We start from the raw sequence: 57,671 nt of genomic DNA on the forward strand, positions 1-57,671 counted from the left end.
TCTGCCGAAGCTTCAATAAAAGGTTTCCCGTTCGACTTGCATGTGTTAAGCACGCCGCCAGCGTTCATCCTGAGCCAGGATCAAACTCTCTGATAAAATGTTTGATTCATTTACTCAAGACAACCGTTTGGCTATCTCTCGTTTTTACTGCTTTTGGTTTGTTTAAACCGTTCTTTAAATATAAAGAAATTTTCGAGAATCGTATGTGTTTCACTGTTTAGTTATCAAGGTTTGTTGTGTCTGCCTCTCGGACAGCTCGTTTATTTTATCTCATTCTCAACTGCTTGTCAAGAACTTTTTTTAATTTTTTTGAAGCATTTAATCTTCAGAAAAATTAAAGCGGAGAAGGAGGGATTTGAACCCTCGCGCCGCGTTAACGACCTACTCCCTTTCCAGGGGAGCCCCTTCGGCCAGCTTGGGTACTTCTCCAAATTGCCCTACTTACTAAGTAGTTCTGATATTTATCTCTGCCGTTCTCAGCGACAGGTGATATTATATCTCGTATCTTTTATGTTGTCAAGTACTTTTTTAACTTTTTTTAAAAAGTTTTTATTCTGTATTTGACAAACGGAGAGAGTGGGATTCGAACCCACGCGCCCTTGCGGACAAACGGTTTTCAAGACCGCCTCGTTATGACCACTTCGATATCTCTCCATATAATGTTTTTCAACATTTTTTGTGCTGTTTTGTCAGCGTATGTTGTATTCTATCATCAAATATCTCCCCTGTCAATAACAAATTTGATATTTTTTTCAAAAAATTGGACATATAGCTTCAATTTCTGCTATATGTCCATATTTACCGGGATTTTCACCCTGTTCTGCTCTCTATTCTACTCTCTGTTTTCCTTCAAAAATGCCTCCGCAACCACCAGATCTTCCGGTGTTGTGATCTTGATATTGCGATAAGAACCTTCTGAAAAGCGGATCTTCACCCCGGTCTCATGTTCTGCAACCATGGCATCATCTGTAATTCCGGTCATTTCCTTCTGCCGAATGCTGGTATATGCACCATAGATCAGCGGGTACTGAAAGATCTGCGGAGTCTGGACGATCCATACACTGCTGCGATCCGGAGTTTCACTGACATTCCCATCCTCATCTGCGATCTTAACTGTATCCTTGGAAGGCATGCCTGTAACACTGGCACCTGTCTGTGCTGCTGCCATAAGTCCTCTTTCAATGATCCCATGATCAATAAATGGTCTGGCACCGTCATGGATCAGCACATACTCTGTGTCTTTACACGCACGAAGTCCTTCATAAACAGAATCGTACCGTTCTTTTCCGCCGGATACTACAGCAGAAACCTTTGTAAAACCATATTTTTCCACGATTTCTTCTTTGCACCAGAAAACATACTCCTCCCCTGTTACCAGGATCACATCCCTGATCAGCGGACTTTCCTGAAAACAGCGCAGAGAATAACAGAGCACCGGCATCCCGTCAAGCTCCATAAACTGCTTCTGTATTTTGCTGTGCATTCTCTTTCCCTGGCCTGCTGCCAGGACAATAGCTGTATTTCTGCACTCTCCCATGATCAATTACCCCGGATTCTTTTATCTTTCGCCAAGCTTCAGGTTCGGAACCGCATTCAGATCCCAGCTGTGGCGTGTTCCCCTGATATATTCATAGTAAGCTGCCACACCGATCATCGCTGCGTTATCCGTACAGAATATCGGTGACGGACGATAAAATTTGTATCCACGTTCTGTACATGCTTTTTCCATAGCAGTGCGAAGTGCTCCGTTGGAAGCAACACCTCCTGCAATGGCAACCTTTTTCATGCCAAAATCAGCTGCTGCCTGCATGGTATGTTCTACCAACACATCAACAACCGCTTTCTGGAAGGATGCCGCGATATCTGCACGTTTTACTTCCTCACCTTTCATTTTTGCCCCGTTTAAATAATTAAGAACTGCGGACTTCACGCCGCTGAAGCTGAAATCATATGGATTTTCGCCGATTTTTGCACGTGGAAACTCGATAGCGTCCGGATTTCCTTCCTTTGCCAGCTTATCGATCTTCGGTCCTCCCGGATATCCCAGCCCAATGGCACGTGCAACCTTATCAAATGCCTCACCTGCCGCATCGTCTCTGGTTCGGCCCAGGATCTCAAACTGGCCGTAGTCCTTCACAATAACAAGATGGGTGTGTCCACCGGATACAATGGCACAGAGAAACGGCGGTTCCAAATCCGGATGCTCAATATAATTGGCAGAAACATGGCCTTCTATATGATGCACGCCTACCAGTGGCAGGTTTCTTGCATAGGCAATAGCCTTGGCTTCTGCCACACCTACAAGAAGTGCACCGACAAGCCCCGGTCCATAGGTTACACCGATAGCATCAATATCATCCAGCGTGACATTTGCCTCGTCCAGCGCTTCCTGGATGACCTGGTTGATCCTTTCTATATGATTTCTGGAAGCGATCTCCGGTACAACACCTCCGTACAGTTTATGGATCTCGATCTGTGAGGAAATCACGTTTGATAAGACAGTCCTTCCATTTTTTACAACGGAAGCTGCCGTTTCATCACAGGAGCTCTCAATACCAAGAATTAATGTATCTTTCATTTTTTTCAGTCCTCTTCAAAATTCAGTTCCACACTCTTCCCGTCTTTTCCCGGCCATGCCTTCGGAAAGATCTCACGTACTGTATCCATGTAATCATCCGGACGTACCAGAGAAGGGCTGTAATGGGTCAGCCACATTTCCCCCACTTCCGCATCACGGGCAAGAGTGGCCGCTTCACGAAACGTCATGTGTTTGTAGCCTTTTGCCTTTTCGATCTTGTCATCTTCACCGTACATTCCCTCACAGATAAAAAGATCGGAACCTTTTGCATTACGTAAAATAGACTCTGTCGGTCTGGTATCTGTGGTATAGGTAAGCTTGATCCCTTTTCTTGGCGGACCAAGCACCATATCCGGTGTGTAGATCCTTCCTTCATCCTCCACAGTCTGTCCCTTCTGCAGCGGATTCCAGAATTTCAGCGGGATCTCATGTGCACTGGCACTGTCAGGAGAAAATTTTCCCTGGCGCAGGATCTCAAGGGTATATCCATAGCAGGTAACATTATGGTTCACCCGAAATGCAGTGATCCGGTAACCGTTCAGTTCCAGAACCTCCTCCGGTTTCGTGATCTCGATAAATTTAATCTCAAAGGGCAGCTCCGGTGCGATCACACGAAGTGCGCTTACCACACGTTCCAGTCCTCTTGGGCCTACCAGAGTCAGCGGTTCTGTGCGGTCTGCATTTCCCATAGTCAAAAGGAGTCCCGGAAGTCCGCTGATATGATCCCCGTGATAGTGGGTAAAACAGATCACGTCTATAGGCTTGAAGCTCCAGCCCTTTTCTTTAATGGCCACCTGGGTACCTTCCCCGCAGTCGATCATCAGGCTGCTGCCATTATAGCGGGTCATCAGCGCGGTAAGCCATCTGCGTGGCAGCGGCATCATTCCTCCGCAGCCAAGTAAACAAACATCTAACATATTTTTCCTCTTTTCCTGTTCTGTGGCAAAGTTTCTTAAGATGCAGTGCGTGTCATAAGGACAGCATCTTCTGTGGGATCTGTATAGTACGCCTTACGCAGTCCGTCTCTCACAAAGCCCTGCCGCTCATAAAGCCGAATCGCCGTCTCATTTCCCGCGCGGACTTCCAGATGGATCATGGTGATCCCCCTTTCTTCTGCCAGACGGATCATGCTTTCCATAAGGAAATTTCCAATTCCCTCTCTCTGGCGGTCTCTGCGGACAGCAACATTGGTCACATCCCCCTCGTCCAGCACAGTAAGAAGGCCGCAATACCCAAGGATCCGGCCTTTTTCTTCCACAACAAGAAACATTGCATTCTCTTTCATAAGAAATGTCAGAAATCCTTCTTTTGTCCAGGGAACAGAAAAAAGTTCCTCTTCGATCTCCATGACCTGATCCAGGTCATCCACCAGCATCTCTCTTAAGATCATGCTTTTTCCCCTTCTGATTCTTTTTTCAGCCTCTGGGCACGCTCCCGCTCTGCCTGTGATACACGGAGATAATCCGGTTTGTGCTCAGCTGCAGTCTCTGTTCTGCCCTCTTTATAATAAAGGATGCCAAGTGCACCTACCGCTCCGGCTCTCTGTCTGGAAAGATGAGACGGTGCAAAAGAAAATGGTACCTCAAGCTTATCTGCAATAATATCTTTAAATACCGGAACCCCATCTCCCAGGAATGTCACGGTTTCTCCCATCTCATTCAGCATGGAAAGAAGTTCCTCGATTCCCACTGCCATCTGATCTTTTACAGTCACAAGTCTGTGGTCTTCATAACGGTAGATTCCCGTATAAACCTGTTTTCTTCTGGCATCCATGATCGGGCAGATCAGCCCATTTACATCATAGAGATTGTATGCCAGCGCTTCCACGGTGGGAATCCCTACCAGTGGTTTGTCAAGAGCAAGTCCCAGTCCCTTGGCTGTGGCAGAGCCGATACGAAGTCCGGTAAAAGATCCCGGGCCTTTGGCTACCGCAATGGCGTCAATGGTCTTAAGATCCAGCTCTGTCATCTTCACGATCTCATCCAGCATGGGAAGAAGGGTCTGTGAATGTGTTTTTTTATAATTAACCGTATATTCCGCTACCAGTGTATCATCCTCCACAACGGCTACCGATGCCACGATCCCGGAACTGTCCAGTGCCAAAACTCTCATTCTGCCTCTTCCCCTCTCTCCTCAATGGTGATCTTTCTGTACTCAAAACCCTTCTCAAGGTCTTTCTCAATGGTAACTTCAATCCTTTTTTCCGGGAGGATCTCCTCAATGAGTTCTGCCCATTCGATGAGGCAGATTCCCTGTCCGAAAAAATAATCATCGTATCCGATCTCCTCCATTTCTTCCAGATCTCCGATACGATATACATCAAAATGATAAAATGGCAGACGCCCGTCCTCATATTCCTGGATAATGGTAAATGTGGGGCTGTTTACAGGTTCTGTGATTCCAAGACCTGCTGCCACGCCCTGTGTAAATACGGTTTTTCCAACTCCCAGGTCGCCTGTCAGTGTATAGATCTGTCCCGGTTTCGCATTCATTCCGATCTTTCTTCCGACCTCGAATGTCTCCTCCGGATCATGCGTTTCTATGATCATATTTTCCACCTTTTTCTTGCACAATTATTCTTTGCATATTATAATAGAGCGAACAGCGAAATACAATACTTTTTAAAAAGGAGTGCGAAAACTATGGCAAATCCTATCGTTACCATCACAATGGATAATGGCGATGTAATGAAAGCGGAATTATATCCGGAAGTTGCCCCGAACACAGTAAATAACTTCATCAGCCTTGTAAAAAAAGGCTTTTATGACGGCCTGATCTTCCACCGTGTTATCAACGGTTTCATGATCCAGGGCGGATGCCCGGACGGAACCGGTATGGGCGGTCCGGGATACAGCATCAAAGGCGAGTTCTCCCAGAACCGTTTCAAAAATGACCTGAAGCATACACCAGGTGTTCTCTCCATGGCAAGAGCCATGCATCCGGACTCTGCCGGAAGCCAGTTCTTTATCATGCACAAGGCAGCTCCACATCTTGACGGAAGCTACGCTGCATTCGGTCAGATCATCGAGGGCATGGATGTTGTAAATGCTATCGCAGAGACAGACACAGATTACAGCGACCGTCCTCTTGACGAGCAGAAGATCAAATCCATGACTGTTGATACCTTTGGTTTGGATTATCCGGAACCGGAGAAATGCTAATAAGCAAAATTTTCTGAAATAAAGGAATTATTTAAAAAAACATGAAAAAGCCCCGTGAAAGACAGACTGTAACGAAAACATCTGCCGTTTCCCGGGGTATTTTTTTGCCAGAAACCTGTCCTGGGCTGCTCTGTTTATTCCGACACTGTTTACGCCATAAAACAGGCATTCCGCTTTTTTCGACACTCTTTTTCCTTTATTTTTCGAAGGTTTTCACTTCTCCGTTTACTTTTGCAAAATACAGCTCTGCATCTTTCTCAAGTCCGGCTCTTCCGTTGGTTCCCTCTGTGATGGCTTTTTTCACCTCTTCGATCTGGTCATCCGGCACAATAAGCTTCAGGACAACCTTGTCGGTATATTCGGAATCCAGGATTGGCAGGCTTCTTTCTCCCGCAATATACTGGATCTTACCGATTCCTGTATAATCGGTCGTCACCTGAAGCGATATCCCATGATGTTTCTCGATCACGGTACTTGCTGCAAGTCCGGCCTGGACAGCTCCTGAGTAGGCACGTACAAGTCCTCCGGTTCCAAGAAGAACACCACCAAAATATCTGGTCACCACGATGGCTGCATTATAGATCCCGGCGCCCAGAAGCACATCCAGCATGGGTCTTCCTGCTGTTCCGGATGGTTCTCCGTCATCACTGCAGCGTGTGGCCTCCCGGTTCATCCCTACGGAATATACATAGCAGTTATGACGGGCATCCCAGTATTTCTTTTTCATTTCTTCAATAAAAGCAAGGGCCTCTTCTTCGGTTTCCACAGGACGGACCGTTGCGATAAAACGGGATTTCTTTTCCACAAGTTCGCCTTCGCCGCCTTCGTATATGGTTTTATAATGTTCCAGCATGGTTTACGCCTCCGTTGTCTATCACATTTCCAGATATTGCCACATCAGATTCCGCTTCTGCTATCTTGTCCGCGGGAATTTCCTCATCTGATGTTCTCTCTGTTTTCTGCAGAGTTTTCTTTATTGTATAATAATTATCTCCATTGCACAATGTATAAGATATCATGAATTGTGAAATTTTTTTTAAGGGTTTATTTAACATTCTATATTTGCTATAATGAAACGGATTATAAAGGAGGAATAACATGAACTACGGAAAAAGATCCACTTCCAAGAAGCGGAACGCTCTGATCTCCCGTACTTCCATGCTGGAAAAAAGAGCACATGTTTCGTTTATCCGGGTTTTATTTACAGCTCTGATTGCGGTCTGCGTCATGGTTATCTGCCTTGGTATCGGCTCCTTCCGGGGCGTGATCGCCGGTGCACCTGATGTCAACGATGTGGATATTTCACCTCTCGGATATGCAACCTTCCTGTATGATGACCAGGGAACACAGATCCGACAGCTTTCAGCACCTACATCCAACCGTCTTCCGGTCTCTCTGGACCAGATCCCGGTCAGTCTGCAGCATGCAGTGGTAGCCATTGAGGATGAACGTTTTTATGAACATAACGGTATTGATGTCCGGGGTATCGCACGTGCCGGAATGAAGGCGATCACCACCGGTAATTTTTCCGAGGGTGCCAGTACCATCACACAGCAGCTTCTGAAGAATAATGTTTTCACAGACTGGACCAACGAGTCCACACAGCTGGAACGTTTCACACGTAAGTTTCAGGAGCAGTACCTGGCTGTACAGGTTGAAAAGAAATACGATAAATCTGTAATTCTCGAAAATTACCTGAATACCATCAACCTTGGTGCAGGTTCCTACGGCGTACAGGCAGCTTCCAAGAAATATTTCAATAAAGATGTATGGGATCTGAATCTTTCTGAATGTGCAACCCTTGCAGGTATCACTCAGAATCCTACCAAATTCAATCCGATCACCAACCCGAAAGCAAATTCCAAGAGACGTAAGGAAGTTCTGGATCACATGCTAGATCAGAACTATATCTCACAGGATGAATATAACGAAGCACTGAACGATGATGTTTATACCCGTATTCAGGCTGCACAGATGGAAAATACAGAAGAAGAAAGCACCGTTTACACATACTTTGAAGACGAGGTTACCAATCAGGTCATCAGCGACCTTATGAATATCAAAGGTTACACCAAAACTCAGGCAACCAATCTTCTCTACAGTGGCGGTCTGAAGATCATGACAACCCTGGATTCCAGTATTCAGAAGATCCTGGATGAAGAGTACGCGGATCCGGATAATTATCCGGCTGATGTACAGTATGAGCTGGACTACGCACTGACCGTTCAGGATGCAGACGGAAACCAGAAAAATTACAGCAAGGAAATGCTGCAGCTCTATTTCCGTGATCAGGATCCGGAATTCGATCTTCTCTTCGATTCTCCGGAAGAAGGCCAGCAGTATGTTGATCAGTACAAGGCCAGCATCCTGGCTGACGGAAGTACCGTGGTTTCCGAGCGCGTAAACTTTGCACCACAACCGCAGTCTTCCATGTCTGTCATCGATCAGCATACCGGTTATGTAAAAGCCCTGATCGGTGGCCGTGGTGAAAAAACAGCCAGCCTGACACTGAACCGTGCCACAGATACAACCAGACAGCCTGGTTCTACCTTTAAGATTGTATCCACCTATGCTCCGGCTCTGAACGAAAAAGGTGATACACTGGCTACCACATTTATGGATGAACCATATGAATATCCGGACGGCTCTCCGGTTAACAATGCCACACGAAGCTATGGCGGCGAGACCACGATCCGTAAGGCAATCCAGAATTCCATCAATGTTGTTGCAGTCAAATGCCTGGAACAGGTTACTCCTGCTCTTGGTCTTAAATATCTGGATGATTTCGGATTTACAACTCTGGCACATGGAACTGAGGCAGATAAAGATGCCAACGGAAATATATGGAGTGATGCCAATCTGGCAACAGCACTTGGCGGAATTACCAATGGTGTCAAAAATGTTGAACTCTGTGCCGCATATGCAGCGATCGCCAATGGCGGAAATTATATTAAACCAATTTACTATACACAGATCCTTGACCATGACGGAAATGTCCTGATCGAAAACACTTCTGTTTCCAGATCTGTGATCAAAGACAGCACCGCTTACCTGCTTACCAGCGCTATGGAGGATGTTGTAAAGAAGGGTACCGGTACTGCCTGCCAGCTTGATAATATGACTGTTGCAGGAAAAACAGGTACTACCGAAGATTATAATGACCTCTGGTTCGTTGGTTACACACCATACTACACATGTGCTGTATGGTCCGGTTATGACAACAACGAGAAAATCCCTGAGGATGCCCGTAATTTCCACAAGAATCTCTGGAAAAAAGTTATGAACCGTATCCATGAAGGCCTGGATGACAAAGATTTCGATATGCCTTCCAGTGTGGAAAAAGCCAGCGTCTGCTCAGAGACAGGACTTCTCCCTCGTGCCGGTTGTCCGACCATAACAGAATATTTTGATATTTCCAGTCTTCCAACAGAATACTGTGACAAGCACTTCTACGGAAGCAGTGATTACAGTGAAAATGATTACAGTTACAGTGAAGACACTGATGCAGACACAGATTCCGCCGCTGCCGCTATTCCGACTGCTGCACCGGACGGAACTGACAGTACTGCCGGCGGTGACAGTACCGATAATACCGGTGATAATTCCGGTGGCGACAATACCGATAATACCGGTGATAATTCCGGTGGTGACAACACCGATAACACCGGTGATAATTCCGGTGGTGACAACACAGGCGGTGATGACGGCAGCGGCGATAACACCGGCGATGATGACGGTGGAGACACCGGAGATGATACTGGCAGCGATGGCGATCCTGTAGAATACTATTGATCAATCATTATAACGTAAAAAAGTGGACTCCCGAATATGGGAATCCACTTTTTTTATCTTATTTTTCTGATCAGAGCACCATCTTGGCTGCGCCGTAAATTCCGGCATCATTTCCCAAGGTTGCGATCACGATCTGTGTATCTTTACAGGATGCAAATGCATACTTTCTGTAATATTTCTGAATACAGTCAACAAGCGGCTGGCCCGCTTTGGAAACGCCACCGCCGATAACGATGGTTTCCGGATCTGTCACACAGGAAATGATCGCAAGGGCACCGCCAAGCTGCTCTCCAACTTTTTCCATGGTTGCAACTGCTACCGGATCATTCTCCTTGAATGCATCCAGAACTGCTTTTGCGGAAATATTCTCCATATCTCTGAGCACACTTTTCTCTTCGGAAGCTGCAAGCTCTTTTTTTGCCATACGTACAATTCCGGTTGCGGAGGCAAACTGCTCCAGACAGCCCCTGTTTCCACAGTTGCAGGATTCTGTCTCGTGATGATCCACATTGGCATGTCCGATCTCTCCGCCAGCGCCGTGATGGCCTGTTACGATCTTACCATCAACAATGATTCCACCGCCAACACCCGTTCCCAGTGTAACCATGATCACATCGGAGGAACCTGCTGCCGCGCCTTTCCACGCTTCGCCAAGAGCAGCCACATTGGCATCATTGCCAGCTTTTGCATGAAGTCCTGTCAGTTCCTCCATTTCTCCTGCAACATTCTTGTAACCCCAGTAAAGGTTTACCGCCCGATCTACCTCACCTTTGGAGTTTACCGGTCCAGGAACGCCGATTCCAACACCTTCTACGTCGTCTTTGGAAATGCCTTTCTCTTCGATCTTGGCATTTACAGCTGCTGCCACATCCGGAAGGATCTGATCTCCGTTATTCTCCTTGCGGGTCGGAATCTCCCATTTCTCAACAAGAGTTCCGTCTGTGCGGAAAAGTCCGCATTTTACAGTTGTTCCACCTACATCAATTCCAAAACAATATGTTCCCATTTCCTATCCTCTCTTACTCTTCGTCGTCTGGATTCTCTCTCTTCTTGGCAAGGTTCGCCTGAACACGCTTGTACAGTGCCTCTGCCGCATTGTATCCCATCTTCTTCTGTCTGTGGTTGACAGCGGCAGCCTCAACGATGATCGCCAGGTTACGTCCCGGACGGATCGGAAGAGAATGGCATACAACCTTGTTTCCAAGATACTCTGTATATTCCTCATGAAGTCCCAGACGGTCGTATTCCTTATCTCTGTCCCACTCCTCAAGCTTGATAACAAGATCGATCGACTGGGTATCCTTAACACTCTCGACACCAAACAGTGTTTTTACATCGATGATACCGATGCCTCGAAGTTCGATAAAATGACGTGTGATATCCGGTGCAGAACCTACCAGTGTCACATCACTGACCTTACGGATCTCGACAACATCATCACTGACAAGACGATGGCCTCGCTTGATCAGCTCCAGAGCAGCCTCGCTCTTACCGATACCGCTCTCACCTGTGATCAGAATTCCCTCGCCATAAACATCCACCAGTACACCATGAATGGAAATACACGGTGCAAGCTGTACACCAAGCCAGCGGATGATCTCTGCCATGAAGCTGGAAGTTGTTCTTTCTGTCACGAATGTCGGAACATTATATTTAACAGCCAGATCGATCATGTCCTGAGACGGACGGGTCATGGTACTGAAAATAACACATGGAATCTTGCTGGAGATAAAACGCTCATATTTAAAACGTCTCTCTTCTTCATTGAGCTGCATCAGATACGTATACTCTACATATCCAATGATCTGTACACGCTCATTCGCAAAATGCTCCAGATATCCGGTAAGCTGAAGCGCAGGTCTGTTGATCTCCGCAGTCTTGATCACGATGCCTGACAGGTCGATTTCCGGAGTCAGATTGTTAAGCTCCAGTTCCTGTACCATCTTTGTCAACTGTACACCCTTCATACTTTTTTCTCCTTTTCGCTGAAAGTTTGCATTCTCACCGCCGTTTTATCAGTACATGGCGGTTACTTGATATCCGCTGTACCAGAGCGTGAGACATCTTATCCTTAATTATACACAATCACGGTTGAAACTGCAATGCAGCATCAGGATTTATGAAAAAATTCATAGACCTGACGGGCGCTTCCCGCGTTCATGCTCTCTGTCTGTGCAAGTTCTTCTTCCGAAGCATCACGGATGTTTTCCACAGATTTGAATTTACGGAGAAGTGCTTTCCTCCTGGTGTCACCGATTCCGGGAATATCATCCAGAATGGAATGGACCTGTTCCTTACTTCTGAGAGAACGATGGTACTCAATGGCAAAGCGGTGTGCTTCATCCTGTATCCTGGTGATCAGACGGAAACCTTCACTGGATGTATCAATGGGAATTTCCACATTATTAAAATACAGACCTCTGGTCCTGTGATGATCATCCTTCACCATACCGCAGACCGGAATACGGATTCCCAGATCATTCAGCACTTTCAATGCAATATTCACCTGACCTCTTCCACCATCCATCAATATCAGATCCGGCAGTCTTGCAAAACTGTCAAATTCTCCGTTACTCTCATGGGTAAATCTTCGGGTTAATACCTCTTCCATACTGGCATAATCGTTCGGTCCCTGCACCCATTTGATCTTGAACTTGCGGTAATCACTGCGCTTCGGACGGCCTTTTTCGTAAACGACCATGGAACCTACTGACTCAAAACCACTGATGTTGGAAATATCGTAAGCTTCCATCCGCACCACATTTTTCAGGCCCAGCCATTCCTCCACTTCGTGAACAGCACCGATCGTACGGCCTTCTTCTCTTTTAATCCTCTCTCTGTCCTTTGAGAGAACCATACGGGCATTTTCCAGCGCAAGCTCCACCAGTTTTTCCTTGGTACCTTTCTTTGGAACACGGATATGCACTTTCTGCTTCCGCCTTGTTGTCAGCCACTCTTCGATAATTTCCGCATCCTCGATCTCACTCTGAAGCATGATCTCAGAGGGGATAAACGGAGTACCTGCGTAAAACTGTTTCAGGAAACTGGAAAGAACCTGAGATTTTGTATCACCTTTTGCCACCCGGAGATAAAAATGATCCCTGCCGATCAGCTTGCCATCCCGGATAAAAAACACCTGCACAACGGCATCCTGGTCACGGAGGTCTTCGCTCTCATCCATGGCCACTGCAATGATGTCACGGTCCTCCTGTCCGTAGCCCGTGATCTTCTGGCGTTCCCCGATCTTTTCGATACTGCGGATCAGGTCACGGTATTCCATGGCATCCTCATAGCGCATTTCCTCTGAAGCTTTCTGCATTTTTTCCATCAGTTCACTGATCGTATCCTGAAAATCTCCGTTCAGAAATTTGATCACTTTATTGATGTTTTTCCTGTATTCTTCCTGACTGATATAGCCCTGACAGGGTGCCTTGCACTGCTTCATATGATAGTACAGGCAGGGGCGGTCCTTTCCCGTATCTCTTGGAAGATTACGATTGCAGGAACGTACCTGATACAGTTTCCGCACCAGCTCGATCACATCTTTTACCGCCCCGCCGCTGGTATAAGGTCCAAAATATCTGGCCTTATCTTTTTTCATTCTTCTGGCAAAAAGTACTCTCGGGTATGGTTCATTGACAGTCACCTTGATAAATGGATAACTCTTATCATCCTTGAGCATAGTATTATATTTGGGACGGTGCTCTTTGATCAGATTACACTCCAGCACAAGAGCTTCCAGCTCAGAGTCCGTAATAATGTACTCAAACCTGGTTATGTGCGTAACCATTCTTTCAATCTTCGCCCCTTTGTTACGGCTGCTCTGGAAATACTGGCGCACACGGTTTTTCAGGCTGATGGCTTTTCCCACATAGATGATCTCATCTTTCTCACCATGCATGATGTAAACTCCCGGTTTTGCCGGAAGTTTTTTTAATTCTTCCTCGATTATGAACATAATTATTCTCCTGTTTTACCATTACGGTAATAAGAAAACCGGGATTTCTCCCGGTTTTCCGATGATCTGTTTTATGCCTGTGATCCCGGCTTTTCTTCTGTTTCTGTATGATCGGTATCTGTCGCCTGAACAGTTTCTTCTGTTTTCTCCGGTGTCTGTGGAACCTCTGTCAGGTTCTGCCCTGACATCTCAGGTCTGAGCTTGGCTGCTTCTGTTTCCACTGTTGTGACATCTTCCGCATTTTTCACAGTGTCCTGTTTATTGGACACTTCTTTTTCATCTTCGGAAAGGACCAGATCATCCAGATTCTCCGGGATGTCCATTCCCTGCTGCACCGCACGGAGGATCTTCATAAATTCCTTGCCGGTGATGGTTTCCTTACGAATGAGATATTCCGCGATCTTATCCATCTCTTTTCTGTGGCTTCCAAGAATCCTCTTGGCCTCCTCATAAGAATGATGGAGAAGTTTCATAACTTCATGGTCGATCTCTGTTGCGGTATCATCGCCACAGTTTAAGACTGCTCTTCCGCTTAAGTACTGATCTTCCTGTGTTGCCAGTCCCATCAGTCCGAATTTCTCAGACATACCGTACTGTGTGATCATGGCTCTGGCCACCTTGGTAGCCTGCTCAATATCATTGGCAGCACCCGTGGTAACTGTATCAAATACGATCTCCTCTGCGGCACGTCCGCCAAGATAGCCTACCAGCATAGCTTCCAGCTCTTTCTTGGTATTGAGATATTTTTCTTCCTCAGGTACCTGCATAACGTAACCAAGTGCTCCCATGGTGCGGGGTACAATGGTGATCTTCTGTACAGGCTCCGCATCTTTCTGAAGAGCATTTACCAGCGCATGGCCGACCTCGTGATAAGATACGATCCTGCGTTCCTGCTTGCTTAAGATACGGTCTTTCTTCTCTTTACCAACAAGAACTACCTCTACGGACTCCTCCAGATCTTTCTGGCAGACTGCCTTACGTCCCTTCTTGACCGCAAGGATCGCAGCTTCATTGATCATATTGGCAAGATCCGAACCTACCGCACCGGAAGTTGCAAGGGCAATTGCCTCAAAGTCAACTGTCTCATCCAGAAGCACATTCTTGGCATGTACCTTCAGGATATCCACACGCCCCTTAAGATCCGGCCTGTCAACGATCACACGTCTGTCAAAACGTCCCGGGCGGAGAAGCGCCGGATCAAGAACTTCCGGTCTGTTGGTAGCAGCAAGGATCAGAAGACCCTTGGAAGTGTCAAAACCGTCCATCTCCGCAAGGAGCTGGTTCAGTGTCTGCTCACGCTCATCATTTCCGCCGCCATAGCGGGAATCACGGCTCTTACCGATGGCATCGATCTCATCAATAAATACGATACACGGTGCATTCTTCTTGGCTTCCTCAAAAAGGTCACGGACACGGGATGCCCCCACACCTACAAACATCTCCACAAACTCCGATCCGGAAAGGGAGAAGAACGGCACCTGTGCCTCACCGGCAACTGCCTTTGCAAGCAGTGTCTTACCGGTTCCTGGAGGGCCTACAAGAAGGGCACCTTTCGGCAGTTTGGCTCCGATGGCTGTGTATTTTCCGGGGTTATGAAGGAAATCCACAACTTCCTGCAGAGATTCCTTGGCTTCATCCTGACCGGCCACATCCTTAAAGGTAACTCCCGTCTCTTTCTGCACATAAGCCTTGGCTTTACTCTTGCCAACGCCCATACCCATGATCCCGCCGCCTTTATTCATGCGCCGCATGGAGAACATCAGAAGACCAAAAAGAAGCAGTGTCGGAAGAACCACGCTTAAGATCATCGCAATGAACTCGCCAAACGCATCCGGCGGATCTGTCTCAAACTTGATTCCCCTGCCTTCCAGCCGCTTAGTCAGCGCTGTGCTGTCCTCAGTCTTCGTCGTGTAATAGCTCATATCCTCGTACTTGGAATTCTGCTTCTTGGGTACGATCGTCAATGTATTGGACTGGATCGTTACTTCCTTAACCTGGTCCTTATCCACCATATCGATAAATTTATCATAGGAGATCTCACTGCTGTTATCCTTCAGCATGTTGGTAAACAACGCAAAACACACCAGTGTGACCAGGAGGCATATCAGAAAAGCCAGAATCGACTGATGATTCTTACCTGACCCCTGCCTGGGATCTTTGTTATCAGGTCGCTTCCCGTCCTGATCATTATTCAGTTGATTATTCATTTTTTTCCTCCTCTTGTCATTTCTTTATTATAAAGAGAAAAACCGTATAAATCAACCGTGAGATTGTAAAAATACCTGTAAAAAACACCTCATGGGATATTGCCAGTGAACATTAAATTGTAGTATACTGTTCCCAGTGATTTGGAAAATTAAAGAGGAGAGGAAATCAGACAAATGAAAATAGGTTTTGATAATGACAAATATCTGAAAATGCAGTCAGAACATATCCGTGAAAGGATCGGTCAGTTCGGCAACAAACTTTATCTTGAATTCGGCGGCAAACTGTTTGACGACTACCATGCATCCCGTGTTCTTCCGGGTTTTGAACCGGACAGCAAACTCCGCATGCTGATGCAGCTTTCTGATCAGGCGGAGATCGTTATTGTTATCAGTGCCAATGACATTGACAAGAATAAAGTGCGCGGCGACCTTGGCATTACCTATGACGAAGACGTGCTCCGTCTTATGGATGAGTTTACAAGCCGTGGCCTGTATGTAGGAAGTGTATGCATCACGCAGTACTCCGGCCAGGAAAGTGCCGATCTCTTCAAGAAACGTCTGGAGAAGCTGGGAATCCGTGTTTACAAGCTTTACCTGATCCCGGGATATCCAAGCAACACCTCCTTTATTGTAAGTGATGAAGGCTACGGAAAGAATGATTATATCGAAACTACCAGACCTCTCGTTGTCATCACAGCACCAGGACCTGGAAGCGGAAAGATGGCAACCTGCCTTTCTCAGCTCTATCATGAATATAAACGTGGCGTAAAAGCCGGCTATGCAAAATTCGAGACCTTCCCGATCTGGAACCTCCCGCTGAAACATCCGGTAAACCTTGCTTATGAAGCTGCTACTGCAGATCTGAATGATGTCAACATGATCGATCCGTTCCATCTGGAAGCTTACGGCAAGACTACTGTTAACTATAACCGTGATGTAGAGGTTTTCCCTGTTGTACAGGCTATGTTTGAGAAGATCATGGGCAGCTGCCCGTACAAATCTCCGACAGATATGGGTGTTAACATGGCAGGCAACTGTATCATTGATGATGAAGTATGCCAGGAAGCTTCCCGTCAGGAGATCATCCGCCGCTATTACAAGAGCATGGACGCTCTGGTTTCCGGTTCCGGTACAGAGAATGAAGTACGCAAGATCGAACTGCTCCTTCAGCAGGCTCACGCAGAGATCACAGACCGAAAGGTTGTACCTGCTGCCCTCGAAAAAGAGAAAGAAACCAATGGCCCTGCTGCAGCAATGGAACTTCCGGACGGCAGAATCGTATGTGGAAAAACTTCCGATCTTCTCGGTGCATCTGCAGCTCTCCTTCTGAATGCCCTGAAAGAACTGGCTGGAGTTGACCATGAGCAGCATGTGATCTCTCCTGATGCCATCCATCCGATCCAGCAGCTGAAGACCAAATATCTCGGAAGCAAAAACCCACGTCTTCACATTGATGAGATCCTGATCGCCCTGTCCATGAGTGCCGCAACCAGTGATGCCGCACGCCTTGCCCTGGAGCAGATCCCGAATCTCCGTGGCTGCCAGGCCCATACTTCCGTAATGCTCTCTGATGTGGATGTGATCAGCTTCCGTAAACTTGGCATTGAGCTTACCTGCGAAGCCAAGGCTGAACAGAAGAAAAAATATCAGAAAGACTGATCTTTGGATATCATCGATCTGACCAGATATACGTCAAAAGCTCCGACCGGGACGATACACATTATCCCGGTCAGAGCTTTTTTTATCTTCTTTCTTATCTTGTTTCTGCAGTTACTGTATTCGGATACTGCTTCCCATATTTTCTCCGTTACACTGTTTTGTGACAATGATCTTATTATCAATGCGTTCTTTCAGTTCGGAAACATGGGAAATAATTCCCACCAGACGTTTTCCGTCTGCAAGTCCTGCCAACGCTTTCAGCGCCTGTTCCAGTGATTCTTCATCCAGAGAACCGAATCCCTCATCCACAAACATGGAGTCCAGCCGGATTCCCCCTGCTGATGCCTGGATCTCATCAGAAAGCCCCAGTGCAAGGGACAGAGAAGCCTGGAAAGATTCTCCACCGGACAATGTCTTTACACTTCGTTCTGTTCCGTTATAATGGTCGATAACATTCAGGTCAAGACCTGCTTTTTCTTTCTGGTTTTTACTCTGTTCCTGGCGTTTCAGCTCATACTGCCCGCTGCTCATCGTCATAAGACGGAGGTTGGCTCTGCGCAGGATCCGGTCAAAATATGCCATCTGGATATAAGTCTCCAGCTCGATCTTTGCCTTTCCGTTCAGTTTTCCGTTGGCTGTATCAGAAAGATTCCTGATCCATGCATATTCCTTTTCCGCTGTTGTCATTTCCTCCCGGCGCTTCTGCACTTTCTGAAAAACATCCTGGTTTCCTTTCTGAATGGAAAAGAGCTCTTTTCTTTCTTCTGCGAGATCTTTTTTCCGCTCAGAAGCCTGTGCGCGCTGTTCTCTGATCTCCGCTTCCGGAATTTCTCCGATCTCTTTTTGCTGCACTTCAAAAGTCTCTATGGAGGAAGCTATCCTTTCTTTTTCTGCCTGAAATCCCTGCAGTGTTTCTTGCGCCTTTCTGCTGTTTTCCTTCAGGCTTCTGTACTCCTGCCGTCTTTCCCTGATCTCTTTTTCCAGATTTTCTTTACCGGCTTCCCAGGTGTCCTGGGTTATACTGTCCGTTTTACCGGACTGTTCTTCCACAACAAGACGTATCTCGTCTGCCATATTTTGCTGCTGTTTCTGATTCTCGGATGCTTTCATCCTCAGGCCGGCCTGCTCTCTGTCAAAGAAATTCTTTTTTTCAAGCAGCTCCTCTTTTTCCTTTTCAAGACGCTCCAGGGACTTTTCCACTGTTTTCTTTCTTTTTGTATTTTCCTGGGCTTTCCGGATTTCTTTTTCACTTTCCGCCAGAAGATCCTCGCACTGTTCCTGTGCCCTTTTTACCATAGAAGTCAGCTGTTTCCACACAGTCATAAAATCCTCTGTCTGTCCGTTCCCGCTTTTATTTTTCTTATGAAATTCCTGAAACTCTTCCAGAAGCTCTTCTGCACTGGCTACGATCTGCCTCCAGGATGCATTGCTCTGTTCCTTTAAACTTCCTGCTTTCAGGCTTTGATCTACAGAATCCTTTTCCATTTTGTCCAGCTTACGTTTCTCGTTATCCAGTGTTTTCTGATCAACTGTCTGTTCTCTGGAAAGCATTCTGGGATTTGGATGACTCAGGGACCCACACACAGGACAGGGCACTTCATCCTTAAGCTCCCGGGCCAGAAGGCCTGCCTGCGCATCCAGAAAAATATGGAATATCTGCTGATAATATTCTCTCTGCTGCTGTGCATCTCTGCAAGCAGACTGATACTTTTTCTGCTGCTCTTTGGTTTTATCATAAAGGCCTTGAAATCTCCGGATCTCAGCGATAAGTCCGTTCAGTTCTTTCTTTCTCCTCGTCTGTTTTTCTTTTTCTGTGAGCGCTTTCTGCAAATCCAGCTCAGAATTTCCCAGCTGTTCCCGTTCCGTTTTCAGCTGTTCCATTTCTTTCTGCTGCTGTTCTTCCTGCCGGATGATCTTTTTCTGCTGTACCTTACAGTTTTCCAGCTGCCGTTCAATCTCTATTCGTTCTTTCTGCAGCTGCTCCAGCTCCTGGTATTTCTTCAGCTTTTCCTGTTTTTCCCGGATCAGAAGTCCCAGTTTCTCACATCTCTGATCTGCATCTTTATATTTTTCCGCCTCTTCCGATGCTTTCTTAAGTTCCGGAAGAAGTTTCTCAAGCTGTTCTCGGGCAAGCTTTCTTTTTTGTTCCAGGCCTCGTTTCTGTGCGGAAAGATTCAGCATTTTTTCCATTGTCAGGATTTCCCGGTCCACTTCCTCTTCCTGTTTCCGAAGTTCATTTTCCCGGCGTTCTCCTCTGTCAATAAACAGCTTCAGGAGCTCAAGACTCCGTTCCAGCTTTCCTTCAAATTTCGATTTCCTGAGCCTTAAAAATTCCTCCGCTTCTGTTCCTGCATCCGTCTGAAACCTCACTCCATCCAGATACTGTGCGATACTCCGGCGCATTTCATCGTAATCTTTATATCGGGAAATAGCCGCATCCCGGAGTCTCATCTGGATCTGCTGGTAAAGCCCTGTGTGAAAAATCTGCCGGAAGATCTCGCCACGCTGTACCGTTCCTGCCAGCAATAATTTCTGAAAATCCCCCTGAGCGATCATCGCTATCTGTGTGAACTGGTCGTAACTCAGTCCCAGAAGCTGCTCCACCGCCGCAGTCACATCTTTTGCTTTTGTCACTGGCTGACGTTCATCCGGATAAATAAGCTGTGCTTCTGCTTTTCGTAAAGTCAGTCCTGTGCCTCTTTTTTTCGGAGCCATATATTCCGGACTCCGACGCACCTGATAAGTTTTTCCCTGGTAGGAAAAAACAAGTTCCACAAATGTTTCTGCGGAATCTTTTGCATACTTGCTGCGGAACATGGCAGATTCCCGTACTTCTCCACTGGCTCTTCCGTACAGTGCAAAGGTGATCGCATCAAAGATCGTGGTTTTTCCTGCCCCGGTGTCCCCGGTGATCAGATAAAGTCCGCCTTCTCCAAGTTTTGAAAAATCAATTTCTGTTTTATCTGCATAGGGCCCGAAGGCGCTGATAGTCAGTTTTTCCGGTCTCATTTTACACCTCCTGAAGCTTCCGTATCAGTTCTTCGGAAAACTTCCGCTGCTCTTCATTCATCGGCTGATTGTTCTGCAGCTCAAAAAATTCCTCGAAATATTCCATCTCTGATTTCTGTGTGGTTCTCTCTGTGCCGGCAATTTCCTGGTTCTCACGTGTACGGCGGTTATCATAATCCAGACGCATAAGGTTTGGATAAATGGTACGAAGTTTCTGCATTCCGTCCACGATATCTTCCTCATCTGTCAATGTGATCTGCACATAATCATCCGTATTTGTGTCCTTATAATTGGACTGTGAAGTCAGCTCCATATAAGTACCTTTCAGTTTTCGCATATCACGCAGCGGCGTCAGAGGGATCTCACGTACATCAGGGCTTCCTTTTTCTCCAAGTTCCACAACCGTCACGGATTTCTGCTGGCCTGCCTCGGAAAACGAATATTTCAGCGGTGTCCCGCAGTATCGGATCTTCGGACTTCCCACATTCTGCGGACTGTGGATATGTCCCAGTGCTACATAGTCAAAATCCCGAAATACTTCTGCCTCGATCTGGTCGATTCCTCCCACAGAAATTTCCTCAGAATCACATTGCATTGCACCAACCACAAACTGATGGGCAAGCAGTACATTTCTCTGACTTCTGTCAATTTCCATATGCTTAACCGCTGCCAGCACCGCCTCCTGATAGGTGCGGATATCTTCCACGTCTTCTTCCCCGTCCAGTGCATGTCGGACCGTTGCAGGACGGATAAATGGCAGAAGATGAATCCACACTTCTCCATAACTGTCCTTTAAACAGTACTTTGCTGTTTTTCCATCGTATACCGGTGACATACATATTCCACTGTCACTCATAATATGAGATCCAAAAGCGATTCTCTCTGCACTGTCATGATTTCCACTGATAGCAAAAACGGGAATCTTTCGCTGCGCAAGTCTGGTAAGAAAACTATCAAAAAGCTGCACTGCCTCCGCAGATGGAACGGGTCTGTCATAAAGGTCCCCTGCAAGAAGGATCCCATCCGGTGATTCCTGATCAATGATCTTCAGGATTTCATTTAAGATATATTTCTGATCTTCCACCATGGAAAACTCATTTACCCGCTTTCCAAGATGAAGATCCGATAAATGGATCAGTTTCATAGACCACCTCCAGCTGTCACCCAGCCTCCAAACAACTCCGGTTCAAGATCAATATCGCAGGCAGCAAGAACATCTTTCAGCTGTATCGGACTGCTGACACCGGTTACCGGCACTGTCTGGAACGGCTGATGGAAAAAATATGCCAGGGACAAAGACTGCAGGCTGTCCCCTGTTTCTTTCTGAAGTTTTAACAATTTCTGATAGGTTCGAAGATTCGTTTCATTCCAGTAGGATTTCTTCATGCTTTCTGAAAGATCTGCAATCTGTGACTCTTTCTCCTGCATCCAGGATGCATCCACCTCTTCATCCGTATATGGAACTCCCATTTTCTGAAGTTTTGAGAAAAATCCCATTGCCGTGGATGAAAACGGAATGGAAGCCGCACCTGTCTCACAGTGCCACCTGTATTCCTCCCGGGAAAACTCCACAAGTGTAGGGTCCGGATTGGTATTTCCACCCGGATTGATTCCTGCCAGGCTCCACTGATTGGATACTGCCGTAACGCCGCTTTTTTTCCGTTCTTTCAGGCACTGTTCCAACGCTTTCAGTCTGTCTGTTCTGTAATTGGAAAATCCGAAATATCGGATTCTGCCTTCTTTCTGCATTTCTTCCAGGATATCCACGATCTCTTCCACCGGTTTTTCCGGATCATCTCTATGGAGCCAGTAAAAATCAATCACCTCTGTTCCCAGAGTCCTTAAGCTCTCATCCAGATCTGCACGGATATCCTCCCGGTTCACTCTGCTACGGCCCGGATTTTCAAAAGAATAATGTGCGCCCTTGGTAGCTACGATCACTTTCTCCCTGGCTCCCCGCGCTTTCAGCCATCTGCCTATGATCTGCTCACTGCAGTTTCCGTGTCCTTCCAGCCACTTGCAGTATACATTGGCTGTATCAATAAAATTTCCACCTGCCCGTACAAAATCATCCAGGATTTCGAAACTTTTTTCCTGATCTGTTTTATCTCCAAATCCTGCTGTTCCGAGGCAGATGCGGCTGACATTCAAATCTGTATCATTCAGCTGTATATATTTCATTTCAGTAACCTCCCATATTCGTTATATCTGTTTCTATTATAACTTTTTCCCTGTGTCCGAACAGTATGTTTCCCGCATCTATGGACATTATAACATAAAAAATCCCCCGGCATATATATGCCGGAGGATATGATATCTGTTATCTTAACCGTATGATTTATTTGTAGAGTGGTCCGTAGTTCTTGCAAGCACGGAAATCTGCACCCTCTTTGTCCATACCAAATGCATTCCAAGCTGCCGGACGATAAATGTCTTTCTCAGGAACGTTGTGCATGGATACCGGGATTCTCAGCATGGAGCACATTGTGATAAGGTCTGCACCGATGTGTCCGTAGGAGATCGCACCGTGGTTAGCACCCCAGTTGTTCATTACATCGTAAGCTGTTTTGAACGGTCCCTCTTTGCCATCGCATCTTGGAGCGAACCATGTACATGGCCATGTGTAGTCTGTACGTTTCCAGAGCTTGTCAGATACTTCTTCCGGAAGGGCTACTGTCCATCCCTCTGCGATCTGAAGAACCGGTCCAAGTCCTTTTACAAGGTTCAGACGGATCATAGTTGCAGGCATCTGAGCACGTGTTTCATAACGGCTGGAGTATCCGCCTCCACGGAAGTATCCGTTGTCGGCCATACACCACTCTGTATTGTCCATGATCGCTTTCTGGTCTGCCTCTGTAACATCCCACCACTGTTTCATAACTGGTGTTCCGTCAGCCTCTTTAGCCTGTCCGTTAGCATCCAGGCAAGCAGCACCGGAGTTGATCAGATGAAGGAATCCGCCAGCTTCTTTGGCAACACCCTCAAGGTCATATCCTGTAGCTTTCTTAACTGCCTCCGGGCTCCAGTATGTACGAACATCAGCGAAGATCTGAGCACGTCCTGTAAGAAGTTTCATGAACAGCATTCCAAGTCCGTTGAGAACATCGTTCTCTGTAGCAAGGATGTACGGCTCACGAGCGCCATTCCAGTCGAAGGATGTGTTCAGCATAGCCTCTGCAAAGTCACCGTTTGGATAGAAGTCTGTCCACTGTCTCTGGCCCTGGAATCCAGCTGCAAGAGCATTGTGTCCGATTGCTTCCTCAGAGAATTTCGGATCAAGTTTGTCACAGCCGTTCATCAGCTCTTTGATGATAACTGCCATCTTAACAACAAACTCGAACTGCTCCTCTTTCTTCTCCGGTGAGAACTGAAGCTCTTCCGGGTTCTTGTCCCAGCCGATCTTGCAGGTCTCTTTTGCCCATTTGAGAGCTTTCTCAAACTCTTCGTGATCGTAGATACCCTCGGTCATACGACGGATGATCTCTACCTCATCAACAGACTCAACTCTCATTCCGAGATAGGACTCGATGAAATCAGAATCGATGATAGATCCGCCGATACCCATTGTTACAGAACCGATCTGCAGGTAGGATTTACCTCTCATGGATGCAGCTGCAACTGCTGCACGGCCGAATCTTAACAGTTTCTCTTTAACGTCTTCCGGAATGGATGTGTCGTCAGCTTCCTGAACGTCATGTCCGTAGATACCGAATGCCGGAAGGCCCTTCTGTGCATGTGTAGCAAGAACGGATGCCAGATATACAGCACCAGGTCTCTCTGTTCCGTTGAATCCCCATACAGCCTTGATTGTCTGTGGATCCATATCCATTGTCTCAGCTCCGTAGCACCAGCATGGTGTAACAGTAAGAGTGATATCTACACCCTCTTTACGGAATTTATCAGCACATGCAGCGCTCTCACCAACACGTCCGATAGTTGTATCAGCGATAACAACTTTTACAGGCTCACCGTTTGAATATTTCAGGTTCTCCTCGAAAAGTTTTGCTGCGGATTTCGCCATGTTCATGGTCTGGTCTTCCAGAGATCCTCTTACATCAAGAGCTCCTCTACGTCCGTCGATGGTTGGTCTGATACCGATAACCGGATAGCTGCCTACTAATCTGCTCTTTGCCATAGTAACAATTACCTCCTAGATTTATATTCACTATTATAACTTACATTTTTTCAGGTTCTGACAACTCCTGTCCGAACTATGTTTTTATTATACGATTGCATCTTGTAAATTACTTGTGTTATAATAGCAAAAAGCAGTACAATATTCACTTTTTTATATAAGTTCCTAAAAAATCTATAAAATTTATGAAAGAAGGGTTTTATTTTGCACGATCTTGGAAGAAATGAAGACAGGCTTCGGGGAACCTACGAATTTCCTTTTGAGTTTCACCATATTGACAGTACGCATCCCCGCTATGTCATGTCCTACCACTGGCATGTGGAATGTGAAATCATGCGGATACTCCAGGGCACACTTACCGTCACTTTAGACGAAAAAAGTTTTACAGCCAAAGCCGGAGATGTGATTTTTGTCAACAGCGGAGTTCTGCATTCCGGAATTCCTCATGATTGTATCTATCAGTGCATTGTTTTTGACATGAACATGTTTCTGAAATTTAATTCCGTCTGTACTGAATATATGCAGAAGATCAGCCACCAGGAACTTCTGATCTATCATCATTTTACTGAAAAACATCCGGACATCCAGAGATCGGTAAACTCTCTTTTTGATTCTTTCTGGCAGAAGAAACCAGGATACGAGCTGGTTGTGTTTGGACAATTTTACCACTTTTTCGGATTGGTTTTTGGTAATCATTACTACCTGGAAAGTCTGCGGAAAACCAGACGTGATTACAAACGTATCGTCCAGCTGAAGCAGGTGGTGGAATTTATCGAAAAGAACTATGCAAACCCTATTACCCTGCAGGAGCTTTCCGCTTCGGTCTCCATGTCTCCCAAGTATTTCTGCCGGTTCTTTTCCGAGATGACCCACCAGACCCCTATGGATTATCTCAACCGCCAGCGGATCGAACAGGCCTGCTGCCAGCTGGCCACCACCGATGACTCCATCACAGAGATCGCATACCGGAACGGGTTCAATGACCTGAGCTATTTTATCCGCACATTCAAAAAGTACAAGGGGATCACCCCCGGTAAATATAAGCGACGCTGAAATTATGACAAAAAGCAGGATCTCACACATATGGTGGATATCCTGCTTTTTCAGAAATTAAGCTGTTTTATTATTTCTGTGATTTCTCCTTTGCATCTGCTGTTTGTATGTAAACACAGCTTTTTCGGCCTGGCAAAGAACTGTCATGCCGGAACGGATTCCCGTTTCACAGACGGGCTATGTTCATGTCTTTTCTGAATACACGCTCCTCTTCTGTATGAGAAAAAGCCGGCAGGGCAGATTTTCTGCATGAAAAAAGCCGACGCAGATCGTGTAAGATCCTGATCACTGTTCACTCCATGACCAGCACCAGATTATGTCTTCATGAAAAGCGGATACGATCATCCACCTCACTGCTTGCTTCTGACCAACGGATATCTCATACGGTCGGTCCATCTACTCGAAGGGATTCCACGGCTGCATAGAACTCTGCTTGCGAAATGCCTGTACACCGCACCTGAACGTGCAGCAGAAAAAATGTCTCAGGAAAAAACAATCCGGCTGCTCCACGGCCGCCGGACGTTTCCTGCTTGTCTTATTCTAACAAATGCCTCTTTAAAATGCAAGAAATTTCAGAACATTTCGCTCTTCATTTTACGACGGCAAATGTCTCTTTCTTACAGATTTTGCACCGCATCGATAAACCTTTTTCCGTATTTTTCGTACTTGTGCCTGCCGACTCCTGTCACATTCAGCATTTCCTCCTCGCTTCCAGGTTTCAGAATGCACATATGGATGAGGGTTTTGTCGGAAAAGACCATATACGGAGGAATTTTTTCCTCTCTGGCGATCTCCAGACGAAGCGTGCGGAGTTTCTGGAAAAGTGGCTCATCCTCTTCAAACAGTTCACCAACCGCAGATTTGGGAAGCCTGCTCCGTTTATCTTTTTTCTTCGTTTCCTGCTCTTTCGGCATTTTCATTGTGAGGGTATGATCCTCCTCCAGAAGCGATTTCGAAGAAGCGGTGAGTTTCACAATGGTATATCCGTCATCGGTCAGATGCAGATATTCCCGCAGTACCAGATAATTAAGGATCTGACGCAGCCGGTGCGCCGGGATCTTTGCACAGGCTCCATACTCCGGATTTCCATCCATATCGTACTGCCGGATCTTGGCCGTGGATGCGCCACGCAGAGTATCCAGTATCACATTCACACCGTATCTCTGCCCGCTGCTTTCCACGCACCGGACCATGGCCCTGGCTTCCCGGGTCACATCCTGCTCCTCAAACTCAGTCTGGCAGTTCAAACAGTTTCCACAATAACTTTTTCCGTATTCGCCAAAATATTTCAGGATATACTCACGCAGGCAGTCATGGGTAAAACAGTAAAAAGTCATCTGCTTCAGCCTCTCCTGATCCCGTTCCCGCACCAGACGCCAGGTTGCCGCATCCAGCTCCTGGTTATCCTGCCCTCTCTCAATGAGATACTGGTTGGTGACCACATCTTTCCCACTGTAGAGAAGAATACATTCTGCAGGATCTCCGTCACGGCCTGCACGTCCAGCTTCCTGATAATAGCCCTCCATGTTCTTTGGCATATTATAATGAATGACGTACCGAACATCAGACTTGTCGATTCCCATTCCAAATGCATTGGTAGCTACCATCACATGACAGCGGTCATAGATAAAATCATCCTGGTTGTTCCGGCGTTCCTCATCAGAGAGCCCTGCATGATATCTGGTGGCAGTGATACCATCCCGGATCAGTTTTCCGCAGACCTCCTCCACCAGTTTTCTGGTCAGACAGTAGATGATCCCGCTGTCATCCGGATGCTCCAGTATGTAGTCGTGTACTTCCTTGTATTTATCTTTCGGCGTTTTTACCGCAAAGTACAGATTCTCCCTGTCGAATCCTGTCGTGGTGCAAAAAGGATCCCGAAGCCCCAGAAGCCTCGCGATATCTTCTCTTACCTCTTTGGTTGCCGTAGCTGTAAAGGCGCTGATCACCGGACGCTTTGGAAGCTGTGCCACAAACTCCGCGATCTTCAGATAACTTGGTCTGAAGTCCTGTCCCCACTGGGAAACACAGTGTGCCTCATCCACTGCGATCATGGAAATATCCGCACTCTGAGCAAAATCCAGAAATGCATCGGTGGTAAGCCGCTCAGGTGCCACATAGATAATAGGGTAACGTCCTACTTTTGCGTAACGCAAAGCTGTAAAATACTGTCCCTGTGTCAGGGAGCTGTTTAGGTATGCCGCTGAAATTCCTGCCTGGTTCAGGCTCCGCACCTGATCTTTCATAAGTGAGATCAGCGGCGAGATCACCAGGGTGATTCCCTTCATCATCAGGGCCGGTACCTGATAACAGATCGATTTTCCTGCCCCGGTAGGCATTACCGCCAGGACATCTTTTTCTGCAAGAAGCGCATCGATCACCGCCTCCTGCCCTTCTCTGAAAGTATCATACCCGAAGTGGGTCTTTAAAATTTCCTGTTTCGTCATAGATCGACATGATCCTTTCTTCACAAAGCGGACAAAAGTATCCGCATTCACTGTGTAACTTTACACCAGATAACTGCTGTTTTCCGAATGTTTTATTTTAACATATTTCCGGATAAATTACCAATTGATACAAAAAAATCACAAAGTAACCTTTCCTGCACCTCCTGTTATAATGATATAAGAGAAAAAGTCTGGCACTCCGGCTCTGTCCGGAATATGCAAAAGGAGGTTTTGCCATGTGTAAAAGAAAAATAAAAACTGTGAAAGTACTTCTTTCCCTGCTGCTCTTTGCTGCCGTCATGTTTCAGATTCCCAGCGATGTACACGCCCAGGTTGAAACCATGACCACAAAACCTGCACTCTGTTCGAAAGCAGTATCTTACAGCTCTGCCGCAAAAGCATCCGCTGCGAAAAAAGCAACTGCAACTTTCCGTTCTTCCAAAACCACTCTGTGGGTCGGTCACAAAGTTACCATGCGTTCCCTTATCACTCTGAAGGGCGGCACCAGCCTGAGTATCAAAAGCGCAAAATCCAGCAGACCATCTGTTCTGGCAGTTTCCGGAAGCTATCTGGTCCCAAAAAAAGCAGGAACTGCCGTTGTCACCGCAAAATTAAACGGCGTCAGCCGCAGGATCACCATTACTGTATCTAAACTGGCTGCCAAACCTACTGTCAAAAATCTGAAAACCAGTGTTGTCGGTATCAAATATGGCCCGAATAACATGAAAACCTATTACACCCTGAAGTTTACCAATACTTCCGCGAAAACAATCACAACAGCAAAAATCCGAATTACCACAGGCTTCGGTATCTACGATCAGATGTACTGGACCAGAAATCTGACTCTGAATCTGAAGCCCGGAAAATCCATGACGAAAACCTATTTTATCCAGAATATGGTCCAGGCTCCGGAAAAAAGTGATATTTCCGTCAAGTGCCTGAAACTCAGCTGGAAATAGGCCAGTCCTCTTCCCATTTACCAGAATATCACCTGTTATTTGGTGTAGAGCAAGTAGCGAAGCGGATTGCGAATATCCGCTTGACCCGAATATCCGCCTGACCTGGCATAAAAAAATCTGCAAAGACTCTCTGTCTTTACAGATTTTTTACGATTTATAAGTATATAGATTTTTCTTTTCTGTATCTCACAGCACTTCTTTCAGTACCTGCAGTCCATATTCTGCAAGGCTGTTATCCTCTTCTCCGGTACCACCGCTGATACCAAGACCGCCGATAATGGTATCGCCGACTTTCAGCGGTACACCGCCTCCGAATATCACGATATTATCGCTCATTTTTCCAAGGCCATAAAATGTCTGACCCGGCTGTGTCAGTCTGGAAAGCTCCATGGTGGACATCTTCACAGCAACAGATGTATAGGCCTTTTTTACGGCCATATCGAAACTTACAAGAAAAGATCCGTCCATCACATGAACCGCAACCGGATTTCCGTCCGGGGTGCATACCGCAATTACGGAAGGCTTGTTTCTTCTGAGGGCTTCCTGCTCAATCTTCTCGATGAGACGTTTGGCAGAATCCAGTGTGATACGTCCCTGGATTCCCATACGCTTCAGCACTTCCTGGATCATCGCTGTATTTGCTGCCATACTATCATTCTGTGCCATCGCTGTATTTCCTCCTGCTGTTGTTGTCACAGTCTTATCTTGCACATTAAAAGCCTGTACATCATTTTTCTGCGCCAGCTGTGGATCCTGTCCCCCTGCATTCGCCACTGATGCATTCGTCGCAACATTTGCAGTATTTTCAACTATTTCTGTCCCGGCATTTTCTGATCTCACAGCACCTTGAACACTTTCAGCAGCTTCTGCCTTCTTCTCTTTGATCTTCGCAACATCCACATACCTTGCCAGCACATAAAAATAATCTGACAGCCGGTTCATATATTTCTTGGCTCCGGTATCCGATCCGAACTTCACGCTGACAAGCGCAAGCTCTCTCTCAGCTCTCCGCGCCACAGCTCTTGTCACATCAACCTCAGCCGCAACTCTGGAGTCCCCCGGCAGGATTGGAAGTTTCTCCCCGGAAAAAATTTCTTTCATCCGGCCAATCTCTTCCTCCAAAAGCTCCGTCCGGTCTTCGCTGACCTTAAATTCCCGATTATAAGGATCAGAAACCCCATCTATGATCTTCTTCAAAGTCTCCGAGATCTTCTCCAGCATCCGGACAACATCCACATCATCAACCAGAACCCGCACAAGCCCAATATGACTCATCAGCTCCTCAACTGACCCCATCAGACAAATCCGATCATCCGACTTTGAAACATTCTTCGTATGGGAAAGATCCGTCATCCCCTTATCACCATACCCGGTATAAACCTCCATCCAGCTCAACCTCCCAGAAACTCCTGATAAATAACCCAACCCATATCAGACCAATTTTACAATCCTCGACCTGCTACGCATTCCACACCACGATCATCCCGTTCAAACCAGGCGCAACTACGCATTTCACACAAACGTAACACACACCACGATCATCCCGACAAACCAGGCACAACCACTCATTACGCAAACGTAACACACACCACGATCATCCCGGCAAACCAGGCACAACCACTCATTACGCAAACGTAACACACACCACAATCATCCCGACAAACCAGGCGCGGCGTTCACAAACGCGCCAGCCCCCGCCAAAACGTCACACATCCAAGGCGCCCACGGCGCCCCATCGGCACAACGTTCAACCCGGAACAACCGCAGCATACAGGCACAAGTCAATAACCTTCCGCCCGCCACAGTCAAGCACTCTAAAAAAAGCCCGAGGGGTGTGCAGAGGGGCCGCGGCTTTGCGGCCCCTTTGCGGTTTTTCTTCAGTCTTTTAAAAAGACCACAACTTCGTGTAGATTTTTACAATATCCTCTTTCTTCGGTACACGCGGATTTGCCGCTGTGCAAGCATCCGCAAGTGCCATATCCGCCATCTTATCAACCGCTGCAAAATAAGCATCCGGTGTGATCGTCTTCATCTCTTCGATGGTAAGCGGGATATTCATCTCTTTCTGCATAAACTGAATCCAGTTTACAAGAGATCTGACACTCATAACTTCGTTATAATTGCTCAGTCCAAGAAGATGTGCAATATTGGAATATCTCTTTACTGCCGGAAGATATTCTTTCTGACTTCTGCTGCGTTTGTTGATATTTGCATTATATTCAACAATATGCGGCAGTAACATCGCATTAGCTCTTCCGTGAGGAATATGGAAAATAGCACCCAGCTGATGAGCCATACTGTGAGTAATTCCAAGACCTGCTGCATTGAAGGAAAGTCCTGCCAGACAGGATGCTACATGCATTTTCTGTCTTGCATGCATATCATTACCATCAACATATGCACGGTAAAGATATACACCACAGATCTCAATGGATTTCTCTGCAAGTGCAGAAGTAAACTCATTGTGATTGATGCTGACATAAGACTCAATGGCATGAGTCAGAACATCCATACCTGTATCTGCTGTGATCGCAGGTGGAACACTGCGTACAAGTTCAGCATCCAGGATCGCCTCATCAGCTGTCAGGCTGTCTGAGATCAGCGGATATTTCACATGTGCCTCTGTATCATTTACAACTGCAAAAGAAGTAACCTCGGAACCTGTACCACTTGTTGTAGGAATGGCAACCAGTCCAACCTTTCCGTAATTGTTGATCTTCAGGGCAAACTCACGGATTGCCTTGGAGGAGTCGATGGCAGAGCCACCGCCTACTGCAACGATCGCTTCCGGCTGATACTGAAGGAATTTTTTGACTCCTTCGGCAATTTTTCCAACCGGAGCATCCGGAACAACATCACAGAAAATATCAAATTCTTTTCCACCTGCCTGAAGCGGTTTTGTGATCATATCGATCATTCCGCTTTTTACAACAAACGGATCTGTGACAACAAGGACTCTTTTGTATGGAATATCTTTCAGTCTTCCCAGGGCATCAGCTCCAAAATGGATGGCTGTTTTCATTTCAAATGTATTCATAGAAACTGCTCCCTCTCGTCATACCGAAACACAGTTCTCTTTTTTCTGCCTGTGTTCGGATAAAGTAAAGCGGATCTCCGCATTCCGCATACACTGCATGCTCATGAACACGATCGTTTCACGATATATGTTCAATCTATTTCGGGTAGATGCATTCGATCTTATGCCTGTTAAAATGATCCAGCCACTTTTCAGACGGTTTTTTGTCTGTGATGATCGTCTCGATATCCCGCAGCTGTCCTGCCACGGAAAAAGCAGTCTGATCAAATTTCGTGCTGTCTACCACCAGAATACGCATCTTTCCGGAATTGATCATGGCCTTTTTTGTTGTTCCAAAGGCTTCTTTGGATTCCATGATCCCCATATCCTCGTTTAATGCCTTACAGGAAAAAATAACCTTGTCCACATAGTAAGAACGGATCACTTCTTCGGTTCTGGCACCAAGAAAGGCAAGATACCCCTCCTTCATCACTCCGCCGGTGGAAATAATATTCCATCCGGATACATCAGAGAGCTCCAGAAGGATCTCCATGGAATTGGTGACAACGGTGAGACGTTCTTTTTCTTTCAGTGCCTTGGCCACAAAAACTGCCGTTGTGCTGGCATCCAGAAAAATATGATCTCCGTCATTCACCATGGAAGCAGCAATCTCCGCCATTTTCTGCTTTCCCTGTACATTCTGGTTTTTACGAATATTAAATGGTAAATCAATACCGACATCTTCGTTGATCACCGCACCGCCATAACTCTTTGTGGCAAGTCCTTCTTTTTCCAGCTTGTCCAGATCACGGCGGATGGTTTCTTCTGAGACACTGTAAAGCTGGCTTAGTTCACTTACAACAACCCTTTTCTCTGCCTGTAATTTTTCGAGAATCAGATTTCTTCTTTCCAACGCTAGCATAAAATGCCTCCTTTTCGGATGTCATTCGGGATATCCTCTGAAAGGATATCCCGATCTCATAGACAAATATTAAAGGATCGTATCGATCATTCTCTTGTCCGGATGAGCGATCACTGAGGAATCCATATACATTCCTTTTTCAGCTACCAGCTCTTTTGCTCTTTCAATGGAAGCCTCTACTGCAGAAACCTCACCTGTAAGAAGCATGTAGGATTTACCGCACATACCCTTCGCAATACGAAGCTCGATCAGATCAACGATTGCTGTCTTTGCAGCCTGATCTGCTGCTTCGATGATGGATGCCGCATCATAGGTCTCCAGGATTCCCAGGGCACTGATCTCCTCAACCTGTGTGGTTCCGTAGATTGCCGGGAAAATGGACTCATGCGGATTGCCCAGTACAAAACTGTCAATGCATTTATCCTCGTATGTTGTTACTGCTGTGTCTACAGCAGCTTTCACTGCGCTTAAATCTCCGGTGATAATTGCAATATATTTTCCCGGACATACTGTCTGCGCCTCCACGATCTCTACTTCAGATGTCTTAACCATGGCATCTGCTGCAGTGATACCAGCTGGTGTGGTTTTAAACTCAATCATTCCGATTGCTCTACTCATTTTGTGCACGTCCTTTCTAATTTCTTGCAATTACAACATGGCGGTCTGTTACTTCTGTAACTTTTCCGCTGATCGTTGCATGGATTCCGACACTTAATCCCTGTGCAGGCTGTGCGATCATCTGACCTTCTGTTACCATATCGCCTACATTTACGATCGCCTGTGCCGGTGCACCAATATGCTGGCTTAAGAGAACTTTTACCTTGGATACATTTACAAGCTCTTCCTGAAGCGGTGCATCCTTGTCATATCTGGTAAGTCCCAGACGTGCCATCAGGCGCTCCTCAGGAACCTTGCGGTATTCTCTTGACTCCTGTACCGGTTTCGGCTGAACACCCTGAGGTGGTCTGATTCCGGCTTTACGAAGTCCGCCTTTCATATCTGCAAGCAGTGTTCTCGGAGCCAGGCTCTGCGGACACGCATACATCTCGCAGACACCACAGGAGCTGCAGAATGCAGAATTGATATAAGGATTTACATTTCTGAAATCCTGGTTTGATGCTGCCATCATGAACATTGCCGGATCGATCGGATGTCCCAGATTATGTCTCGGGCAAAGATCTGTACATGTGTGGCAGTGGCAGCAGATGGATGCTGCTCTCTTTAAATCTATGGAAGAAGTCCGCTGCTTCTTCATGACAATAACATGGTCCTTTGGAAGAACCAGGATTGCGTTCGTTGTTTTGGTAACCGGATCAGAACCATTTCCGATACGTCCCATCATCGGGCCGCCTACGAAATATACTGGATCTTTCACAGTTGTTCCGCCTGCCTGGGCAACAACCTCTTCCAGTGTACATCCTAACGGAACTTTCACTGTAACAGGGTTCTCAACCTCTGCAACAACGGAAACATATTTGCTTGTGACCGGTTTGTGTTCTTCTACCGCGCGATATACATTGTAAAGTGTCTCTACATTGAATACGGCTACTCCCTGCTCAATAGGCAGTCCTCCTGGCCGTACCACGCGTCCGGTTGCCTCATAAATAAGAACAACCTCATCACCCATCGGATAAACCTCATCCAGAAGATGGATCTTAACCCTTGGGAATTCTTCGATATGCTGATTTAAGGCATTGATTGTCTGTACATAAGATTTTTTGATTCCGATGATGGCCTGGGAAGCTCCTACCGTCTCCGCAACCATATCGAATGTTTTCATGATCTCATATGCGTGCTTTTCCAACAACTGTCTGTGAAGTTTCAGTAATGGTTCGCACTCTGCACAGTTCATAAGAATGGTATCCGCTTTGTCTGTCAGTTTCATGTATGTAGGGAAACCTGCACCACCTGCTCCGACAACACCATTCTCCTGCATAATTTTCTGTAATTCTTTGATATCCATGGCGTTACTCCAATCCTGCACCGTCATCTACGATTCCGACGATTGCGGCATCTACCGGTGCTGTTTCTACGCCGCAGCCTATTCTTGCTGCGCTTCCTTGTGCCACCAATACATACTCGCCGATTCCCGCACCGATGATATCGATGGCAACAATCTGGCTGTGCTCGGCTTTCATATGATGCACCGGCTCTACAATCATGAATTTATTTCCTATCAGTTTTTCACTTTTTCGTGTGGAAACAATGCTTCCAACTACTTTGCCTACGATCATATGAGCCTCCGTTTTTCTCCATATCCTCTGTTAGGGATGCCAGAAAGTGGCATCCCCAAAGGAGGAATATTATTTGATTATGGTAACTGTATTGCCTGTGGCAATTCTTGCTGCATTTGCTTCATCTGTATCAATATGCATTTCCAGTGTAAAGCTGTCATCTACACGGATCTTAACCTGATTAAAGATTGTTCCGCGCTCATTGTCCGCTTTAACAGAAACAATATCACCATCATGTACACCCGCAGCCTGGGCATCCTTCGGAGCCATATGAATGTGACGCATGGCCACAATACATCCCTCTTTCAGATAAATAGCACCTTTCGGTCCGACAATGGCGATCGGCGCGCTTCCGGCAAGGTCACCGGACATACGTACCGGAACCTTCATTCCCAGCTTGATCGCATCTGTTGCGGAAACCTCAACCTGAGATTTGCTGCGGACAGGTCCGAGGATTCTTACATTCTCGATCGCACGGAGCTTCAGTCCTACGATGGTAACTGTTTCATTGGATGCAAACTGTCCGCCCATCAGATCTTTTTTCTTGGTAAGCTGATAGCCTTCTCCGAACAGTGCCTCCACATGCTCCTGTGTCAGGTGAATATGTCTTGCGGAAACTCCGATAGGTACAACAAAACCATTGCCCTTGTCTTCGTTTTTGTTGATCGCATCGATCACCATTTTTGTGATCATTTCAATATTATTCGTTTCCAAGAGTACACCTGCTTTCTTTCGGTCTCATAACTGAAAACTGAAAAGCACCGGCCAGAAGCCTTAATGGCCCTTCGGCCGGTGCGTATCAGTAAGAATCAGTTGAAATTATTTAAGAACCGGAAGGATTTTCTCAACATCTGTATGAGGTCTCGGGATTACGTGTGTAGCTACAAGCTCTCCAAGTCTGGATGCTGCTGCGCTTCCGCTCTCTACTGCAGATTTAACTGCTCCTACATCTCCACGAACCATAACAGTTACAAGACCGGAACCGATCTTCTCTGTTCCTACAAGTGCAACGTTAGCTGCCTTGCACATCTGGTCAGCTGCCTCGATAGCTGCTGTAAGTCCTCTTGTCTCAACCATTCCTAATGCTTCCTGTGTCATGATTATATCCTCCTTATGGATTGCTAATGCTTTATTTGTTCTGTTTACTTCTGACTTTTTTGGTGCAGCAGTTTATTTTTCGCTGCTGTTTTTGCTTTCCAGTGCTGTTTCCGGATTCTCTTGCTGTTTCTTTTTCCACCGGCTTGCACTCAGCTCAACCAGTTTGACGATTTCCTCGTGAGGATTGGCAATTACCGCATAACTGGCAGGTTTCTTGATTGCCTGCTCTACTGCCGCATTGACAGCTGCTGTAACTGCTGATACATCGCCTTGTACGATCAGGGTCACCAGTCGTCCGCCCAGCTTACGCTCCCATGACGCCAGCTCAACGTCTGCCGTTTTGCACATGATGTCCAGGGCATTGATCGCCGCAACCACACCTGTGATTTCTATAAATCCATATGATTTTCCCATGAGCGAACTCCTTAACTAATTTCTGTTCCTTTCAAAGCCTGAATCAGAGCTTTGGAAGGATTTTCTCTACGTCTGTATGAGGTCTCGGGATCACGTGTGTAGCTACAAGCTCTCCAAGTCTGGATGCTGCTGCGCTTCCGCTCTCTACTGCTGCTTTTACAGCGCCTACGTCTCCACGAACCATAACAGTTACAAGACCGGAACCGATCTTCTCTGTTCCTACAAGCGCAACCTCAGCTGCTTTTGTCATTGCATCTGCTGCCTCGATTGCAGCTGTGAGGCCTCTTGTCTCAACCATTCCTAATGCTTCCTGTGCCATGATTCTATCCTCCTGAATCTTATCTTCGTTACAATTTTATCATATATGATTCCGCCACTTTTGTAAAGTAAACTTCGGAATCCGCTTAATCTTTATCCAGGGCGCTGATCTTCAGCATTTTCTGTGTACCTGGTTCCGGGTTGGGGATTATGTAATGCTGTACCACACCTGTCATGCTCTCTGCGACTTTCATGCCGGCTTCTACCGCTGCCGTGACATCTGACACGCTTCCGCGGTACTTGATGCAGACAAGAAGCGGTACTGGCAGGCTGTCCGCATTCGCCGGTTTATTCTTATCGAATACCTCCAGGTGGACATTTGCAGCCTTGCACCCGGCGTCAGCTGCCACAAAGGCTGTCGCAAGTCCGAAGACCTCCAGAATTCCTACAGCTTCTGCCATGTTGCTTCTCCTTTCCCGTTAAGGTTATTTGTTAACAACCGCGATCTTAAGACCTGTCATTGACAGGTTCTTCTCAAGTGCCTCGTTGATCTCTTCCAGCGGATACTTGTCAGTGATCAGCTCAGACATTGGAAGTCCGATTGCTTTTGCTCTCTTAAGGAAATCAAATGTTGTTGCATAATCTCTGAGGTTGTATACCCAGGAACCAACAAGGTTGATCTCTTTGGAGCAGAGGTCGAAATGCGGGTTGATGGTTGCATCTCCACCGTTGATGAAGAATCCAAGCTCGCAGAGGCCGCCGCCGTTGCGGATGAATTTGTAGATATTGGAATGAGCATGAGGATTTCCAGTACACTGGAAAGCGAAATCTGCAAGATGTCCGCCCTGAGCCTCTTTCACAGCCTCAGTAAGTGCCTCAACACCCTTGAAGTTCATAAAGTTTACAGTTGTAGTTGCGCCCATTCTCTTGGCGAATTCAAGACGCTGCTCGTTTCCGTCTACTGCGCAGATGTTATGAACGCCCATTGTATGAAGAACAGCGATGCAGATAAGACCGATCGGTCCGCAGCCCTGAACAACAACTCTGCTGTTGAATTTCAGGATTCCTGTTGTTTTTGCTCTCTCTACTGCATGTACAAGAACTGCACATGGCTCGATGAGGATACGGGAATCAAGATCCAGGTCGCTTACATTGAAGAATGTGGAACCGAATTTTCCGCCTCTGATGAAGATGTAATCAGCGAACCATCCGTTGAATTTTACATCGTCATCTGGAAGAAGTCCGTATACGTCAGCGCCGCCTACGTTCTTCTTGTTAAGGTCGAACATTGTGATTTCCGGATCATCTTTGAAGATCATCACATGTAACGATCTTATCTCCGACTTTAACCGGTTTGCCAGCTGTATCAACCTTAACGTTTTTACCCATTTTTACGATCTCGCCGGTTCCCTCATGTCCGAGAACTACCGGAATAAGACCAAACGGATCATTTTTGTACTCATGAGCATCTGTTCCGCAGACACCGCATCCCTCAACTTTTACAAGGATGTCGTCATCTCCAACTTCCGGAAGATCATACTCCTGAAGCTCGAAATGTTTCTTCTCTGTCATCATTGCTACTCTTGCTTTTTTAGGGATTGTGTTTCCTGCCGGAGCAGCCGGAGCGCTTGCTGCTGGTGTTGCAGCCGGAGCGTTTCCTGTCATGCCGGAGAGAACCTGTTTAACGATTTCTTCGATATTTACATTGTTCATATCCATGATTTATGTTCCTCCTGATCAACGAATGCAAAGACTGTCTGTCATTACGCAGCGTCTTCTCTTGGTGAATGTGCTTGCGCTTGTAAGTCCCTCACCGGTACGGCTTGCGATAGTGAATGTACAGAAGCCTTCTCCACCAAATCCAAGTGCGGAATAGGACGGGCCGTTCTTTACAAGGATCGCTGTGTCGATTGCTTTCGCATATTTTGTAATGTTATCAATATTCTTGGAATGAATATGTGCAGAATGACGGTTGCCATGCTCAAGCCATACAGCCTGCTCTACAGCGTCATCAAAATCCTTTGCTCTTACGATTCCGAGGATCGGCATCATAAGCTCTGTTGTGATAAGCGGATGCTCCTTCGGTCCCTCGAAGATAATGCAGCGGGTGTTTGCCGGTGCCTGAACTCCGATCATGGAAAGAAGTGTCTTCGCATCACGTCCTACACATTTACGGTTCAGCTTGCCGCCTGCAAGTACAGTCTCAACAAGCTTGTCCTGCTCTTCCTTGGAAGCAAGGTAGCAGTCATTCTCTGTAAGCATGTAGTGCATTAACTCATCAACTACGGAAGATACTGCAACAACTTCCTTCTCTGCGATACATGGAAGGTTGTTATCGAAGGTACATCCGTTTACGATATCCTGTGCAGCCTTGCGGATATCAGCAGTATCATCAACCAGTGCCGGCGGGTTTCCTGCTCCTGCACCGATTCCTCTCTTACCAGAGGAAAGAACTGCTGTCACAACACCAGGGCCTCCTGTTGCTGCGATCAGATGGATATCTTTATGTTTCATCATAATATTGCTTGTCTCAAGGGTTGGTTTCTCAACTGTGACAGCGATATTATCCGGGCCGCCTGATTCCAGGGAAGCCTCATTTAAAAGATTGATTGCGTAAATAGAAGTTTTAACTGCTGCCGGATGTGGGTTGAATACTACTGTATTTCCGCCTGCCAGCATACCCATTGTGTTGCAGAGAACTGTTTCACTTGGGTTAGTGCATGGTGTGATAGCACCGATAACACCAAACGGTCCCATCTCAATCAGAGTCAGTCCTCTGTCTCCGGACCATGCAGTTGTTGTAATGTCTTCGGTACCAGGAGTCTTATCTGCTACCAGGTGATGTTTGAGGATCTTATCTCCTACATTACCCATACCAGTTTCCTCAACACCCATACGTGCCAGTACTTCCGCATTCTCTTTGATCTTCTTGCGGATGCAGGTGATGATCTTCTCTCTCTGGTCCATAGACATTGTCTTAACTACCTGCTGAGCCTTTTTGGCTGCCTCGATAGCATCATTCATATCCTTGAAAACGCCATGTTTTCCGGCCGGAGCATCTGCAATCTGCATCTTTGCCATAACTTCCTGTACAATTTCCTGTACCATATTCTCACTTATTGGCATGAGATTGTCCTCCTTAATATTCCGTCAAAAAATTATTTCAGGCCAAGCTGAGCCATAACCTGTTTTGTGATCTGAGCAACGAGTTCTGCATCGTTGTTTGCAGCAGCCGGAGCCTCACCCTGAGGATCAGCAGCGCTTGTTCCGCAGTCTTTTCCAACGAAATCATACTGATATCCCGGGAACTGTTTGTAGTCCTCGCTGTGGCATGCGCCGCCGCAGTTGTGGCAGTTCTTGCCGTCTTTGTTCAGGCAGAGGCTTGCCGGATGTTTACCAGGCATACCAAATTTACGACGGATCGCATAGAGTTTCTCGATGTTCTCTTTGTCGAATTCCTTCGGTCCGCCAAGGAGCTTGGTCTGATACAGAAGCTGTGCGTAGAACTCTACAGACTCCATCTTCATGTATGCAGCGTTAAGGTCTGTGCTCCATGTAAGTGCTCCGTGGTTCTCAAGAAGTACTGCATCGAAATATGGAAGGTATTTCTCAAGGTTATCCGGGATCTCCATTGTGGAAGGTGTACCGTACTCAGCGATCGGAACACATCCAAGAGCGATAACTGCCTCCGGCATGATCGGCTGTGTAAGTGGAATACCTGCGATTGCGAAAGATGTAGCATAAATTGGATGAGCATGTACAACAGATCCTACATCCGGTCTCTTCTCATATACTCTCATATGCATCTTGATCTCAGATGATGGTTTGAATCCCGGGTTAGCCTGGATTACATTACCCTTGCCATCTACTTTACAGATGAACTCTGGTGTCATGAAACCTTTGGATACACCTGTTGGTGTGCAAAGATACTCATTCTCTGCTACTTTAACAGAAAAGTTTCCGTCGTTAGCTGCAACCATGTTACGGTTGTAAATTCTCTTACCGATGTCACAAAGCTGTTTTTTGATTTCAAACTCGTTTACCATGCTTAATTTCCTCCTTGAGCATTGGATTGCACTATTTTGTTTCTGAAAACATTTTACTCCATACCACAAAATAAGTCAAGGGCAATCCGTTGTTTTGTGTTGGTTTCTTGTTGTTTGTTATGTTGTTTTTATTGTTTTTTATGTTGTATGTTTGCAGAGGATCTTTTCTCTTTAATCCCGTGTTTCTCAGCCGCCAATCTGACAGTCCAGACCGCATACCGCATGCACCGCGTTCTTTAACATCTGCATATGTTCTGCTGTCGGCGGAAGAATTCCTTCCATTAAATAAGGGCGTCCAAGTCCTTCATATTTATCCTGTCCCAGTCTGTGGTAGGGAAGAAGATGAATTTTGTTTACGCCCGGAAGGGATGCCGCAAATCTGGCGATCGCCTGGATCTCTTCCACAGAATCATTGAATGTCGGAATAACCGGAACACGGATCACCAGTCTGGTTTTTCCGTAGAGCGCAACTTTCCTTGCATTTTCCAGCATCAGTCCGTTAGCCCTTCCTGTAAACTCCTTATGTTTTTCCTGGTTCATATGTTTGATATCCATCAGATATACATCCAGGTAAGGAAGAACCTGTTCGATCTTTTCCCAGGGAGCACATGCCATGCTCTCTATTGCGGTATTAATACCACGTTCTTTTGCCGCACGGAGAAGATCTCTGGAAAAATCCGCCTGACACATACATTCACCACCGGAAAGGGTAATTCCTCCTCCGGAGCGATAATAATATGCGCGGTCTTTCTCCACTTCCTCGATCATCTCGCGAACTGTCACATCACGGCCGATCACCTTGTCCTCACCCAGAACTTTCATGTTCTGGATCCGGTACTCCTGTGATTCCGGATTGCAGCACCAGCGGCAGCGAAGAACACATCCTTTCAGGAACACGATGGTACGGATACCCGGACCATCGTGTACTGAATATTTCTGAATATCAAAGATCCTGCCCTTTGTATCCAAATAGTCCATAATTACCTCTTAATTCCTTGCGTCTGCTGCGCGTCCCCGGTTAAAATCCCTGCTCTGTTCTTCGGATGATATCATCCTGCAGAGATCTGGAAAGCGTAGTGAACAGTGCACTGTATCCGGCAACACGTACAACCAGATGTTTGTATTTCTCCGGATGTTTCTGAGCATCCAGAAGTGTCTCTCTGTCGACAACATTGAACTGCATGTGCATACCCTTCTGATCAAAGTATCCACGGATCAGTGCTACAAATTTCTCCAGGCCCTCTCTTCCTGCAAGTGCAGACGGATGGAATTTCTGATTGAACAGTGTTCCGTTGGATACGATAAAGTGATCCAGACGGGATACGGAAGTTGCTGCTGCTGTCGGGCCCTTCACATCCTTGCCTGCTGACGGAGAAACACCATCTGCAACTGGTGTATGTGCATAACGGCCATCCGGTGTAGCACCGGTCTGTCCGCCAAGGGGAACATTTGCGGATACCGGATAAAGTCCGGCCTGATAATGTCCGCCTCTCGGGTTTTTGTATTTCTGAAGTGGTTTTGTGTAAGTATAGGCAACATCTCTTGCAAAATAATCCACATCCGGAATATCGTTTCCGTATTTCGGAACTTCATCGATCAGTTTGTGGATTTCTTCAAATCTTGCCTTTTTCTCCGGAGATGGTTCTGCTCCAAGCGCTGCTGTCATAACAGCCTTGGCTGTCTGCTCATTTACACCGATGCCATTTTCCTGAAGCTTCTGCATTACAATTGTAGTAATATCTGCTGCAGACTGTGCATCAATACCCTTGCCATAGTTCCATGCCAGAGCTTCCTTCATCTCTTCCATGGTAACTTTCTTTTCTTCATAAACAAGTTTACGGATCGCATACAGAGAATCTGCCATGTTTGCAATACCAAATCCCTGAGGGCCGGTAAAGTTATAAACAGCGCCTCCCTCCTGAACGGATTTACCACGTTTCATGCAGTCATCCACCATACAGGAAAGGAATGGAAGCGGACACCTCTCAGCATGTGCCACGTCAATGGCATTGTCTGCATTTACAAGCAGGGAAATAAAATATTCCATCTGTTTCTTATATGCGTCATAAAACTCATCAAAGGTCTTCATCTCTGTGACATCGCCTGTCCTGACACCGATCTGGACTCCTTTATCCATACCATTGGAGAAAACCATCTCCAGCGGGCGGCACATATTGAAGAATGCCGCATCATGCCAGCCGTCTGTCTTACCGGCTTTCTGCGGTTCTACGCATCCAATGATGTTATATTCCCTGGCATCTGCAAGAGAAAGTCCTCTGTTCTGCAGCGCCGGAATGATAACCTCATCATTATAATAAGCCGGAAGTCCGATTCCTGTTCTTGTAAGCTCTGCAGCTTTGATCAGGAATTCATGTGGAGATCCGTTCCATACTCTTACAGAAAGAGACGGTGCCGGAAGATGCACATGCATGGATGCCTGAATACACATAAAGGAAAGATCGTTGGTCACATCCTCACCGTCTTTATTCTGGCCGCCTGCGATCAGGTTCTGGAAAAGGCTGTAGCCTGCAAAACCTTCTGCTGATGCAGCATCACGGCATTTGTTCAGATCGTTTAATTTTACCCAGATACAGTCCATCAGTTCCTGAGCAAACTCTCTGGTAAGATTACCTGCCTCCATATCACTCTTGTAATACGGATACATGTACTGGTCAAAACGTCCCGGTGAAATGGAATGTCCGCTGCTCTCCATCTGGATCAGCTGCTGTACGAACCAGAAAGACTGGCAGGCTTCATAGAAATTACGGGCACCTTTCTCCGGCACACGTGTACAGTTGGACGCAATCTGGAGAAGCTCCTGTTTTCTGGTCGGATCCTGACACTGATATGCCATCTGCTCTGCAAGCTCTGCATAACGATGCGCATAATCAATAACAGCCTGGCAGCTTAAGATCACTGCTTCCAGGAAACGTGACTTCTTCGCATAATCACCATCTCCCACATTACTTTCATCCAGTTCTTTCTGTGCTTTGGCAATGATACCCTCATAACCAATTGCCAGAACTTCCTCATATTTAACCGTTACATGTCCTACACCATTGTAGAAATAATTTCCCGGTGTAAAAATGTTGTGGTCAATGGCAAGGATCGCTTCCGGAGCCATATAGGAAGTCGCAAGCTCACTGGTAGTCTTACCCTTCCAGTATTTATGTACCTCCCGAAGATCCGCCTTGGTCTCCTCCGAAATATAAAATGGATCAGCAGTTCTGGTAGCCACCGTATCCAGTTCATCCTCCAGCCACTGGAAAGAATACTCCGGGAATGTCTGACATCCTCTTGGTGCCAGGGTGCTGCTTCCGACGATCAGTTCCTCATCACGGATGATGATCGGAATGTTATGCAGGATATGGGCAAAAGCCTTCGCTCTGCGTGTGATGATCGGCTCGTCTTCAGTTTCCTTGTAGGACTCTGTGACCAGTTTCGCTCTGGCAGATTCGATCACCGGCATCTTGGCATAAAGATTATCCACAAGATGTGTGATCCTGTCTGTTTTCGGGATATCTGCTATATGAAATTTCTCCATGATTCTCCTTTCTCATAACCGGTTGTTTCTGGTGATCTGTCTGCCTCCACGCTTCCAGAACCGCTCCTGTCCGGCTATGTGCTCATGTAATTTCATTATACCTTACCCCCTGTTTGATGTCAACGAAATCCAACATGTGTTTCTTGCTGTTTTTGTGGTTTTTATTGGGTGAACCCCGTTGGTTCTATTTGTTTTTCGTGTTTTTATATTTTTCTCTATTGACTTTGTTTTTCTGTTCTGCCATACTTGGATTTATATAGAAATTCCTTTAGTCAAGCGGATATTCCGTCACATGTTCATGAACAGTAAAAGAGGTGTAAATTTATGTATCTTTCTGATATGCATACACATTCCATCGCCAGCGGCCACGGCACGGAATGCACCATCACCAATATGGCCCGGGCAGCCGCAGGGAAGGGCCTCCGGCTTCTCGGAATCACAGACCACGGTCCCGGAACTCTGGCTGCCGGAACTTCTTCCTATTTCCGGAGCCTTACCTATTCTCCGAAAAAACATTTCGGAGTAGATCTGCTCTACGGAATCGAACTGAATATTCTGGACCGGAAGGGAACTGTAGATCTGGATCAGGAATTATTATGTAAACTTGATTATGCCATCGCAAGCATGCATACCTGGAACTACCGTCCCGGTACCAGAGACGAGAACACAGAAGCTTTTGTCAATGTCATGAAGAATCCCTGTGTCAAAATCCTCGGTCACAGCGACAACACCCATTATCCGGTAAATTATGATGTTCTTGCCCGAACTGCCAGAGAAACCGGAACAATCTTTGAAATTAACGAAGCTTCCCTGGCTCCATATGGCTACCGTGGTGATACCAGAGAAAACTGTTATGAGATTCTCCGCTGCTGCCGCAAATATCATCTGCCGCTGCTGCTCTCCAGTGACAGTCACGGTCCGGAACACATCGGTGATTTTACCTGTGCTGCTGAATTTGTTCATCAGGCCATGTTCCCGGAACAGCTGATTCTGAACAATCATCTTCCAAGATTGAAGGTATTTCTGCAGACCAGATGATCTGGTAAAACAGTAAGATCGAATATACATAAAATGTATCCGAATACACATTCATGTTTGACTCACAACCAAAAAAGCCAGCTCGGACACATTTTACCATGTGTCCGAGCTAGCTTATTATTTCGGGTTATATTATATTTTCTTTATTATCATTTCTCATCTGCCTGAGAATTCTCTCTCTGCTTTCTTATCATATCCGCAAGTTCCTGATATTTTCCTGTGATATATCCATAATTCTCTCTTCTGTGAGGAAGTTTACACGCAGTGCAGTCCTTGATTCCGCTTTCCGTAAAATGGAAATTACCACCGCATTTATCTCCCAGTGCATACAGCGGACAATAACAGAACAGGCAGTTAAAATTTTCCGGATCTGCTCCTTTATGGCATGGAAAATACTCGCATTTTTTGTGGCTGAAATAGGAATATTCTTTTCCCTCCCAATATGGTTTCTCCATGGTTCTTATCTCCTCCCGGATCATGCACTCTCTTAATTTTTCCGTAAAAAAAGAGGTAGCGATCCCACCCCGGGGTAGAAATATAATCCGTTCATGAGTGCGCGGAGGGAACGAATGTATCCGGAGTAGTATCGCCTGCCATTTAATCATGTATAATTCATATGAACAGGCGCATTCCATAAAAAAATGCCTACTCTCGTAAAAAAGTAGACAACGTCCCAGGGGTGCGGAGTCCCTGAAATGGTTGTTACACTTTACACGGAAGTTTAACCTCGCCATAACAAGCAGGTTTCCTGGCTCCGGGATCATGGCTCGTCTCTCCTTCTCATACATAGGTACAATGGATTCTGAGATTCGCTCCTCCGTTACAGTGACCGGATCGCTCAGGTTTCTCACCTGATTCCCTTTTCTGCTGGCTTCTGATAATCCATGACTGTCAGATGCCCTCAGCACTTGCTATGTTCAATATGGAATTATACTGATATTATAATAACACCCTGTTAATTATATGTCAATACCGTTTCAGATTTTTCTGATATAAATTCACTGTTTCCTTATAAGAAACAGCCTGGCGGAATATGCCGCCAGGCTGTTCAATATCTTCATCTTAATAAATTTTATATGGTTCGTGATTATACAAGACGTCTTACAGAGACAATCGTTCTGTATGTCGCATCGTTACTGATCTTGATACCATCCTGAGAATTGGATGCATGTACAATCTGTCCATTGCCCATGTAAATAGCCACATGTCCACCATAGCAGATCAGATCTCCTGGCTGGGCATCTGCATAAGATACCTCAGTACCTGCATTCTGCTGCTCATAGGAAGTTCTCGGAAGGCTTACGCCAAAATTGGCATATACACTCTGTACAAAACCGGAGCAGTCTGCACCATTGGTAAGGCTTGTTCCGCCCCATACGTATGGATTTCCAACAAACTGTGTGGCATAATTCACAACAGAAGATCCTGAACCGCTGCTGTAAGAAGAACTGTCACTGTCTGAGGATGTGTCCTCTGCACCTTCTTCGGATGCATCTGTACTGTTATCGTAATCTGCGTCTGCATTATCCTCTGTATTCTCAGTATCCCCGGACGCGTCATCTTCGATCACATTGCCATCTTCATCATACTGCGCATCATCATTTTCACCATTGTCTGCATCTTCATCCACATGCTCGGTGTCATCCTCTGCAGTATCCTCATCTGTATTCTCAATCACGTCGCCGTCCTCATCGTACTGTACGTCTTCGCTCTCGTCCGCCTCATCCTGCTGTGCTTCCTGCTCTGCCTGGCGTCTTGCTTCCTCTTCTGCCTCAGCCTGTGCTCTCGCTGCTGCTTCAGCCTCGGCCTGACGTCTTGCCTCTTCCTCTGCTGCAATACGCTCAGCCTCTAATCTCTGAAGCTCTGCTGTCTGCTCTGCAAGAAGGTTCGCATAGTCTGTAGCCTGCTGCTGTGCATAAGCGATCTCATTATCATAATCCGCAGATGTGGCACGCTTCTCATCCAGCTGTACCTGCAGATTCTGTGACTCAGCCTCGTACTCCTGCTTCATTCCCTCAAGTTCTGCCTTCTCCTGTGTATACTGAGCTTCCAGGTTGGCAACCTGCTGAATGGTATTGGAATACTTCTCAAGGCTCTTTCTGTCCTGTTCATATGTCTTCTGTGTGTACTCAGCTTTCGTGAGAAGATCTGACAGGTTCTCTGCATTAAGCATCATCTGGAACCATGCATCATCTCCACCTTTCTCATAGAGATACTGAATACGCTTCTTCATTGCCTCATACTGCTTGGTCTTGGCATTCTTAGCCTTCTCAAGGTTCGTCTGGGTAGAAGCAATATCAGCTTCTTTATTAGAGATGTCTCCCTCCAGTGTCTGGATTGAAACCATCACGTTTACAAGATTGGCATCAAGAGTGGAAATTTCGCCTTCAATCTGTGATTTCTGTGCGGAAAGATCATCCAATCTGGAATAAGTCGCATTCAGCTGTTCATTGGTTGCATCCATTTCCTGCTGAAGTGCTGCCTCATCTTCTCTTGTTGCGCTTACGCTGACTACCTGTGCTCCGCTGATGATGAGCGCCAGTGTCAGACATAATATTCTTTTCTTCATGACTGTTCACCCTCGCAATCTGATTCTGAATTCTGATTTATCCGACAGTTCTCTGTGTCTGTCGTTTGTTTACTTGTCTCTGCTGTTATTTCATTCTCAGCAGTTCATGTAATATTTCTGCAATATCTTGTTCCAATCTTTTTATATATTAACACAGTGTTATTTGGATTGCAAGGTTTTTCTATCAATTAGTTTAAAACTTTGTAACATTTATTAATTATTTTGACATTAAAAAAGAGAGAACCTTGCATTTTCGGTTCTCCCTTTTTGTTGATTCAATAAAATTTTTTGATATTTCTGTTGCAGCCTGTTTTTAATTGAACAGATCTGCAAGAATCTGATTTGCAGTCTTCTTCAGGTATCCATCCGGATCAGAAAGTGTGCTTCTGTTCCATCTGAAATATGCTCCATTACGGATGTAATTACCGCTGGACTCATGGTAATCATATTTGGATACGCCCGGATATTTTGCCATATAGGTTTCTGCAAGCTTGATCGCCTGGCTTCCGTAAGTTCCGTTAGGTGTCGGTGTTCCGGAAATCTGAACGCCTGCATTCGGCGTACAGTGCAGAATCACAACACTCTTATCTGCGCACTGACCAAGAACCATCCATGTATGTCCATCGTTATATCCGATATCTCCAGGATAAAGTTTCCAGTTTGAACTTGACAGCGTTGACTGGGAAATGATCCTTCCCATTCCCCTGCCAGAATACAGGGAACCGATATCTCCGGAAACAGTTGTATAATTCACTCCACCTGATTTACTCTGCATGATCTGGTATACAGACCATCCTACATAACCGGAACAGTCAAGGCCCTTCTGTTCTGTAGATTCACTGAGGTCCATATAGTTTCTGTAGTTATAAGAACTTGAATTATTATCATACCACTGTTTCCACTTGGAGCTTACACCTTTTCTGGTTGCATCTGACCAGTTATGTCCACCGCCCCATACATAAAGCGTCTGTCCTACCGGTTTCAGGGCATTGGCCAGGAAATTTTTGATCGTCCTGGAACTTGAAGGAGTTGTTGTATTCGGATTGCTGCCGCTGGACTGAAGAACTCCGGAACTGCTGAATGTGTACTGCACTCCGTCAATGGTCTTGGTTCCTGTAGCCATAACACCGGTAGACGGGTCAAAATAGTATTTCACTCCGCTGGTAATATTGGACACCCATCCGGTGGCCATAATGCCTTTGGACTTCTTTGATTTATAGAAATAATATGTATAGCTTCCAATCTTCCTGAAGCCTGTATACATAGCACCTGTGCTCGGGTCAAAATAGCGTTTCTTCGCTGTCGATGTTGTTGCCCAGCCGGTGGCCATAAAGCATTTGCTTGTAAAATATCTGGTCACGTTCTTGGAATCTGTAAGAAACGTACTCTTGGCTGCAACACCATTGCCGCTGTAGAAATAATATTTCTTATTGCTGATGGTTGCCCACTTGGTTGTCATATAACCGGTAGACGGATTAAAGTAACGGGTATTCTTCTTGCTGTCTGTCAGCCAGCCTGTTGCCATATAGCCCTTAGCTCCATTGGCATTATAGAAGTAGCGTTTACCCTTGCTGTCCTTTGCCCAGCCTTTTACCTGAACTCCTGTAGAGGCATTGAAGTAATACTTCTTTCTGTTCAGAGTAAGCCAACCTTTTACTTTCTTTCCATTTTTGTAGTAATAGGACTTCCCGCCTTCTGTTTTAAAACCATTCTTGGTTGCCGCCTGTACATCCGTTACAGTTGTGTGTACAGTCGCTCCGGCTGCAAAAAACATCAAGATCAAAAAAAGTCCCCAAAGTTTCCATTTTTTGCTTAATTTTCGCATACATACCTTCCTTTGATAGATAATTGATATTTACTATTTATGAAGTCCGGCTGATCGTTGTCTGCACTGCCCATCCTGTGAGCGGTAAATAAAACGTGCAATTCATTACAATTCTGTTACAAATTTACGTCCATATTATATACCATTCTTTATCTCCCGTCAACTCTTTCCCGTTTTTTCCCTCTCCAATCTCCTTTTCCGCACAGGAAAAATCCCGATTCCAGGATTCTTCTTCCTGTGCAGGCACCTTCATCAGAATAAAAAATCCCCGGATCATCAGGTATATGCGCTGAATATTCCGGGGATCTGATATTAATAAAAAATGTTACTTCCTGTAACAACTCTGTTACAGAGAATTTCCTACAGGAATTTTTTGCGAAGTTCTGCTCCGTCAAGTGCACTTAAATATGCCGGTGCAACATCAAATACAGTTTTGCATCCCTTCTGTCCTTCCTGGTTCATGCGATATGCAGCTCTTGCATAAGCAACGATAACGGAAGATGTGAACTCCGGATTGGAATCCAGTTTCAGGCTGTACTCGATCACATGGCTGTTCTCATCATTCCATCCTGTTTTTCCGCTGCGGATCACAAAACCACCATGTGGGATTCCGCTGTGGTCACGGTTAAGTTCTTCCTGGGAAATAAAGTGTACCGTTGTGTCATACTCATCAAAGTAGTTCGGCATAGTCTTGATCTCTTCTTCGATACGCGCAAGATCAGCACCTTCCTCAGCAACTACGAAGCACTCTCTTGTATGTTTCTGACGTGTGGTAAGCTCTGGATTTTCTCCGTTTCTTACTGCCTCAAGTGCTGCCTCTACAGGGATTGTGTACTGTTTTGCGTCTTTTACGCCTTTGATACGGCGGACTGCATCAGAGTGTCCCTGGCTGACACCTTTACCCCAGAATGTATAATCGTTTCCGTTTGTAAGGATGGCATTTGCGTACATACGGTTCAGTGAGAACATTCCCGGATCCCAGCCTACAGAGATGATTCCTACATGACCAGTTTCCGTTGCTGCCTTGTCAACATTTGCGAAATGCTCTGGAATTCTCTTATGTGTATCAAAGCTGTCCACAACATTGAAGTATTTCACATATTCCGGTGTCTGAACAGGAAGATCTGTAGCACTTCCTCCGCAGATGATCAGGACATCGATCTCATCTTTCAGCTTCTCTGCGTCGTTTACAGAATAAACTTTAGCAGTCTCTGTAAGGATCTTTACTGTTTCCGGGTCACGTCTGGTAAATACTGCAACCAGCTCTGTATCCGGATTGTGTTTGATCGCGCACTCTACACCGCGTCCAAGATTTCCATAACCTAAGATACCAATTCTTATACTCATAACGATTTCCTCCTCTTTTTCCCGGCAGATACATTGATGCAAAACATTCTGCTCCGCTGCACGCTCATGAGCGCAGCCACTTCGCGGTTTGCCTTACAAACATGTTCTGCCCTATCTATCGCAAAACGGATCTGCAGGATCCGCCTTACAAACATACTCAAAACGGATAGTTATCCTCCGCATCAGCAGCAGAAAATACCACCCGGCCAGCACATGGCACAGGCCATAGTCCGGCAGCAGGCATCACACATATCTCCACCTGCTGTCGGCATTCCTCCAAAAGGATCCTGTTGCTGCTGGTACCAGCCACCGCCGCCCTCCATTCTCTGAAGGATCATGCGGTACTGCACATTATCAGGCTCCTGTCGGACTGCTTCCCGGATCTGATCTAGAGCCGTCACATTATTGCCAAGTCCCATATTGGCCATGGCAGCCAGATAATACCACTCGCCATTTTTCTGGCCAAGAGAATTCAGGACATTCATAGCCTCCTGATAATGGCCGCTCTGCACATAATTGGAAGCAGCACGTCTTCGCATGCTCTCTTCATCCTGATAGGTACTGGAACCTGCACTTCCATAGCCGCCAAAACCGCCGTAATTTCCATAGCTGCCATACCCATTTCCCGAAGCACTTCCGCCATACTCCCGCTCTTTCATGATCTGTTCGTACGCCTGCTGTACTTCCTTGAATTTCTCTTCTGCCTGATCTTTATTCGGATTATTGATATTGGCATCCGGATGATATTTTCGGCTGAGCTTCCGGTATGCCTTCTTTATTTCATCATCAGATGCGTTTCTGGGAACTCCCAGCACACTGTATGGATCTAACATTTCTTTTCTTTCTCCCGTTCTTCCCTGCGTTTCTGTCCGATGGCTGTGAAGCGGCACCAGACGCCGGAATATAAAATATTTCGAAGGATATCACCATATCGGATCACGGGCATTCTTTCAAATTCCCTGCAGCTTTCTGCCAGCATCATTGTAAGCATCCGGCGTATCTCTTCCTCGAACCCTTCCATCTTATATTTTTTAAGGAACGGATTGTAATTTCCGTTTTCTGCATCTTTTTCCACATCGTCATAAGCATCCAGGATATAAATAAACTTCCCGAGATAAAATCCCATCCGCCGCAGTGAAGATTCCCACACATCCTTACGGAACGCAAAGACCTCCTCCATGATCCTTCCGGAACACCCGGCAACACGGTCCACATCGGTTTCTCCCTGTTTTTCCAGACTGGAAAGTTCCATAAGAGCTTCCTTTATCCTGCGGATCTTCTCCGGATAATGAGCCATATGTTTCTCTCCGCCGGTCTTAAGAAGTCTGGCGTATGCGTAACGCAAAGGTTTATGCTCATCCTGCCAGTCATCCATGCATTTATAATATGAAAGGATCACATTCATATCCGCACAGTATTCCGTAATTGCATTCCGGCGCACAGGCTGTGGTTTCAGAGGATGGACCGCACACCTTGAAGTTCCCTTCTGTGTAGGTGGTTCATATACTCCACTCAGCAGAAGGACCACAAAGGTCATATCATAAGTCAGTGAGATCTGTCCTGGTATGCCATATCTTTCCCTCAGTTCTCTGCAAAGTCCGCAGTAAAAAGAACGGTACATATCAAAATCTTTAAATTTGATCTCCGGTTTATTAACTGTCACATATCCGAACATTTCAGCTCCTCTTTACGAATTTCGTGTGGCATTTCGGACATTCGATCTCTATCTTGCCTTTCCCCCTGGGAATACGGACCTTCTGTCCACAGCCCGGGCAACTGTAAATATGGTGCGTTTTTCTTTGTTTCATCAGATTTTTTTCTTTATTGAAACGAAGCCGGAACTTCGATGTCATCTGAAGATATTTCTGGTTCTCCGCATAACGCTGCTGAATATTTCTGGAAAAAATACGAAAATACGCATACACGATCGCCGCAATTCCCAGAAAATCAAAAATACTGCCCAGATTTCTGTTGAACATGGTGATAAACATAGTCAGAATGATCAGCACCAGTGCGGCTCCCATGGTAAACCTGGAAAGTTCATCCACTCCGTAGCGTCCCTGCATAAACTTGTTAAATTTGTCTCTCATAGAATCTGCATCTCCTTTTTACTGCCGGTATTACTGTTTCCGCCTCTTCAAAAAGAATGCGCCGAAGCTGTTACCGGTCATTACATACCTGGAAAATGTAGAATTTAAGATAATAGGACTCATCTGCCGACCAGAGGATCGGATGATCCGGTGCCTGTGTACGATACTCTACCTGGCGAAGTCTCTTGTGTACATTCTTCGCAGCCTGACCGATCGTCTGTGTAAACAGCTCATAGGTCATGAAGTGAGAGCAGGAACAGGTTGCAAGAAAACCGCCATCTTTTACAAGACGCATAGCTCTTAAGTTGATCTCACGATAACCTTTTACCGCATTTTTTACGGAACTTCTGGATTTCGTAAATGCCGGAGGATCCAGGATCACCACATCAAATTTCTCTCCCTTCTCCTCAAGTTCCGGGAGAAGTTCAAATACATCTTCACAGAGAAACTTCACAGTTCCGTCCAGTCCGTTAAGTTCTGCATTGCGTCTTGCCTGATTTACCGCAGTTTCAGATGCATCCACACCCAGAACACTCTGTGCTCCTGCAATTCCCGCATTCAGTGCAAATGATCCGGTATGTGTAAAGCAGTCCAGCACTTTCGCATTTTTGCAAAGTCGCTGGATTGCCAGACGGTTGTATTTCTGATCCAGGAAAAATCCGGTCTTCTGTCCGTCCTTGATGTCCACTTCATATTTTACACCATTCTCTTCAATCTGAACGATCGTCGGAAATTCTTCTCCGATAAATCCCTTGGTAAGTTCCATTCCTTCCTGGCGGCGGACCTTTGCATCACTTCTCTCATAGACACCCCGGATCTGGATCCCGTCCTCTGCAAGAATATCCTTCAGCGCCTCAATGATCGTTCCCTTAAGGCGGTCGATTCCAAGTGCCAGAGACTGTACTACCAGCACGTCAGAAAACTTATCCACAACAAGGCCAGGAAGAAAATCTGCCTCCCCGAAGATCACGCGGCAGCTTCCGGTGTCTACGACTTTTTTGCGGTATTCCCAGGCATCACGGACACGTTGCCTCAAAAAGTCCTCATTGATCTCTCTGTGCTCATCTCTGGTGAGCATACGCACAGCAATCTTGGAATTGGTGTTGATAAACCCTCTTCCCATCGGATAACCGTCAAAATCGTGGACCAGCACAATATCTCCGTTCACGAAGCTTCCCATGATCGTTGCGATCTCATTATCATATACCCAGAGGCCTCCTGATTTCAGGAATCTGCCTTCGCCTTTTTTCAATGTTACTACTGCCAGGCTCATAAATTCTACCTTTTCCCTTTCTCATTTCCCTGTAACGGTTTCCAGTGTATGAATTCCATAAAACCGATTTATGGTCAATTTTAGCACAGAAGAAAATATTTTTCCAGTGCTTCCCCAAATCCTTCATATAAAACACACAAAAAGCCGCCGCAGAAACTGAAATTCCAGTCTCTGCGGCGGCAGGCTTTATTTCCTGATCATGGAAACTGTTCAAAAATCTCTTTACTGTGCTGACTCTTCCTCAGAAGTATCGGTATTCTCACCGTAAAGTCCTGCAAGATATTTCATCGTCTCCTTATAAAGAGTCTGTTTATCTTCTTCTGTTACATCTGCAAGAAGAGCAGCAGCCTCATCTGTAGTATCTGAATTTTCTTCCGTGATCTCAATTCCAAAAAGTTTCTTGAGGTTCTGATCCATCATGTTCAGCTCCGGTGTGAGATATGTCTCAGTTCCGTCTGCCACATAAGATCCTGTACCGTCTTTCAGGATATCATAATACTGCTTCTCAACAGTCTCGGCAACGCTCTTCGCTGTCTGCTGGTCCAGAGTTACTGTTGCCACAGCTTCCGTATTCTCAGTTGCTGCCAGAAGGGCATCCGCATCACCTTCATACTCTCCTTTTACAAAGAGTTCAAACTTGTCGTAGTATGTCTTATTCTCTTCGCTGAGTACGGAAGTGTCAATCTGGGAAGCATCCGCTTCTGCACCTGAAGTCTCTGACTGATCAGAGGACTCCTCAGAAGAATCCGTATTCTCCTCTGTTGCCTCCGGGATTCCCGTTTCATCTGCTGAAGTTCCCTCTGCTGTATCCTCTGTGGAATCTTCCTCTGTGTAAGTTCCGTCCTCGGTCGCATCCGGGATTTCTGTCTCACTGCTATCTGCAGAATCCTCCGCCGGCGCTTCTTCCTGATCGTTCTCCTCTGTGGAGCTTTCGATCACATTATCTCCCAGCACATCGGAATTTACGTTATTCATAATATCGTCATCATCTTCGGTACTCTGATCCACGTCTACGGTATCATCCGGGTTCTCTTCATCCATGGAATCCCCTGTCTCTGCCGCAGAAGTTGTACTTGCGCCTGTTGTATTGGCATCTACCTGTTCCAGTGTCTGTTTCACGTCATCATAGTTATAACCCTGCTGAGCGATCTGCTGAAGCAGAGAAACAATTTTATCAATGTCATCCTGGCTTACTGAAATATTATTCTGGTTCGCCACATTGATAACAATATTCTGGATCTCATCCGCATTCTGCACATCGTTCTGGATCACGTCCATCTTGGACTGGTTCACTACTGTTGTCGCCTGGTCTTTACCAACCTTATCCGCAAGCTCTCCGGTTGTCACGATCTCCTGGTTGGCAAGTTTGGTCTTGGTCGCATCCAGTTTCTCTCCACTGGCTTTCTCATAGGCCATCTGAATACCTGTCAGTGCACCGGTTCCGGATACTTCCATCGGGCATGCGGCAATGACTTCACAGTTCTTGACACCGGATGTGGAAAGAGAAGTGGCGATCATATTACCGGTTACCCAGTTAAGGTTGGCAGTACGGACTTTAATTCCGCCGGACTGGGTTGGTTTTACATAAGCACAGCTTAATGTATGGGAACCGATCTGCTCCTGTGGTGCAATATTATCCAGATGATTGTGCTCATCCTGGTTGGTAACAGTTAAAATCTGAACCTGATCTGCACTTACATTAAAATATTTCATCATTGTCTGTTTCTGGGCATCGGAAAGATCTGCTCCAAGTGTTACAACCTTGGTTGCATCCGCAAATACAAGATTTACGCTTCCTGCCACAAGGCATGCGCTGCAAAGCAGGGCTGCGATCATATTTCTTTTTTTCATTGAACTTTCCCTCCTGATATATTTCTTATAAATTGGCTGTATCTGTTTACATTTTTACAGTGTAAAGCGAACATTCACCTTCTGCTTTACCATGTGTTCATGAACATGACCGTTTCATGATTTGTCGTTCATATTATATCACAGATACGATCATATTTGTAATTTATATTATATGAAAAAGCCGCTTTTGACAGCGGCTTTCTGTTTAGACCTGTTTTAATTTTCCGGATTTTTCTGCTTTTTTAAATAATTCCAGATTTTTTTTATTCATGGTCCCGAAATCTTTCAGCGGGCAGTAAACTTCTCTGCATTTTTCCATGATTTCCAATGCTCCCTGAAAAGACTCCTGGGAAATGCATTCAAATGGTTTCTCCGTGATCACTCTGGCGGCCAGTTCTTTTGCCACCTGATAATCTGCGTCGTTGGTATGGAGAACTCCCGTTGCAAAAGGAATTCCCTGGCGCTGCAGTTTCCGGTACACCGGAATTCCGCTTCCGTTTCCACCGATCACAAACACCCGAGGTTCTCCTGCCGGCGGTTCCATTTCCACGCAGCCAAATTCCGCGTTATAACTTCCCCGGGTAATTCCATAAAGCTTTCGAATATAATCGGAGGTAAAAATCTCCTCCGGTGCACCGTATTTTTCGATATGATCTCCATGAACACAGATTACCTGGTCAGAAATTTTCTGTGCAAGATCCAGCTCATGAAGGGACATGATCACAGTCATCTGTTTTTCCAGCACCATTTTTTTCAGAATGGCAAGCAATTCCAGTTTATGACGGATATCCAGAAAAGATGTCGGTTCATCCAGGATGATAATCTCCGGTTCCTGGCAGATGGCGCGCGCCAGAAGAATACGCTGACGCTGTCCGTCACTGATAGCTGTGAAATCCCGATCTTTCAGATCCCAGGCATGAACCATCTCCATGGCATTTTTCACTTTTTTCTTATCCTCCGGGGAAAGGATTCCCAGAGTTCCGGTATACGGATAACGTCCGGTGGATACCACATCTTCACAGGTCATAAGTTCCGGACGCATGCGCTCAGTAAGCACTACAGCCAGCTTCCTGGAAACTTCTTTGTTTGTCATGCGGCTCATCTGTTCCTGTTCCAGATATACGGTTCCACTGATCAGGGAAAGCTGTCTTGTGATACTCTTCAGGATTGTGGATTTTCCGGCACCGT

At 46.1% G+C, this 57,671-nt stretch carries 48 protein-coding genes, 2 tRNA genes, 1 rRNA gene, 1 pseudogene and 1 riboswitch (2 of these 53 cut by a window edge); of the genes and pseudogenes, 6 read left to right on the forward strand and 46 right to left on the reverse strand.

Annotated elements, in window-relative coordinates:
• The 9 genes from AC04Q6_RS04190 to tsaE all read right to left on the reverse strand — a co-directional run.
• Positions 1-96, reverse strand: a 16S ribosomal RNA gene (locus AC04Q6_RS04190) (it extends 1,434 nt beyond the left edge of the window).
• A gap of 244 nt (positions 97-340) precedes the next feature.
• Positions 341-429, reverse strand: a tRNA-Ser gene (locus tag AC04Q6_RS04195).
• Positions 430-568: 139 nt separating this feature from the next.
• Positions 569-654, reverse strand: a tRNA-Ser gene (locus AC04Q6_RS04200).
• Positions 655-832: 178 nt separating this feature from the next.
• Entirely contained in the window at positions 833-1,537 is a 705-nt protein-coding gene (ispD, locus tag AC04Q6_RS04205; protein WP_015525917.1) for a 2-C-methyl-D-erythritol 4-phosphate cytidylyltransferase, read from the reverse strand.
• Positions 1,538-1,558: 21 nt separating this feature from the next.
• Entirely contained in the window at positions 1,559-2,578 is a 1,020-nt protein-coding gene (gene tsaD / locus AC04Q6_RS04210) for a tRNA (adenosine(37)-N6)-threonylcarbamoyltransferase complex transferase subunit TsaD (RefSeq protein ID WP_118070774.1), read from the reverse strand.
• Between the two features lie 5 nt (positions 2,579-2,583).
• Positions 2,584-3,495 carry a ribonuclease Z gene (locus AC04Q6_RS04215; RefSeq protein WP_118070771.1) on the reverse strand — a complete coding sequence of 304 codons (912 nt, stop codon included), beginning with the start codon at positions 3,493-3,495 and terminating at the stop codon, positions 2,584-2,586.
• Between the two features lie 35 nt (positions 3,496-3,530).
• Entirely contained in the window at positions 3,531-3,968 is a 438-nt protein-coding gene (gene rimI / locus AC04Q6_RS04220) for a ribosomal protein S18-alanine N-acetyltransferase (protein ID WP_021976173.1), read from the reverse strand.
• Positions 3,965-4,690 carry a tRNA (adenosine(37)-N6)-threonylcarbamoyltransferase complex dimerization subunit type 1 TsaB gene (tsaB, locus tag AC04Q6_RS04225; protein WP_021976172.1) on the reverse strand — a complete coding sequence of 242 codons (726 nt, stop codon included), beginning with the start codon at positions 4,688-4,690 and terminating at the stop codon, positions 3,965-3,967. The genes rimI and tsaB overlap by 4 nt, the downstream gene beginning before the upstream one ends.
• A complete protein-coding gene (tsaE, locus tag AC04Q6_RS04230) occupies positions 4,687-5,127 on the reverse strand; it encodes a tRNA (adenosine(37)-N6)-threonylcarbamoyltransferase complex ATPase subunit type 1 TsaE (RefSeq protein ID WP_021976171.1) in 441 nt (146 codons plus the stop codon). The genes tsaB and tsaE overlap by 4 nt, the downstream gene beginning before the upstream one ends.
• Before the next feature lie 93 nt (positions 5,128-5,220).
• Between tsaE and AC04Q6_RS04235 the strand changes: the two genes are divergently transcribed.
• Entirely contained in the window at positions 5,221-5,739 is a 519-nt protein-coding gene (locus tag AC04Q6_RS04235; RefSeq protein ID WP_118070769.1) for a peptidylprolyl isomerase, read from the forward strand.
• A 196-nt stretch (positions 5,740-5,935) separates the two neighbouring features.
• On the opposite strand, the gene AC04Q6_RS04240 is transcribed toward AC04Q6_RS04235, so the two are convergent.
• Together AC04Q6_RS04240 and AC04Q6_RS04245 are read right to left on the reverse strand one after the other, a co-directional pair.
• A complete protein-coding gene (locus tag AC04Q6_RS04240) occupies positions 5,936-6,592 on the reverse strand; it encodes a YigZ family protein (RefSeq protein ID WP_021976169.1) in 657 nt (218 codons plus the stop codon).
• Entirely contained in the window at positions 6,576-6,794 is a 219-nt protein-coding gene (locus AC04Q6_RS04245) for a hypothetical protein (RefSeq protein ID WP_173763211.1), read from the reverse strand. The genes AC04Q6_RS04240 and AC04Q6_RS04245 overlap by 17 nt, the downstream gene beginning before the upstream one ends.
• Positions 6,795-6,837: 43 nt before the next feature.
• Here AC04Q6_RS04245 and AC04Q6_RS04250 point away from each other — a divergent pair, with 43 nt between their 5' ends.
• On the forward strand, positions 6,838-9,531 hold the full coding sequence (locus AC04Q6_RS04250) for a transglycosylase domain-containing protein (RefSeq protein ID WP_118070767.1): 2,694 nt from the start codon (positions 6,838-6,840) through the stop codon (positions 9,529-9,531).
• Positions 9,532-9,601: 70 nt separating this feature from the next.
• On the opposite strand, the gene AC04Q6_RS04255 is transcribed toward AC04Q6_RS04250, so the two are convergent.
• The 4 genes from AC04Q6_RS04255 to ftsH all read right to left on the reverse strand — a co-directional run bounded on the left by AC04Q6_RS04255 (position 9,602) and on the right by ftsH (position 15,696).
• A complete protein-coding gene (locus AC04Q6_RS04255; protein ID WP_118070765.1) occupies positions 9,602-10,537 on the reverse strand; it encodes an ROK family glucokinase in 936 nt (311 codons plus the stop codon).
• Between the two features lie 13 nt (positions 10,538-10,550).
• Positions 10,551-11,498, reverse strand: coding sequence for an HPr(Ser) kinase/phosphatase (gene hprK, locus AC04Q6_RS04260; RefSeq protein WP_021651515.1), 948 nt, complete (start codon positions 11,496-11,498; stop codon positions 10,551-10,553).
• Positions 11,499-11,641: 143 nt separating this feature from the next.
• Positions 11,642-13,489 carry an excinuclease ABC subunit UvrC gene (uvrC, locus tag AC04Q6_RS04265; RefSeq protein WP_118070763.1) on the reverse strand — a complete coding sequence of 616 codons (1,848 nt, stop codon included), beginning with the start codon at positions 13,487-13,489 and terminating at the stop codon, positions 11,642-11,644.
• Between the two features lie 71 nt (positions 13,490-13,560).
• Positions 13,561-15,696 carry an ATP-dependent zinc metalloprotease FtsH gene (gene ftsH, locus AC04Q6_RS04270; protein ID WP_118070761.1) on the reverse strand — a complete coding sequence of 712 codons (2,136 nt, stop codon included), beginning with the start codon at positions 15,694-15,696 and terminating at the stop codon, positions 13,561-13,563.
• A gap of 174 nt (positions 15,697-15,870) precedes the next feature.
• Between ftsH and AC04Q6_RS04275 the strand changes: the two genes are divergently transcribed.
• Positions 15,871-17,355 (forward strand): DUF1846 domain-containing protein, encoded by a 1,485-nt coding sequence (locus AC04Q6_RS04275; protein ID WP_118062677.1) that lies wholly within the window; start codon positions 15,871-15,873, stop codon positions 17,353-17,355.
• A gap of 111 nt (positions 17,356-17,466) precedes the next feature.
• Here AC04Q6_RS04275 and AC04Q6_RS04280 read toward each other — a convergent pair whose 3' ends face one another.
• The 4 genes from AC04Q6_RS04280 to AC04Q6_RS04295 form a co-directional block, all read right to left on the reverse strand.
• On the reverse strand, positions 17,467-20,364 hold the full coding sequence (locus AC04Q6_RS04280) for an SbcC/MukB-like Walker B domain-containing protein (protein ID WP_119247824.1): 2,898 nt from the start codon (positions 20,362-20,364) through the stop codon (positions 17,467-17,469).
• Position 20,365: 1 nt separating this feature from the next.
• On the reverse strand, positions 20,366-21,508 hold the full coding sequence (locus tag AC04Q6_RS04285) for an exonuclease SbcCD subunit D (RefSeq protein ID WP_174088766.1): 1,143 nt from the start codon (positions 21,506-21,508) through the stop codon (positions 20,366-20,368).
• Positions 21,505-22,545 (reverse strand): aldo/keto reductase, encoded by a 1,041-nt coding sequence (locus AC04Q6_RS04290; RefSeq protein WP_119247822.1) that lies wholly within the window; start codon positions 22,543-22,545, stop codon positions 21,505-21,507. The genes AC04Q6_RS04285 and AC04Q6_RS04290 overlap by 4 nt, the downstream gene beginning before the upstream one ends.
• A gap of 157 nt (positions 22,546-22,702) precedes the next feature.
• Positions 22,703-24,499 carry an L-fucose isomerase gene (locus tag AC04Q6_RS04295; RefSeq protein ID WP_119247821.1) on the reverse strand — a complete coding sequence of 599 codons (1,797 nt, stop codon included), beginning with the start codon at positions 24,497-24,499 and terminating at the stop codon, positions 22,703-22,705.
• Between the two features lie 204 nt (positions 24,500-24,703).
• On the opposite strand from AC04Q6_RS04295, the gene AC04Q6_RS04300 reads away from it, so the two are divergent.
• Positions 24,704-25,552 carry an AraC family transcriptional regulator gene (locus AC04Q6_RS04300; RefSeq protein ID WP_021977473.1) on the forward strand — a complete coding sequence of 283 codons (849 nt, stop codon included), beginning with the start codon at positions 24,704-24,706 and terminating at the stop codon, positions 25,550-25,552.
• A 617-nt stretch (positions 25,553-26,169) separates the two neighbouring features.
• Here AC04Q6_RS04300 and recQ read toward each other — a convergent pair.
• Positions 26,170-27,999, reverse strand: coding sequence for a DNA helicase RecQ (gene recQ, locus AC04Q6_RS04305; protein ID WP_119247820.1), 1,830 nt, complete (start codon positions 27,997-27,999; stop codon positions 26,170-26,172).
• 236 nt (positions 28,000-28,235) lie between these two features.
• On the opposite strand from recQ, the gene AC04Q6_RS04310 reads away from it, so the two are divergent.
• A complete protein-coding gene (locus tag AC04Q6_RS04310; protein WP_118062682.1) occupies positions 28,236-28,958 on the forward strand; it encodes a hypothetical protein in 723 nt (240 codons plus the stop codon).
• Positions 28,959-29,144: 186 nt separating this feature from the next.
• On the opposite strand, the gene AC04Q6_RS04315 is transcribed toward AC04Q6_RS04310, so the two are convergent.
• From AC04Q6_RS04315 to AC04Q6_RS04390, 16 genes and pseudogenes are all read right to left on the reverse strand, one after another.
• The gene (locus AC04Q6_RS04315) at positions 29,145-30,344 is read right to left on the reverse strand and encodes a cob(I)yrinic acid a,c-diamide adenosyltransferase (RefSeq protein WP_021977477.1); all 1,200 of its coding nucleotides are present in this window, start codon (positions 30,342-30,344) and stop codon (positions 29,145-29,147) included.
• 499 nt (positions 30,345-30,843) lie between these two features.
• On the reverse strand, positions 30,844-31,995 hold the full coding sequence (locus tag AC04Q6_RS04320; protein ID WP_118070753.1) for a 1-propanol dehydrogenase PduQ: 1,152 nt from the start codon (positions 31,993-31,995) through the stop codon (positions 30,844-30,846).
• Between the two features lie 136 nt (positions 31,996-32,131).
• The gene (locus AC04Q6_RS04325) at positions 32,132-32,896 is read right to left on the reverse strand and encodes a DeoR/GlpR family DNA-binding transcription regulator (RefSeq protein WP_118070751.1); all 765 of its coding nucleotides are present in this window, start codon (positions 32,894-32,896) and stop codon (positions 32,132-32,134) included.
• Between the two features lie 69 nt (positions 32,897-32,965).
• Entirely contained in the window at positions 32,966-33,514 is a 549-nt protein-coding gene (locus AC04Q6_RS04330) for a BMC domain-containing protein (RefSeq protein WP_015525948.1), read from the reverse strand.
• A gap of 16 nt (positions 33,515-33,530) precedes the next feature.
• Positions 33,531-34,859 (reverse strand): 4Fe-4S dicluster domain-containing protein, encoded by a 1,329-nt coding sequence (locus AC04Q6_RS04335; RefSeq protein ID WP_021977480.1) that lies wholly within the window; start codon positions 34,857-34,859, stop codon positions 33,531-33,533.
• 4 nt (positions 34,860-34,863) lie between these two features.
• Positions 34,864-35,130: a EutN/CcmL family microcompartment protein gene (locus AC04Q6_RS04340; RefSeq protein WP_015525950.1), complete on the reverse strand. Its 267-nt coding sequence runs from the start codon at positions 35,128-35,130 to the stop codon at positions 34,864-34,866.
• A gap of 69 nt (positions 35,131-35,199) precedes the next feature.
• Entirely contained in the window at positions 35,200-35,811 is a 612-nt protein-coding gene (locus AC04Q6_RS04345) for a phosphate propanoyltransferase (protein WP_370816971.1), read from the reverse strand.
• Between the two features lie 138 nt (positions 35,812-35,949).
• Positions 35,950-36,228, reverse strand: coding sequence for a BMC domain-containing protein (locus AC04Q6_RS04350; protein ID WP_005427721.1), 279 nt, complete (start codon positions 36,226-36,228; stop codon positions 35,950-35,952).
• 72 nt (positions 36,229-36,300) lie between these two features.
• Complete coding sequence (locus AC04Q6_RS04355; protein ID WP_021977483.1) at positions 36,301-36,642, reverse strand: BMC domain-containing protein; 342 nt, start codon at positions 36,640-36,642, stop codon at positions 36,301-36,303.
• Between the two features lie 43 nt (positions 36,643-36,685).
• Positions 36,686-36,961, reverse strand: a complete 276-nt coding sequence (gene pduA / locus AC04Q6_RS04360) for a propanediol utilization microcompartment protein PduA (RefSeq protein ID WP_015525952.1) — start codon at positions 36,959-36,961, stop codon at positions 36,686-36,688.
• Between the two features lie 85 nt (positions 36,962-37,046).
• Complete coding sequence (locus AC04Q6_RS04365; protein WP_015525953.1) at positions 37,047-37,361, reverse strand: BMC domain-containing protein; 315 nt, start codon at positions 37,359-37,361, stop codon at positions 37,047-37,049.
• A gap of 24 nt (positions 37,362-37,385) precedes the next feature.
• A pseudogene (locus tag AC04Q6_RS04370) lies at positions 37,386-38,619 on the reverse strand (zinc-binding dehydrogenase).
• A gap of 18 nt (positions 38,620-38,637) precedes the next feature.
• Entirely contained in the window at positions 38,638-40,026 is a 1,389-nt protein-coding gene (locus tag AC04Q6_RS04375; RefSeq protein WP_118169838.1) for an aldehyde dehydrogenase family protein, read from the reverse strand.
• 32 nt (positions 40,027-40,058) lie between these two features.
• Entirely contained in the window at positions 40,059-40,946 is an 888-nt protein-coding gene (locus tag AC04Q6_RS04380; RefSeq protein ID WP_118169837.1) for a class II aldolase/adducin family protein, read from the reverse strand.
• A gap of 186 nt (positions 40,947-41,132) precedes the next feature.
• Positions 41,133-41,924 carry a glycyl-radical enzyme activating protein gene (locus tag AC04Q6_RS04385; RefSeq protein WP_118070743.1) on the reverse strand — a complete coding sequence of 264 codons (792 nt, stop codon included), beginning with the start codon at positions 41,922-41,924 and terminating at the stop codon, positions 41,133-41,135.
• A gap of 40 nt (positions 41,925-41,964) precedes the next feature.
• Entirely contained in the window at positions 41,965-44,490 is a 2,526-nt protein-coding gene (locus AC04Q6_RS04390; RefSeq protein ID WP_021977488.1) for a glycyl radical protein, read from the reverse strand.
• Positions 44,491-44,814: 324 nt separating this feature from the next.
• Here AC04Q6_RS04390 and AC04Q6_RS04395 point away from each other — a divergent pair, with 324 nt between their 5' ends.
• The gene (locus AC04Q6_RS04395; RefSeq protein WP_476389550.1) at positions 44,815-45,528 is read left to right on the forward strand and encodes a PHP domain-containing protein; all 714 of its coding nucleotides are present in this window, start codon (positions 44,815-44,817) and stop codon (positions 45,526-45,528) included.
• Positions 45,529-45,677: 149 nt separating this feature from the next.
• Here AC04Q6_RS04395 and AC04Q6_RS04400 read toward each other — a convergent pair whose 3' ends face one another.
• The 10 genes from AC04Q6_RS04400 to AC04Q6_RS04445 form a co-directional block, all read right to left on the reverse strand.
• Positions 45,678-45,983 (reverse strand): cysteine-rich small domain-containing protein, encoded by a 306-nt coding sequence (locus tag AC04Q6_RS04400; RefSeq protein ID WP_021977490.1) that lies wholly within the window; start codon positions 45,981-45,983, stop codon positions 45,678-45,680.
• 266 nt (positions 45,984-46,249) lie between these two features.
• Positions 46,250-46,452: riboswitch (cobalamin riboswitch) on the reverse strand.
• A 163-nt stretch (positions 46,453-46,615) separates the two neighbouring features.
• Positions 46,616-48,097 (reverse strand): C40 family peptidase, encoded by a 1,482-nt coding sequence (locus AC04Q6_RS04405; RefSeq protein ID WP_118062689.1) that lies wholly within the window; start codon positions 48,095-48,097, stop codon positions 46,616-46,618.
• A 313-nt stretch (positions 48,098-48,410) separates the two neighbouring features.
• Positions 48,411-49,922, reverse strand: coding sequence for an N-acetylmuramoyl-L-alanine amidase family protein (locus tag AC04Q6_RS04410; protein WP_021977492.1), 1,512 nt, complete (start codon positions 49,920-49,922; stop codon positions 48,411-48,413).
• A gap of 360 nt (positions 49,923-50,282) precedes the next feature.
• Entirely contained in the window at positions 50,283-51,269 is a 987-nt protein-coding gene (locus tag AC04Q6_RS04415; RefSeq protein ID WP_021977493.1) for a diaminopimelate dehydrogenase, read from the reverse strand.
• 182 nt (positions 51,270-51,451) lie between these two features.
• Complete coding sequence (locus AC04Q6_RS04420; protein WP_021977494.1) at positions 51,452-52,102, reverse strand: J domain-containing protein; 651 nt, start codon at positions 52,100-52,102, stop codon at positions 51,452-51,454.
• Complete coding sequence (locus tag AC04Q6_RS04425; protein WP_021977495.1) at positions 52,096-52,944, reverse strand: DUF5685 family protein; 849 nt, start codon at positions 52,942-52,944, stop codon at positions 52,096-52,098. Before AC04Q6_RS04425 ends, AC04Q6_RS04420 begins: the two co-directional genes overlap by 7 nt.
• Position 52,945: 1 nt before the next feature.
• A complete protein-coding gene (locus AC04Q6_RS04430) occupies positions 52,946-53,359 on the reverse strand; it encodes a competence protein CoiA family protein (protein ID WP_021977496.1) in 414 nt (137 codons plus the stop codon).
• Between the two features lie 70 nt (positions 53,360-53,429).
• The gene (locus AC04Q6_RS04435; RefSeq protein ID WP_021977497.1) at positions 53,430-54,632 is read right to left on the reverse strand and encodes a class I SAM-dependent rRNA methyltransferase; all 1,203 of its coding nucleotides are present in this window, start codon (positions 54,630-54,632) and stop codon (positions 53,430-53,432) included.
• A gap of 222 nt (positions 54,633-54,854) precedes the next feature.
• Positions 54,855-56,483, reverse strand: a complete 1,629-nt coding sequence (locus tag AC04Q6_RS04440) for a DUF1002 domain-containing protein (protein WP_178745985.1) — start codon at positions 56,481-56,483, stop codon at positions 54,855-54,857.
• Between the two features lie 205 nt (positions 56,484-56,688).
• Positions 56,689-57,671, reverse strand: partial view of an ABC transporter ATP-binding protein gene (locus AC04Q6_RS04445; protein WP_178745988.1) — the 3' portion only. Its footprint extends 118 nt past the window's final position; the window shows 983 of its 1,101 coding nt (coding positions 119-1,101); its start codon lies off the right edge, out of view; the stop codon is at positions 56,689-56,691.

This window comes from Blautia sp. HA9023 (assembly GCF_056504095.1).

Coding starts and splice junctions, on each gene's coding strand:
- AC04Q6_RS04325 (WP_118070751.1), bottom strand. CDS start 32,896: ATGCTAGCGTTGGAAAGAAGAAATCTGATTCTCGAAAAATTACAGGCA.
- AC04Q6_RS04375 (WP_118169838.1), bottom strand. CDS start 40,026: ATGCCAATAAGTGAGAATATGGTACAGGAAATTGTACAGGAAGTTATG.
- AC04Q6_RS04395 (WP_476389550.1), top strand. CDS start 44,815: ATGTATCTTTCTGATATGCATACACATTCCATCGCCAGCGGCCACGGC.
- AC04Q6_RS04255 (WP_118070765.1), bottom strand. CDS start 10,537: ATGGGAACATATTGTTTTGGAATTGATGTAGGTGGAACAACTGTAAAA.
- AC04Q6_RS04290 (WP_119247822.1), bottom strand. CDS start 22,545: ATGAAATATATACAGCTGAATGATACAGATTTGAATGTCAGCCGCATC.
- AC04Q6_RS04240 (WP_021976169.1), bottom strand. CDS start 6,592: ATGCTGGAACATTATAAAACCATATACGAAGGCGGCGAAGGCGAACTT.
- hprK (WP_021651515.1), bottom strand. CDS start 11,498: ATGAAGGGTGTACAGTTGACAAAGATGGTACAGGAACTGGAGCTTAAC.
- AC04Q6_RS04430 (WP_021977496.1), bottom strand. CDS start 53,359: ATGAGAGACAAATTTAACAAGTTTATGCAGGGACGCTACGGAGTGGAT.
- tsaD (WP_118070774.1), bottom strand. CDS start 2,578: ATGAAAGATACATTAATTCTTGGTATTGAGAGCTCCTGTGATGAAACG.
- ispD (WP_015525917.1), bottom strand. CDS start 1,537: ATGGGAGAGTGCAGAAATACAGCTATTGTCCTGGCAGCAGGCCAGGGA.
- AC04Q6_RS04385 (WP_118070743.1), bottom strand. CDS start 41,924: ATGGACTATTTGGATACAAAGGGCAGGATCTTTGATATTCAGAAATAT.
- uvrC (WP_118070763.1), bottom strand. CDS start 13,489: ATGTTCATAATCGAGGAAGAATTAAAAAAACTTCCGGCAAAACCGGGA.
- AC04Q6_RS04440 (WP_178745985.1), bottom strand. CDS start 56,483: ATGAAAAAAAGAAATATGATCGCAGCCCTGCTTTGCAGCGCATGCCTT.
- rimI (WP_021976173.1), bottom strand. CDS start 3,968: ATGATCTTAAGAGAGATGCTGGTGGATGACCTGGATCAGGTCATGGAG.
- AC04Q6_RS04310 (WP_118062682.1), top strand. CDS start 28,236: ATGTGTAAAAGAAAAATAAAAACTGTGAAAGTACTTCTTTCCCTGCTG.
- AC04Q6_RS04245 (WP_173763211.1), bottom strand. CDS start 6,794: ATGTTAAATAAACCCTTAAAAAAAATTTCACAATTCATGATATCTTAT.
- recQ (WP_119247820.1), bottom strand. CDS start 27,999: ATGACGAAACAGGAAATTTTAAAGACCCACTTCGGGTATGATACTTTC.
- AC04Q6_RS04330 (WP_015525948.1), bottom strand. CDS start 33,514: ATGAGTAGAGCAATCGGAATGATTGAGTTTAAAACCACACCAGCTGGT.
- AC04Q6_RS04275 (WP_118062677.1), top strand. CDS start 15,871: ATGAAAATAGGTTTTGATAATGACAAATATCTGAAAATGCAGTCAGAA.
- AC04Q6_RS04390 (WP_021977488.1), bottom strand. CDS start 44,490: ATGGAGAAATTTCATATAGCAGATATCCCGAAAACAGACAGGATCACA.
- AC04Q6_RS04295 (WP_119247821.1), bottom strand. CDS start 24,499: ATGGCAAAGAGCAGATTAGTAGGCAGCTATCCGGTTATCGGTATCAGA.
- AC04Q6_RS04345 (WP_370816971.1), bottom strand. CDS start 35,811: ATGGTGATCGATGCGATCAACAAAAACGAAGACAAGGGCAATGGTTTT.
- AC04Q6_RS04425 (WP_021977495.1), bottom strand. CDS start 52,944: ATGTTCGGATATGTGACAGTTAATAAACCGGAGATCAAATTTAAAGAT.
- AC04Q6_RS04365 (WP_015525953.1), bottom strand. CDS start 37,361: ATGGCAGAAGCTGTAGGAATTCTGGAGGTCTTCGGACTTGCGACAGCC.
- AC04Q6_RS04350 (WP_005427721.1), bottom strand. CDS start 36,228: ATGACACAGGAAGCATTAGGAATGGTTGAGACAAGAGGACTTACAGCA.
- AC04Q6_RS04320 (WP_118070753.1), bottom strand. CDS start 31,995: ATGAATACATTTGAAATGAAAACAGCCATCCATTTTGGAGCTGATGCC.
- AC04Q6_RS04335 (WP_021977480.1), bottom strand. CDS start 34,859: ATGGATATCAAAGAATTACAGAAAATTATGCAGGAGAATGGTGTTGTC.
- AC04Q6_RS04415 (WP_021977493.1), bottom strand. CDS start 51,269: ATGAGTATAAGAATTGGTATCTTAGGTTATGGAAATCTTGGACGCGGT.
- tsaE (WP_021976171.1), bottom strand. CDS start 5,127: ATGATCATAGAAACGCATGATCCGGAGGAGACATTCGAGGTCGGAAGA.
- AC04Q6_RS04410 (WP_021977492.1), bottom strand. CDS start 49,922: ATGCGAAAATTAAGCAAAAAATGGAAACTTTGGGGACTTTTTTTGATC.
- AC04Q6_RS04420 (WP_021977494.1), bottom strand. CDS start 52,102: ATGTTAGATCCATACAGTGTGCTGGGAGTTCCCAGAAACGCATCTGAT.
- AC04Q6_RS04380 (WP_118169837.1), bottom strand. CDS start 40,946: ATGGTAAACGAGTTTGAAATCAAAAAACAGCTTTGTGACATCGGTAAG.
- AC04Q6_RS04280 (WP_119247824.1), bottom strand. CDS start 20,364: ATGAGACCGGAAAAACTGACTATCAGCGCCTTCGGGCCCTATGCAGAT.
- AC04Q6_RS04315 (WP_021977477.1), bottom strand. CDS start 30,344: ATGGAGGTTTATACCGGGTATGGTGATAAGGGGATGACGGATCTTTCC.
- AC04Q6_RS04405 (WP_118062689.1), bottom strand. CDS start 48,097: ATGAAGAAAAGAATATTATGTCTGACACTGGCGCTCATCATCAGCGGA.
- pduA (WP_015525952.1), bottom strand. CDS start 36,961: ATGGCACAGGAAGCATTAGGAATGGTTGAGACAAGAGGCCTCACAGCT.
- AC04Q6_RS04215 (WP_118070771.1), bottom strand. CDS start 3,495: ATGTTAGATGTTTGTTTACTTGGCTGCGGAGGAATGATGCCGCTGCCA.
- AC04Q6_RS04400 (WP_021977490.1), bottom strand. CDS start 45,983: ATGGAGAAACCATATTGGGAGGGAAAAGAATATTCCTATTTCAGCCAC.
- ftsH (WP_118070761.1), bottom strand. CDS start 15,696: ATGAATAATCAACTGAATAATGATCAGGACGGGAAGCGACCTGATAAC.
- AC04Q6_RS04435 (WP_021977497.1), bottom strand. CDS start 54,632: ATGAGCCTGGCAGTAGTAACATTGAAAAAAGGCGAAGGCAGATTCCTG.
- tsaB (WP_021976172.1), bottom strand. CDS start 4,690: ATGAGAGTTTTGGCACTGGACAGTTCCGGGATCGTGGCATCGGTAGCC.
- AC04Q6_RS04285 (WP_174088766.1), bottom strand. CDS start 21,508: ATGAAACTGATCCATTTATCGGATCTTCATCTTGGAAAGCGGGTAAAT.
- AC04Q6_RS04340 (WP_015525950.1), bottom strand. CDS start 35,130: ATGATCGTAGGCAAAGTAGTTGGAAGCATTGTTTCCACACGAAAAAGT.
- AC04Q6_RS04355 (WP_021977483.1), bottom strand. CDS start 36,642: ATGGGAAAATCATATGGATTTATAGAAATCACAGGTGTGGTTGCGGCG.
- AC04Q6_RS04235 (WP_118070769.1), top strand. CDS start 5,221: ATGGCAAATCCTATCGTTACCATCACAATGGATAATGGCGATGTAATG.
- AC04Q6_RS04250 (WP_118070767.1), top strand. CDS start 6,838: ATGAACTACGGAAAAAGATCCACTTCCAAGAAGCGGAACGCTCTGATC.